Annotated in this window: 50 protein-coding genes, 1 tRNA gene and 1 pseudogene; 30 read left to right on the top strand and 22 right to left on the bottom strand. The window is 59.6% G+C overall.

Annotated elements, in window-relative coordinates:
* The first annotated feature begins 16 nt into the window (after positions 1 to 16).
* The 6 genes from ACQRD3_RS06880 to ACQRD3_RS06855 are packed head-to-tail and all read left to right on the top strand — an operon-like array spanning position 17 to position 3,927.
* Complete coding sequence (locus tag ACQRD3_RS06880) at positions 17 to 583, top strand: LysM peptidoglycan-binding domain-containing protein (RefSeq protein ID WP_427780593.1); 567 nt, start codon at positions 17 to 19, stop codon at positions 581 to 583.
* A complete protein-coding gene (locus tag ACQRD3_RS06875; protein WP_080906592.1) occupies positions 583 to 1,515 on the top strand; it encodes a hypothetical protein in 933 nt (310 codons plus the stop codon). The genes ACQRD3_RS06880 and ACQRD3_RS06875 overlap by 1 nt, the downstream gene beginning before the upstream one ends.
* A 57-nt stretch (positions 1,516 to 1,572) precedes the next feature.
* Positions 1,573 to 1,959 carry a hypothetical protein gene (locus tag ACQRD3_RS06870; RefSeq protein WP_143476578.1) on the top strand — a complete coding sequence of 129 codons (387 nt, stop codon included), beginning with the start codon at positions 1,573 to 1,575 and terminating at the stop codon, positions 1,957 to 1,959.
* Positions 1,959 to 2,312, top strand: a complete 354-nt coding sequence (locus ACQRD3_RS06865; protein ID WP_080906594.1) for a hypothetical protein — start codon at positions 1,959 to 1,961, stop codon at positions 2,310 to 2,312. The genes ACQRD3_RS06870 and ACQRD3_RS06865 overlap by 1 nt, the downstream gene beginning before the upstream one ends.
* Entirely contained in the window at positions 2,309 to 3,364 is a 1,056-nt protein-coding gene (locus ACQRD3_RS06860; RefSeq protein ID WP_427780590.1) for a baseplate J/gp47 family protein, read from the top strand. The genes ACQRD3_RS06865 and ACQRD3_RS06860 overlap by 4 nt, the downstream gene beginning before the upstream one ends.
* Positions 3,361 to 3,927: a putative phage tail protein gene (locus ACQRD3_RS06855; protein WP_080906597.1), complete on the top strand. Its 567-nt coding sequence runs from the start codon at positions 3,361 to 3,363 to the stop codon at positions 3,925 to 3,927. Before ACQRD3_RS06860 ends, ACQRD3_RS06855 begins: the two co-directional genes overlap by 4 nt.
* 14 nt (positions 3,928 to 3,941) lie before the next feature.
* Here ACQRD3_RS06855 and ACQRD3_RS06850 read toward each other — a convergent pair whose 3' ends face one another.
* The 3 genes from ACQRD3_RS06850 to ACQRD3_RS06840 form a co-directional block, all read right to left on the bottom strand.
* Entirely contained in the window at positions 3,942 to 4,442 is a 501-nt protein-coding gene (locus ACQRD3_RS06850; RefSeq protein WP_427780588.1) for an S-layer homology domain-containing protein, read from the bottom strand.
* Between the two features lie 64 nt (positions 4,443 to 4,506).
* Positions 4,507 to 5,463, bottom strand: a complete 957-nt coding sequence (locus ACQRD3_RS06845; RefSeq protein WP_427780586.1) for a D-2-hydroxyacid dehydrogenase — start codon at positions 5,461 to 5,463, stop codon at positions 4,507 to 4,509.
* Positions 5,464 to 5,538: 75 nt separating this feature from the next.
* Positions 5,539 to 8,967 carry a pyruvate carboxylase gene (locus ACQRD3_RS06840; RefSeq protein ID WP_427780584.1) on the bottom strand — a complete coding sequence of 1,143 codons (3,429 nt, stop codon included), beginning with the start codon at positions 8,965 to 8,967 and terminating at the stop codon, positions 5,539 to 5,541.
* Positions 8,968 to 9,154: 187 nt separating this feature from the next.
* On the opposite strand from ACQRD3_RS06840, the gene recG reads away from it, so the two are divergent.
* Both recG and ACQRD3_RS06830 read left to right on the top strand, forming a co-directional pair.
* Complete coding sequence (recG, locus tag ACQRD3_RS06835) at positions 9,155 to 11,203, top strand: ATP-dependent DNA helicase RecG (RefSeq protein WP_427780582.1); 2,049 nt, start codon at positions 9,155 to 9,157, stop codon at positions 11,201 to 11,203.
* 60 nt (positions 11,204 to 11,263) lie between these two features.
* Positions 11,264 to 11,650, top strand: coding sequence for a C-GCAxxG-C-C family protein (locus ACQRD3_RS06830; protein ID WP_080906601.1), 387 nt, complete (start codon positions 11,264 to 11,266; stop codon positions 11,648 to 11,650).
* A 47-nt stretch (positions 11,651 to 11,697) separates the two neighbouring features.
* On the opposite strand, the gene ACQRD3_RS06825 is transcribed toward ACQRD3_RS06830, so the two are convergent.
* From ACQRD3_RS06825 to ACQRD3_RS06785, 9 genes are all read right to left on the bottom strand, one after another.
* On the bottom strand, positions 11,698 to 12,507 hold the full coding sequence (locus ACQRD3_RS06825) for an SH3 domain-containing protein (RefSeq protein ID WP_427780580.1): 810 nt from the start codon (positions 12,505 to 12,507) through the stop codon (positions 11,698 to 11,700).
* Positions 12,508 to 12,510: 3 nt separating this feature from the next.
* On the bottom strand, positions 12,511 to 13,308 hold the full coding sequence (locus ACQRD3_RS06820) for a serine hydrolase (RefSeq protein WP_080906603.1): 798 nt from the start codon (positions 13,306 to 13,308) through the stop codon (positions 12,511 to 12,513).
* Complete coding sequence (locus tag ACQRD3_RS06815) at positions 13,305 to 14,219, bottom strand: S66 peptidase family protein (RefSeq protein WP_427780577.1); 915 nt, start codon at positions 14,217 to 14,219, stop codon at positions 13,305 to 13,307. The genes ACQRD3_RS06820 and ACQRD3_RS06815 overlap by 4 nt, the downstream gene beginning before the upstream one ends.
* A 128-nt stretch (positions 14,220 to 14,347) precedes the next feature.
* Complete coding sequence (locus ACQRD3_RS06810; protein WP_080906604.1) at positions 14,348 to 15,283, bottom strand: ATP-binding cassette domain-containing protein; 936 nt, start codon at positions 15,281 to 15,283, stop codon at positions 14,348 to 14,350.
* A complete protein-coding gene (locus tag ACQRD3_RS06805; protein ID WP_080906606.1) occupies positions 15,276 to 16,322 on the bottom strand; it encodes an ABC transporter ATP-binding protein in 1,047 nt (348 codons plus the stop codon). Before ACQRD3_RS06805 ends, ACQRD3_RS06810 begins: the two co-directional genes overlap by 8 nt.
* Positions 16,323 to 16,425: 103 nt before the next feature.
* Entirely contained in the window at positions 16,426 to 17,499 is a 1,074-nt protein-coding gene (locus ACQRD3_RS06800; RefSeq protein ID WP_080906609.1) for an ABC transporter permease, read from the bottom strand.
* Entirely contained in the window at positions 17,499 to 18,449 is a 951-nt protein-coding gene (locus tag ACQRD3_RS06795; RefSeq protein ID WP_427780574.1) for an ABC transporter permease, read from the bottom strand. Before ACQRD3_RS06795 ends, ACQRD3_RS06800 begins: the two co-directional genes overlap by 1 nt.
* A gap of 133 nt (positions 18,450 to 18,582) precedes the next feature.
* Positions 18,583 to 20,592, bottom strand: coding sequence for a peptide ABC transporter substrate-binding protein (locus tag ACQRD3_RS06790; protein ID WP_427780572.1), 2,010 nt, complete (start codon positions 20,590 to 20,592; stop codon positions 18,583 to 18,585).
* Positions 20,593 to 20,708: 116 nt separating this feature from the next.
* Positions 20,709 to 21,797, bottom strand: coding sequence for a dipeptide epimerase (locus ACQRD3_RS06785; RefSeq protein WP_080906613.1), 1,089 nt, complete (start codon positions 21,795 to 21,797; stop codon positions 20,709 to 20,711).
* Positions 21,798 to 22,030: 233 nt separating this feature from the next.
* On the opposite strand from ACQRD3_RS06785, the gene ACQRD3_RS06780 reads away from it, so the two are divergent.
* Positions 22,031 to 23,014 carry a WYL domain-containing protein gene (locus ACQRD3_RS06780; protein ID WP_080906615.1) on the top strand — a complete coding sequence of 328 codons (984 nt, stop codon included), beginning with the start codon at positions 22,031 to 22,033 and terminating at the stop codon, positions 23,012 to 23,014.
* Between the two features lie 9 nt (positions 23,015 to 23,023).
* On the opposite strand, the gene ACQRD3_RS06775 is transcribed toward ACQRD3_RS06780, so the two are convergent.
* Entirely contained in the window at positions 23,024 to 23,356 is a 333-nt protein-coding gene (locus ACQRD3_RS06775) for an ArsC/Spx/MgsR family protein (protein WP_080906616.1), read from the bottom strand.
* Between the two features lie 129 nt (positions 23,357 to 23,485).
* Between ACQRD3_RS06775 and ACQRD3_RS06770 the strand changes: the two genes are divergently transcribed.
* Together ACQRD3_RS06770 and ACQRD3_RS06765 are read left to right on the top strand one after the other, a co-directional pair.
* A complete protein-coding gene (locus tag ACQRD3_RS06770) occupies positions 23,486 to 25,795 on the top strand; it encodes a sugar phosphate nucleotidyltransferase (protein WP_427780568.1) in 2,310 nt (769 codons plus the stop codon).
* A gap of 299 nt (positions 25,796 to 26,094) precedes the next feature.
* Complete coding sequence (locus ACQRD3_RS06765; RefSeq protein WP_427780567.1) at positions 26,095 to 27,753, top strand: ribonuclease J; 1,659 nt, start codon at positions 26,095 to 26,097, stop codon at positions 27,751 to 27,753.
* Between the two features lie 61 nt (positions 27,754 to 27,814).
* Here ACQRD3_RS06765 and ACQRD3_RS06760 read toward each other — a convergent pair whose 3' ends face one another.
* The 9 genes from ACQRD3_RS06760 to ACQRD3_RS06720 all read right to left on the bottom strand — a co-directional run bounded on the left by ACQRD3_RS06760 (position 27,815) and on the right by ACQRD3_RS06720 (position 38,011).
* Positions 27,815 to 30,244, bottom strand: a complete 2,430-nt coding sequence (locus ACQRD3_RS06760) for a glycogen/starch/alpha-glucan phosphorylase (RefSeq protein WP_080906722.1) — start codon at positions 30,242 to 30,244, stop codon at positions 27,815 to 27,817.
* Between the two features lie 175 nt (positions 30,245 to 30,419).
* Positions 30,420 to 31,856, bottom strand: coding sequence for a glycogen synthase GlgA (glgA, locus tag ACQRD3_RS06755; protein WP_080906620.1), 1,437 nt, complete (start codon positions 31,854 to 31,856; stop codon positions 30,420 to 30,422).
* Between the two features lie 58 nt (positions 31,857 to 31,914).
* Positions 31,915 to 33,030: a glucose-1-phosphate adenylyltransferase subunit GlgD gene (gene glgD, locus ACQRD3_RS06750; protein ID WP_427780565.1), complete on the bottom strand. Its 1,116-nt coding sequence runs from the start codon at positions 33,028 to 33,030 to the stop codon at positions 31,915 to 31,917.
* A complete protein-coding gene (locus ACQRD3_RS06745; RefSeq protein WP_080906623.1) occupies positions 33,027 to 34,232 on the bottom strand; it encodes a glucose-1-phosphate adenylyltransferase in 1,206 nt (401 codons plus the stop codon). Before ACQRD3_RS06745 ends, glgD begins: the two co-directional genes overlap by 4 nt.
* Before the next feature lie 33 nt (positions 34,233 to 34,265).
* Positions 34,266 to 36,218, bottom strand: a complete 1,953-nt coding sequence (gene glgB, locus ACQRD3_RS06740; protein WP_427780562.1) for a 1,4-alpha-glucan branching protein GlgB — start codon at positions 36,216 to 36,218, stop codon at positions 34,266 to 34,268.
* A gap of 252 nt (positions 36,219 to 36,470) precedes the next feature.
* Complete coding sequence (locus tag ACQRD3_RS06735; RefSeq protein ID WP_427780561.1) at positions 36,471 to 36,812, bottom strand: hypothetical protein; 342 nt, start codon at positions 36,810 to 36,812, stop codon at positions 36,471 to 36,473.
* A 78-nt stretch (positions 36,813 to 36,890) separates the two neighbouring features.
* The gene (locus tag ACQRD3_RS06730) at positions 36,891 to 37,391 is read right to left on the bottom strand and encodes a transcription elongation factor GreA (RefSeq protein WP_080906626.1); all 501 of its coding nucleotides are present in this window, start codon (positions 37,389 to 37,391) and stop codon (positions 36,891 to 36,893) included.
* 80 nt (positions 37,392 to 37,471) lie between these two features.
* Positions 37,472 to 37,558 (bottom strand) — tRNA-Leu (locus ACQRD3_RS06725).
* Positions 37,559 to 37,636: 78 nt separating this feature from the next.
* The gene (locus tag ACQRD3_RS06720; protein WP_080906628.1) at positions 37,637 to 38,011 is read right to left on the bottom strand and encodes a metal-dependent transcriptional regulator; all 375 of its coding nucleotides are present in this window, start codon (positions 38,009 to 38,011) and stop codon (positions 37,637 to 37,639) included.
* A gap of 424 nt (positions 38,012 to 38,435) precedes the next feature.
* Here ACQRD3_RS06720 and ACQRD3_RS06715 point away from each other — a divergent pair, with 424 nt between their 5' ends.
* The 19 genes and pseudogenes from ACQRD3_RS06715 to ACQRD3_RS06625 form a co-directional block, all read left to right on the top strand.
* Positions 38,436 to 38,672: a DNA-binding protein gene (locus tag ACQRD3_RS06715; RefSeq protein ID WP_321067685.1), complete on the top strand. Its 237-nt coding sequence runs from the start codon at positions 38,436 to 38,438 to the stop codon at positions 38,670 to 38,672.
* A 2-nt stretch (positions 38,673 to 38,674) separates the two neighbouring features.
* Entirely contained in the window at positions 38,675 to 39,232 is a 558-nt protein-coding gene (locus ACQRD3_RS06710; protein ID WP_321067686.1) for a hypothetical protein, read from the top strand.
* Positions 39,205 to 40,035, top strand: a complete 831-nt coding sequence (locus ACQRD3_RS06705) for a ParA family protein (protein ID WP_321067687.1) — start codon at positions 39,205 to 39,207, stop codon at positions 40,033 to 40,035. The genes ACQRD3_RS06710 and ACQRD3_RS06705 overlap by 28 nt, the downstream gene beginning before the upstream one ends.
* A complete protein-coding gene (locus tag ACQRD3_RS06700) occupies positions 40,028 to 41,062 on the top strand; it encodes a ParB/RepB/Spo0J family partition protein (protein WP_427780558.1) in 1,035 nt (344 codons plus the stop codon). Before ACQRD3_RS06705 ends, ACQRD3_RS06700 begins: the two co-directional genes overlap by 8 nt.
* Positions 41,063 to 41,147: 85 nt before the next feature.
* Positions 41,148 to 42,038: a BRO family protein gene (locus tag ACQRD3_RS06695; RefSeq protein ID WP_321067689.1), complete on the top strand. Its 891-nt coding sequence runs from the start codon at positions 41,148 to 41,150 to the stop codon at positions 42,036 to 42,038.
* Positions 42,039 to 42,163: 125 nt separating this feature from the next.
* Positions 42,164 to 42,574: a hypothetical protein gene (locus ACQRD3_RS06690; RefSeq protein ID WP_321067690.1), complete on the top strand. Its 411-nt coding sequence runs from the start codon at positions 42,164 to 42,166 to the stop codon at positions 42,572 to 42,574.
* A 2-nt stretch (positions 42,575 to 42,576) separates the two neighbouring features.
* Positions 42,577 to 42,975, top strand: a complete 399-nt coding sequence (locus ACQRD3_RS06685; RefSeq protein WP_427780556.1) for a type II toxin-antitoxin system RelE/ParE family toxin — start codon at positions 42,577 to 42,579, stop codon at positions 42,973 to 42,975.
* Positions 42,976 to 43,054: 79 nt separating this feature from the next.
* Entirely contained in the window at positions 43,055 to 43,990 is a 936-nt protein-coding gene (locus tag ACQRD3_RS06680; protein ID WP_321067692.1) for a hypothetical protein, read from the top strand.
* Positions 43,991 to 44,013: 23 nt separating this feature from the next.
* Positions 44,014 to 44,781 (top strand): sortase, encoded by a 768-nt coding sequence (locus ACQRD3_RS06675; protein WP_321067693.1) that lies wholly within the window; start codon positions 44,014 to 44,016, stop codon positions 44,779 to 44,781.
* A 139-nt stretch (positions 44,782 to 44,920) separates the two neighbouring features.
* Entirely contained in the window at positions 44,921 to 45,118 is a 198-nt protein-coding gene (locus ACQRD3_RS06670; RefSeq protein ID WP_321067694.1) for a hypothetical protein, read from the top strand.
* Positions 45,119 to 45,122: 4 nt separating this feature from the next.
* Positions 45,123 to 46,304, top strand: a complete 1,182-nt coding sequence (locus ACQRD3_RS06665; protein ID WP_321067695.1) for an S-layer homology domain-containing protein — start codon at positions 45,123 to 45,125, stop codon at positions 46,302 to 46,304.
* Between the two features lie 125 nt (positions 46,305 to 46,429).
* Positions 46,430 to 51,607, top strand: coding sequence for a SpaA isopeptide-forming pilin-related protein (locus ACQRD3_RS06660; protein WP_427780552.1), 5,178 nt, complete (start codon positions 46,430 to 46,432; stop codon positions 51,605 to 51,607).
* A gap of 93 nt (positions 51,608 to 51,700) precedes the next feature.
* Complete coding sequence (locus tag ACQRD3_RS06655; RefSeq protein WP_321067697.1) at positions 51,701 to 52,330, top strand: HD-GYP domain-containing protein; 630 nt, start codon at positions 51,701 to 51,703, stop codon at positions 52,328 to 52,330.
* 89 nt (positions 52,331 to 52,419) lie between these two features.
* A complete protein-coding gene (locus ACQRD3_RS06650) occupies positions 52,420 to 52,761 on the top strand; it encodes a hypothetical protein (RefSeq protein WP_321067698.1) in 342 nt (113 codons plus the stop codon).
* A gap of 36 nt (positions 52,762 to 52,797) precedes the next feature.
* Positions 52,798 to 54,996: a conjugal transfer protein TrbL family protein gene (locus ACQRD3_RS06645; protein WP_427780550.1), complete on the top strand. Its 2,199-nt coding sequence runs from the start codon at positions 52,798 to 52,800 to the stop codon at positions 54,994 to 54,996.
* Entirely contained in the window at positions 54,993 to 56,345 is a 1,353-nt protein-coding gene (locus tag ACQRD3_RS06640) for a hypothetical protein (RefSeq protein ID WP_321067700.1), read from the top strand. Before ACQRD3_RS06645 ends, ACQRD3_RS06640 begins: the two co-directional genes overlap by 4 nt.
* On the top strand, positions 56,345 to 56,617 hold the full coding sequence (locus tag ACQRD3_RS06635; protein ID WP_321067701.1) for a helix-turn-helix transcriptional regulator: 273 nt from the start codon (positions 56,345 to 56,347) through the stop codon (positions 56,615 to 56,617). Before ACQRD3_RS06640 ends, ACQRD3_RS06635 begins: the two co-directional genes overlap by 1 nt.
* The gene (locus tag ACQRD3_RS06630) at positions 56,607 to 56,912 is read left to right on the top strand and encodes a PrgI family mobile element protein (RefSeq protein WP_321067702.1); all 306 of its coding nucleotides are present in this window, start codon (positions 56,607 to 56,609) and stop codon (positions 56,910 to 56,912) included. The genes ACQRD3_RS06635 and ACQRD3_RS06630 overlap by 11 nt, the downstream gene beginning before the upstream one ends.
* A pseudogene (locus ACQRD3_RS06625) lies at positions 56,909 to 57,248 on the top strand (hypothetical protein); the annotation flags it as partial. The gene ACQRD3_RS06630 and the pseudogene ACQRD3_RS06625, both read left to right, overlap by 4 nt.

Here is a 57,248-nt window from a genome sequence, read left to right as displayed (position 1 = left end):
CATGGCGCTTGCGCCCATGCAATACAAGAATTATGTGTGGCCCCACAACCCGAGGGTCTACTCCATTGAATACCAGCGGGCCATGGGGGTGCACAAGGTGCCCTTCGGCCGCTATCATTTGCAGGATCTGGGCCCCACCCGGCGGGTTATGAAAGGCGAGGGAGAGTTCGTGGGCGAGGGGGCCTACCGGGAGTTTCAGAAGCTGGCGTCGGTCTTTTACAGCGACGGGCCGGGGGTGTTGGTCCACCCCGTCTGGCAGGCTGCCAGGGCCTATTTCGTGGAGCTGTCTCTGGAGCAGGAGCCGAGGGAGAACTATGTGCGATATACCTTTACCTTTTGGGAGACCTATGAGGGCTATGGGGCCTGTGCCAGGACGGCTGGGACCGGAAGCGCCGGACAGAGCGCCGCCGCGGCCGCGGGCCCTGCCGGGGACGCAAAGACGTGGCACACGGTGGTCCGGGGAGAGAGCCTGTGGCGGATCGCCCGGGATTATGACCTGGCACTGGCGGAGCTGATCGCCCTCAACCCCCAGATCAAGAATCCCAATCTCATCCGCACAGGAGAGAAGGTGCGCGTCCGGTGATGGAGGGATATCTGCTTCGGTGCGACGGAGCGCGGATCGACCTTCCGCCCTTTACCGGATGGAGGCTGCTGCGGACCGGCGCGGTGCCCTGTGACAGCTTTGAGGGGACCTGCCCCTGGGATGCCGGATTGGAGCCGGAGCTGGAAAAGGCCAGCCGGCTCATCGTGGAGGAAAACGGGGCCAGACGGTTTACCGGCGTTTTGGATGAGTATGAGCTGACCTGGGATGAGAGGGGCGGGGGCCTCTCCCTCTCCGGGCGGGGACTGGCGGCTTTGCTGCTGGACAACGAGGCCCGGGGACAGGACTATCAGGTGGCCACACTGGCCGATATTTTGAAAGATCACGTGACGCCATACGGGGTGCCGGTGGGACGGGTGGGGAGCCTGCCGCCGGTGCCTGGATTTTCTGTGGAGACCGGGAGCAGCGAGTGGCAGGTGCTGTACAGCTTTGCAAGGTATCACGGAGGGGTCCAGCCCCGCTTCGACGCCTGGGGCAGCCTGACGGTGGACGCCGCCGCCGCAGGGAAAATCGTGGCGGTGGACGACCGGACGGGAGTGACGGCCGTAAGCCGGCGGGACAGGCGGTACGGGATCTGTTCCGAGCTGCTGATTCAGGACCGGACGAGCCGGTCGGTCCAGAGAATGGTCAACGAGGCGTTCCTGGAACAGGGAGGCTGCTGCCGGAGAGTGGTGACCCTGCCCGGAAAGAGCGCCTATCAGGCGGCCAGGTATTCCGGACGGTTCCAGCTGGACCGGTCTTTGGAGGAGCGGTTCCGGGTGGAGCTGACGGTGCCGGGGAGCTATTTTTGCGAGCCGGGAGACCGGGTGTCCGTCTCCCTGAGCCGGCCCGCTCTCACGGGAAACTGGACGGTGCTGGAGACGGAGAGCGTGCTGGACGGGAACGGGACCCGGGTCAAGCTGACGCTGGGGTAAGAGGGCCTGTTCCGCTTGTGCGGGAGAAAAAGGCCCGGACAAGGAGGGAAAAACAGAATGTTTCTATCGAGACAAGGACGGCCGGAAGCACCGGGGGGATTGGCCCTGAGCGGGCCGGTGACGGTGCCGGGAGATCCGGCGGGCGCCTGGCTGGAGGGGGAGCGCCGGGCGGCGGCGGTATACGCCCCCGGCGGGTACCACTGGCTGCCTGCGGAGGGGCAGGAGGTGCTGGTGCTCAAGGCGGGGGCCTGCGGGGAAAAACGCTGCGCCGTAGGCGTGCCCCAAGATGCGGAAGAACTGGAATTACAGCCGGGCGAAGTGGCGGTTGCGGCGGGCAAGGCCGTGCTCCGGTTAAAGCCTGACGGGACGGTGGAGATCACCGGGAGGCTTCGAGTCAACGGGGCGGCGGTGGGCCCGGAACTCGCTGCCGGGGAGGGCGTGTGATGGCGCTGATTTTACGGGAAGGGGACTACGTGCCCGACGGCAAGGGGGGCTTCCGAACGGCGGAGGGGGGGCAGGAGCTGCTGGAGCGGATCCTGTGGAAGCTCTCGGTCCGCCGGGGGAGCTTCCCCTTTCTGCCGGAACTGGGCAGCAGGCTTTATTTGCTGGGGCGGGCCGCGCCGGGACAGCGGGCGGCCCTGGCCCGTCAGTATGTGGCGGAGGCGCTGAGCGATGAGATGGTGGAGCTGCGTGAGGTGACGATGGAAGAGGCAGGCGGGGCGATCCAGCTCACCGCACGGATGGAGTGGCAGGGCGAGGAGCTGGCGGCCACAGTGCGTTTGGAGGAGAGCCTATGAAAACGGTTGAAGAGATCTATGACGAGATGCTGGCGGTATTTCGCCGGGAGACGGGGGCGGAGGCGTCGGCGGCCAGCGATCTGTCGGTCAAGCTCTATGCGGTGGCGGCAGAAGTGTATGCCCTTTACGTGCAGGCGGACTGGCTGGCCAGACAAGTCTTTCCCCAGACGGCGGAGGGGATTTATCTGGAGCGGCACGCCGCCCTGCGGGGCCTGGAGCGCCGGGAGGCGGTGCGGGCGGAGGGCGTGATCCGCTTTTGTGTGGACGCCGCCTCCGCTGCTGACCTGTCCGTTCCGGCGGGGACGGTTTGCGCCACCGCCGGTATGGTGCGGTTTGAGACGCTGGAAGATGTGGTGCTGCCGGCGGGAGAGACTTCGGTGGAGGCTGCGGCCCGGGCAGTGGAGGCCGGGGCGGCGGGCAATGTGCCGGAGGGGAGCATCCAGGCAATGGCGGTAGCTCCCGTGGGGATCAGCCGGTGCGTGAACCCAAGAGCCTTTACAGGGGGCGCGGATGCCGAGGAGGACGGGACGCTGCGGGAGCGGGTGCTGGAGACCTACCGGAGAATGCCCAACGGGGCCAACGCAGCCTTTTATGAGCAGGAGGCCCTGTCCTTTGACCAGGTGGCAGCGGTCACGGTGCTGCCCCGAAACCGGGGAAAGGGCACGGTGGATGTGGTGGTGGCCACTCAGGCGGGGCTGCCGGGGGCTGAGCTGCTCAGTCAGCTGACCGATTATTTCGAAGCACGGCGGGAGATCGCCGTGGATGTGGAGGTGAAGGCCCCCACAGTCAAGACGGTGGATGTGACGGTGGCGGTCACCCCAAAAGAGGGGGCGGACAGCGCGCAGGTGAAGACCGGCGTGGAGGCCGCGCTGAGGGATTTCTTCTCCGGGAAGCGGCTCAGCCGGAACATTTTGGTGGCGGAGCTCTATCAGCTCGTCTTTTCTCAGACCGGTGTGGCCAACTGCTCTGTCTCCGCACCCGCCGCTGACGTGGCGGTGGCCAGAGGGGAACTGCCCCGGCTGGGGACGCTGACGGTGGGGGTGAGCGCGTGAGCTGTGCAGAGCATTTATGGGCGCTGCTCCGGCCTCTGGGCCCATATCAGAAGAGTGGGATTTACACCGCGGGGGAGCTGGCCGGAGAGGGAGAGGCGTTGGACGGGGTGGAGGAGACTCTTGCCACGCTGGAACGGGAGGGTTTTCTCGACACGGCGGAGAGCTGGGGACTGGAGAGGCTGGAAAGCCTGCTGGTCCGGCGGCCTGTGGCGGACACCCCGGAGGAGCGAAGAAAGGCCCTGGCGGCGCTGCTGAGGATCGGCGGAGACAGCTTTACGCTGGCGGCTGTCAACGACAACCTGAAGGGCTGCGGGCTCAACGCCGTGGCCGGAGAGACGGCGGACACCGGCGTGGTGGAGGTGCGGTTTCCGGACGTGCCCGGAATCCCGGACGGGTTTGAGACGCTGAGGAAGATCATAGAAGACATTTTGCCCTGTCACCTTCAGGTGGACTATGTGTATTGGTACATCACCTGGGCCATGGTGGAGGAGAAGTTTTCCACCTGGGGAGAGATCGAGGCAGGGGGCTATACCTGGGAGCAGCTGGAAAAGCTGGTGCGATAGGCTTTTCCAGAGGGTCAAAAACGGGATGGGGCGCTGAAATAGCCCTCTGCCTCGGCCTGTGTGACGGGGGCGCAGGGAGCGAGGCGGTTTTCCAGCCAGGCCATGCGGCCGGTGGAGCAGGCCCAGTAAAGGCTGTCGTCCGCCCAGGGGGAAATATCCTGAAAGTCATTGCAGATTCCGGCGTCCGGGAAAAAAGTGTCCCGGCCCAGCCGGGCGTCGTTGCGGCGGAGCAGGGCGGCGCACTCCTCCCGGGTGAGGAGGCGGTCCGGGGCAAAAAGGCCTTCCCCCACGCCTCGGATGACGCCCTCATCCCAGGCCCAGCACACCGCCTGGGCATAGGGGGTATTTCGCCCCACGTCGGAAAAAGGACAGGTGCTGACATCGTAGGGAACGCCTCCCGCCGACTGCCAGAGGAGAACGGCAAAGTCACCCCGGGTGACGGGCTCGGGGGCCGCACCCAGGGCAGGGGTCGTCAGAAGGAGCAGGGAAAGAGCCAGACAGGTCAAAGAGCGCATAAAAATACCCTCCCGGTCATTGGTACCGGGAGGGTATCATATTTTTACCGCAAATCCAAGGGAATCAGAGGACCCGATTGCGCAGAGGCTCCCCTGCCATAAAGTGCCGGAGGTTTTCCAAAGCAATGGAGACGATGCTGCGAATGGTCCCGTCCATGTGGTCGCCTCCCGCGATATGTGGGGTGAGGAGCAGGTTGGGGCAGTCCCAGAGAGGGTGATCGGCGGGAAGCGGCTCAGGCTCGGTGACATCCAGCGCGGCTCCCCAGAGGCGCCCGGTCCGAAGGGCCTCCGCCAGAGCGAGGCAGTCCACGGCGGTGCCCCGTCCCGCATTTAACAAAATGGCGTCCGGCTTCAAAAGGGAAAGCCGGCGGGCGTTCATCAGGCGGATGGTCTGGGGGGTCTCCGGGAGTGTCATGGACACCACGTCGGCATGGGGAAGCCAGGCATCCAGCTCCGACAGGGGGTGGAGCTCATCGATACAGGCCACGGGGGTTTCCGGGTGGCGGTTCAGACCGATGGTGCGGGCGCCCATGGACTTGACCAGAGCGGCAAAGTGTCCGCCCAGATCGCCGGTGCCCAGCAGGAGGACGGTGGAACCCCGGAGAGAGCGGACGGTTCCGGCATCCGCCCAGCAGTGGGCCGACTGGAGATCCCGGTAGGCGGGCAGGCGTTTCATCACCGCCAACAAAGAGGCAAACATGTGCTCGGAGACCGCCGGGCCGTACGCCCCAACGGCAGAGGTGAGCATGGCGCCTTTGGGAAACGCGCCGGGGAGGGTATAGGCGTTGACCCCGGCCGACCAAGTTTGAAGCCACTTCAATCCGGTGCTGCCCACCAGCATGTGGGGAGGAACGTTGCCCAAAATGATCGTGGCCCGCGCAACCTTGTCCAGGGAGGCAGTTTCCCCGGTGAAGGCCAGATGTGGAGAGGGAAGAAAAATTTGATCCTCATTGGGGGCGCAGGCCACAAAAGCGGCCCGTTCATCGTCCGTCAGAGGAAGGAGGTTTAAGATCGTTTCCACAACAAAACTCCTTTCGGCAGATCCTGGGCAAAGGGGCGGGCCCTTTGTCCAGAGGTTTGTGGCTGGAAGCAGAGGTTATTTCATGGTGATGAGAAGCTCACCGGCCTTGACGGCAGAGCCCTCCTGAACCAAAATCTGGTCCACGGTGCCGTCCATGCGGGCCACCACGCTGGTTTCCATCTTCATGGCCTCGATGACGGCCAGGACCTGATTTTTTTTGACGCTTTGGCCGGGGATGACGGAGATCTTGGAGATCATGCCGGGAATGGAGGAGCCGATCTGGCTCTTGTCGGAAGGATTTGCCATGGGGGTGGCGGCCACCCGGGATTCGGCGGAGGGATCATTTACGGCAATTTCCCGCCGCATGCCGTTGAGTTCGAACTGGACGTTGCGGGTCCCGTCCTCATTGAGATCGCCCAGCCCCAGATATTTGATCACCAGGGTCTTGCCGTCCTCAATGCTGATCTGGGTGGTCTCCCCCAGGGCCATGCCGTCGAAGAACACGTGGCTGCCCATGCGGGTGATGTAGCCGTACTCCTGGCGGTGGCGGCAGAATTCCTCCACCACCTTGGGGTAGAGGCACCAGGAGACCACCGTGCGGTCGGAGGCGCCGGGGTAGAATTTCTCCACCTCTTCCCGGGCTTTGGCAAAATCCACGGGGGGGAGCAGCTCGCCGGGGCGGCAGGTGATGGGCTGCTCCCCTTTGAGGACGAGCTTTTGCAGCGCTTCCGGGAAACTCCAGGCGGGCTGGCCCATCATGCCCTTGAAATAGCTGACCACCGAGTCGGGGAAGGGAAGGGCCTCCCCCTTCTTCAGAATGTTGTCCGGAGTCAGATCGTTCTGCACCATGAAGATGGCCAGATCCCCCACCATCTTGGAAGAGGGGGTCACTTTTACAATGTCGCCCAGCATGGTGTTGACGGCCCGGTACATCTCTTTGACCGCTTCGAACTGATGACCCAGGCCCAGGCTCTCCACCTGGGCTTTCAGGTTGGAGTACTGGCCGCCGGGCATCTCATAGCGGTAAATGTCGGTGGAGGGGTTCTTGATGCCCGTCTCAAACCGGGCGTAGCGCAGGCGCACGTCCGACCAGTAATCGGAGAGCTTTTGGAGCTGATCGGGATCGAACCCGGTGTCCCGTTCCTGGCCGCGCAGAGCGGCTACCAGGGCGTTGAGAGAGGGCTGGCTGGTGGTGGAGGCCATGGATTCCACAGCGCAGTCCACCACATCCACACCCGCCTCGGCGGCCATGAGGTAGGAGGCGATCTGGTTTCCGGAGGTGTCGTGGGAGTGGAGGTGGATGGGAATGCCGATCTCCTGCTTCAAAGCGGTGATCAGCTTTTTGGCGGCGTAGGGCTTCAAAAGGCCGGACATGTCCTTGACGCAGAGCATGTGAGCGCCCCGGTGCTCCAGTTCTTTTGCAAGGTTGACATAATATTCGAGCGTATACTTGTCTCTGCGGGAGTCCAGGATGTCGCCGGTATAGCAGAGGGTGGCCTCGCAGAACTTGCCCTGCCGCAGCACTTCGTCCATGGCCACTTCCATGCCGGGCAGCCAGTTGAGGGAGTCGAAAACCCGGAAGACGTCGATGCCGTATTTGGCGGCGTTCCGGATAAAGGCCTGAACCACATTGTCGGGATAATTGGTGTAGCCCACTGCGTTGGCTCCACGGAGCAGCATTTGAAAGGGGACGTTGGGAATGGCCTGCCGCAGGATGTCCAACCGCTCCCAGGGGGATTCGTGGAGGAAGCGGTAAGCCACGTCGAAAGTGGCCCCGCCCCACATCTCCAGGGAGAAGCAGTCCTTCAGGATCTCGGCGGTGCCCGGTGCGCCCAGCATCATATCCCGGGTGCGCATGCGCGTGGAGAGCAGAGACTGATGGGCGTCCCGCATGGTGGTGTCGGTGATCAGGAGCTTCTTCTGCTCCAGCACCCACCGGCTGAGAGCCTTGGGGCCCTGCTCGTCCAGCAGGAGCTTCAGTCCGTCGGCACGGGTCTGGAGACGGCTGGGGGCCGGGAAGCGGGGGATTTCCAGCTGCTTGCGCTGGGTATCCGGGTTTTTCACCTGGATTTCGGCAATGTATTTGAGCACCTTGGTGGCTCGGTCACGGCCGTTTTCAAACTCGAAGAGTTCGGGGGACTCGTCGATGAATTTGGTGTGACAGGCGCCCTCCAGGAACTGGGGGTGGGAGAGAATATTGGTGATGAAGGGGATGTTGGTCTTGACCCCGCGGATGTGCTCTTCACTGATGGCTCTCCGGGCCTTGCTGCACGTGCCCTCAAAGGTGTTGTCCCAGGCGGTGACCTTCACCAGAAGAGAGTCGTAATAGGGAGAGATGACCGCGCCGGTATAGGCGTTGCCGCCGTCCAGACGGACGCCGAAGCCGCCGCCCGAACGGTAGGCGGTGATCTTGCCGGTGTCAGGGGCGAAATTGTTGGCCGGATCTTCGGTGGTCACCCGGCACTGGATGGCGTAGCCGTTTTGCCTGAGATCGCTCTGACGGGCCATACCGATGCGGGGGTCGGAGAGAGGGCATCCCTCCGCCACCAGGATCTGAGCCCGCACCAGATCGATCCCCGTCACCATCTCGGTGACGGTGTGTTCCACCTGAATGCGGGGGTTCATCTCAATAAAGTAGTGACGTCCGTCCCGATCCACCAGGAACTCCACGGTTCCGGCGTTGACGTAGCCCACATGTTTTGCAATTTTTACTGCGTCCTCATGCAGGGCGTGGCGGACCTCTTCGGGCACGCTCCAGGCGGGGGCAAACTCCACCACCTTTTGGTAGCGGCGCTGGAGAGAACAATCCCGCTCCCCCAGGTGGACCACGTTGCCGTATTGGTCGGCCAGGATCTGCACTTCGATGTGCTTGGGCTCCACCAGGTACTTTTCAATGAAAATGTCATCGTTGCCGAAGGCCTTTTTGGCCTCGCTCTTCACCAGCTGAAAATTGGTGCGCACCTCGTTCTCGCTGTCGCAGCGGCGCATGCCGCGGCCGCCGCCGCCGGCCGCGGCTTTGAGGATCACTGGGAAACCGTAGGAGAGGGCCTTTTCCACCGCCTCATCGGCGTCCCGCAGCGGTTCGGTGGAGCCGGGAATGATGGGCACACCGCAGGCGATGGCCGTGGCCTTTGCCGCCAGCTTGTCGCCCATCTGTGCCAATACACGGGAGGAGGGGCCCACAAAAGTGATGCCGGCCTCCTCACAGGCCCGGGCGAAGTCCGCATTTTCCGAGAGAAAACCGTAGCCTGGGTGAATGGCGTCCACACCCCGGTGGACCGCCAGTCCCACGATGGCGGGAATGTCCAAATAGGCGGCCAGGGGGCTTTTGTTGCGGCCGATGAGATAGGCTTCGTCGGCCCGGGTGCGGAAGAGGCTGTACGTATCCTCATTGGAGTAGACGGATACGGTCCGCAGCCCCAGGTCGTAGCAGGCACGAAAAATGCGGATGGCGATCTCGCCGCGGTTGGCGGCCATCACTTTACGGAAGGTTTTCTCACTCAAGACGGACCCATCCTTTCCAGGGGTGAATTTGAATGCCACTATTATATATGGTGCGGGGAAATTTTGCAAGTAAAAATCAGAAAAATTGCAAAAAGGGAAAAGCGAAAGCAGATGGTTTTCCAGAGACCGTCTTGCCTGACAACGGGTTTTGTGATAGGATAACAAAAACGCGGGGAGGAGGGGCAATATGACGCCTGAAACACTGCTGCAGGCCCTGCCCGGGATCGGGCCGGCCCGGGCCAAAGCCCTGGCAAAGCTGGGGCTGGTGACGGCGGAGGATCTGCTGAACGACTACCCCCGGGGCTATGAGGATCGCACCCGCCTCACCGACATCGCCGATGCCCCCGAGGGGGAGCCGGTCTGCATCTCCGCCCTGGTGGCCGAACCCCCCAGGACCTCCCGGATCCGCGCCGGACTGTCGGTGAGCAAGAGCCGGATCGTGGACGGCTCCGGCTCGGCCGAGGTCACGTTTTTCAATCAGGAGTATGTCCGCCGGGCGCTGGAGCCTGGGGAGAGCTACGTCTTTTATGGGAAGATGGAGACGGTGGGCCGAAAGCGGCAGCTCACCAATCCGGTGTTTGAGCGGGCCGACTGGACCCGGTTTACCGGGCGGATCATGCCGGTCTACTCTCTTACGGCCGGGGTGTCCAACCACCTGCTGGCCTCGCTGGCACTCCAGTGTGTGGAGGGATGCGCCGACCAGATGCCCGACGAGCTGCCGGGAGAGCTGCGGCAGCGGTATCAGCTGGCCGCGGTGGAGTATGCGCTCCGAAACGTCCATTTTCCCGCCGACGAGGAGGCCCTGGCCGTGGCCCGGCGGCGGCTCGTCTTTGAAGAGCTCTTCACGCTCTCCTGTGGAATGGCGTTTCTGCGCCGGCGGCGGGGAGAGAAGGAGGGACAGGCCTTTCCCAGGCGGGAGCTGTCGGAATTTTTGGCCCTGCTGCCCTTTGCTCCCACCGGTGCCCAGCGGCGGGCCATGGAGGAGATCGCCGGAGACCTCGCCTCGGGCCGGAGCATGAACCGGCTGGTGCAGGGAGACGTGGGCTCCGGCAAGACGGCGGTGGCGGCTTTTGCCGCCTGGCTGGCCTGCGCCGGTGGCTTCCAGACGGCGATGATGGCCCCCACCGAGATTTTGGCCCGGCAGCACTGGGAGACCCTGTCCGGGCTGCTGGCCCCGGCGGGGATTCGGGTGGGCCTGCTCACCGGCAGCCTGGGCGCCGCCGGAAAACGGGCGGCCCGGGCCGCGCTGGCTGCCGGTGAGGTCGACCTGATGGTGGGCACCCACGCGCTGCTGAGCGAGGGGGTGGAGTTTGAGAACCTCGGGCTGGTCATCACCGACGAGCAGCACCGCTTTGGGGTGGGACAGCGCTCGGCGCTGGCCTCGAAGGCGGAGAAGCCCCCCCATGTGCTGGTGATGTCGGCCACGCCCATCCCCCGGACGCTGGCGCTGCTCATCTACGGCGACCTGGATGTGACGATCATCGACGAGCTGCCGCCCGGGCGGTCTCCGGTGGAGACCTACCTGGTGGGGGAGGACAAGCGGGAGCGGATGTACCGCTTTGTCCGCAAGCAGGTGGAGGCGGGCCGCCAGGTCTATGTCATCTGCCCCGCTGTGGAAGAGGGGGAGGGGGCCGACCTGAAGGCGGTGACAGCCTATGCCGCGGAACTGTCAAAGACGGTGTTTCCCGACCTGCGGGTGGCTTTTGTCCACGGAAAACTCAAGGCCCGGGAGAAGGAAAAGGTCATGGCCGCCTTCGCCGGGGGAGAGGTGGATGTGCTGGTGTCCACCACTGTGGTGGAGGTGGGAGTGGACGTGCCCAACGCCTCCCTGATGGTCATCGAGAACGCCGAGCGCTTCGGCCTCAGCCAGCTTCATCAGCTCCGGGGGCGGGTGGGCCGGGGGAAATGGCAGTCCTACTGTGTGCTGGTCAGCGGCAATCACGCCCCGGATACCCGGGAGCGGATGAAGTTTTTCGCACAGACCACCGACGGGTTCAAGATCGCCGAGAAGGATCTGGAGCTCCGGGGCCCCGGCGATTTCTTCGGGCATCGCCAGCACGGCCTGCCTGCGCTGCGGGCGGCGGATCTGGCGGGGGACACCCGGGTGCTGAAGGAGGCACAGCGGGCGGCCGGGGAGCTGCTGGACGCGGATCCCGATCTGTCCCGTCCGGAGAACCGGCCTTTGATGGAGAGGGTGTGTCGGCTCTTTGCCGAGGAGGGCGAGATCTTTAATTAAAACGGGGAGCGGAAAATCCGTCCGCTGTCTCAATCATGGGAACAGAAAAGGGGAAAGACAATGAGTCAGATCATGGAAAAGACCCGGGCGCTTCGGGCGGATGCCAACGTCCACTACAACTGCTGCCAGGCCACGCTGATCCCGTTCAGCGGGAAGTGCGGCATTGATGAGGAGACGGCCTTCCGGGCGGGCACCTTTTTTAACACGGGGATGCGTCACGGTTCCACCTGCGGCGCGGTGACCGGGGCGCTGATGGCCCTGGGGCTGGCGGGAGCAGGAGACGAGGCGGCCAAGACCCTGATGCGGGAGTTTCGGGAGAAAAACGGCTGTCTGGAGTGTGCCGAGCTGCTGAAAAAGGCCAGGGAGAACGGGGAGGAGCGCAAGTGCCACTGCGACCGGATGGTGTTTGAAGCGGTGGAGCTGACGGAAAAGCTGCTGGAGAAGTAAAAAACCGGGGCCGCTGTAAGCGGCCCCGGTTTTTTGTTGCCTCTGAGTTAAAACAGGCTGCCCACTTCGGTGAGGGTCTCGGGCAGCTTGGGGCGATAGTCCGGATCGGCGGGATTGAGGCTGTTGATGACCACCCCGTCGCTGCCGTTGAGGGCGGTGGAGTGGATGTAGCGGTCCTTCCCCAGATAGAGGGCCACATGGCCGGGGAAGAACATGAGGTCGCCCGGCTTTTTGTCCGCCGGGTCGATGGCGTGGATGGGATAGCCCTCCCGGATGGAGGCGTCCCGCCAGATGGTGACGCCGTTGAGCCGGTAGGAGATGAAGGCCAGGCCGGAGCAGTCGATCCCCAGGAGGGTCTTGCCGCCCCAGAGGTAATGGGCGTCCAGATAGGTCTGAGCGGTGCGGACCACAGCGGCACGGAAGGAGGCTTCGTCGGTCCACTGGGGAATGTCCCCCAGGAAGCCGGCCTTGGTGTAGCCCTCCCGCCCGTCGGGGAGGGAGACCTTCTGCCAGCCGTCTTCGTCGGGCCGGCCGTGGACGGCCACGGTGGCGCCCCGGAGAAGCTGGGTGAGTTCCCAGGCCTGGACCCGGGGAGCCGAGCGCACGGAGCACACCCCCCGCAGCACGGTCTTGTGCTCCAGCGAAGCCCAGCGGGCCGCGTTGCCGTCCCCGGCGGTGAGGGCGGCGGCAGGGGCGTAACCGGTGTAGCCGTAGTCGGTTTTGACCTCGTACCAGCCGGGGCAGGGGCGGTCCAGAATGGAGACCGTCCAGCCCAGCAGGGCTTCGTCTGCCAGTTCGCACTGGGCGCTGGGGCGGAGATAGAGGGGGCAGCGAGAGACGCGGATGACTGCGTTCATGGCTCAGACCTCCTTATAAAAGTCGTAGACGGCCTTGGCCAGACGGCCGATATACCGCTTCTGGCCGGGGTCTCCGTCGGGGCTGGGGCCGTCCCAGGTGAAGATGCCCACGAAGAGGGGGCGGCGGGGGAGGAGGAAGAGGCCGCAGTCGTGGGCCACACCGTTCAGCCCGCCGGTCTTGTGAGCCACCTCCACCGCGTCGGGAATATAGCGGAGCATGCAGTCCATGGACCGCTGGCGGCAGAGAATGGACAGGGCGATCTTCCGCAGGCCGGGGTTCAGGATCTGGCCTCCGTGGAGAAGGGAGAAGAGCCTGCGCTGATCGGCGGCGGAGGTAAAATTGTCCAGCCCGGCCTGCGCGGCGGCAAAGTCCAGCATCTTCCGCTGGCAAAGGGTATTTTCCAGCCCCAGGATCATGGCGCAGTACTCGTTTACCGCGTCAAAGCCCAGGGCGTCCAGAATGACGTTGGTGGCGGTGTTGTCGCTCTCCACGATCATCCAGTAGAGGAGCTCTCCAAGGGAATAGACGCTCTCCCCCCGGTCAAAGACCTCGGTGTCGGGGAGCACGCAGTCGGGAGAGACCGTCATGGGGTCGGTGAGGGAGAGCATCCCCTGCCGCACCTGCTCCAGGGCGGTGAGAAGAATGGGGGTTTTGATGGTGGAGGCGGAGGGCACCCGGAGGGTCTCCTGCCAGGCGTGCAGCGGCTCCGGAGAGAGCGGGTCGGACACCAGAAGTGAGGTCTGCCCGGGGAAAGCTTCGATCTCCCGGTGGAGATAGGCATTCAGCTCTGAAAAAGTCATGCGGTCACCTCCAGTGTCTTGGCGTCGGCGTCCACTGTCACAGTGGCGCCCAGGGGAAGGGACATGGTGGGAAGGACATGCCCGGCGGGTAGGTCGGCCAGCACCGGCTTTCCGGCGGGGAGGATCAGCTCCCGGAAGATCTCGTCCAGGGAGAGCGTCTTTTCCTCGTCCTCCGGAACACAGTCGGTCCACCCACCCAGCAAAATGGCGGCGCAGTCATCCAGCTTGCCGGCGTTTCGGAGCTGGGTGAGCATCCCGTCCACCCGGTAGGTCTTTTCTCCGATGTCCTCCAGGAAGAGGACTTTGCCCCGGGTGTCCAGCTCCCAGGGAGTGCCCAGGCTGTCGCAGACGAGGGAGAGGTTGCCGCCGCACAGAACGCCGCTGGCCCGGCCGCCCGCCAGGGTGCGGACGCCGTCCCCCATGGGCAGGGGTCCGGTGAGGGCCCCAAAGAGGGCCCGGCGGAGATAGGTCATGGTGAATTCATCCACCGGCTGGTAGTATTCGGTGGAGGGCATGGGCGTCTGGTAGGTCAGCAGGCGGCAGCATTGGTTGAGGGCGATGTGAAGGGCCGTGACGTCGCTGTAGCCGCAGAAGAGCTTGGGGTGGCGGGCCATGTCCTTCCAGTTGAGAAGGGGGAGGAGCCGCCCGGCCCCATAGCCGCCCCGGATGCAGAGAATGCCACGGATGGCGGGGTCGGAGAAGGCGTCGGACAGGTCCTTGGCCCGCTGGCCGTCGTCGGCGGCAAAATAGCCGTGGCGGTTTTCAAACAGGCAGGAGGGGTAGACCACGGGCTCCAGACCCAGGGCCTTGACCGCCTCCACGGCGGGCGCCAGACGTTCGGAGGGCACCGCGGAGCTGGCGCACAGAAGGGCCACCCGGGCGCCGGGATAGAGAGAATTGGGGGTCAGCATAGTAATCAATCACCTCAAAAAGGGGAGGACCGCCGCAAAGGACGGTCCTCACGGGGTAGATGGCAGGCAGGGCCGCCGGGACGATGAGGGGCCGGGAACGGAAAGCCGTTCCAGCTGCGTTCCCTATTTTACAGCATTTTCCGGTAAATATCCAGCTCTTCTTCACTGCCCCGGACAAAGTGACCGGGCTCCAGCTCCTTCCAGAGGGGCGGGTTGCTCTCCGAGTAGTGGTGCTGGGCGGGGTCGTAGACCAAAAGCTGCTTGTTCCGCTCCCACACCGGGTCGGGCATGGGGATGGCGGAGAGAAGCGAGCGGGTGTAGGGGTGCAGGGGGTGGGCAAAGAGTTGCTCGCTCTCCGCCAGCTCCATGAGCTTGCCCTTGTGGATGACGGCGATGCGGTCGGAGATGAACCGGACCACGGAGAGGTCGTGGGCGATGAAGAGGTAGGTCAGTCCCCGCTCCTTCTGCAGTTTGGCCATCAGGTTCAATACCTGCGCCCGGATGGACACATCCAGGGCGGAGATGGGCTCGTCGGCGATGATGAACTTCGGCTGCATGATCAGGGCGCGGGCGATGCCGATGCGCTGGCGCTGGCCGCCGGAGAACTCGTGGGGGAAGCGGCTGGCAAACTCGGGAAGCAAGCCCACGTCGGAGAGGGCCTGTTCCACCCTGGCCTTTCGCTCTCCCTCGGAAAGGTGGCCGGCGGTGGCGGTGAGTCCCTCGGAGACGATATAATCCACCTTGGCCCGCTCATTGAGGGAGGCCATAGGGTCCTGGAAGATCATCTGGATCTCCTGGATGACCTTTCGATCCACCTCCCGGCTCACCTTGCCGGAGATGATCTCTCCCTGATAGCGCACCGTGCCCCCCGAGACGGGGTTGACCCGGATGATGGCCCGGCCGATGGTGGTCTTGCCCGAGCCGGACTCCCCCACCAGGCCGAAGGTCTCGCCCTTGTATATGTCGAAGGAGACCCCGTCCACCGCGGGGAAGGGGTGGCGGCGGGAGCCGAAGGTGACCTGCAGATCCCGGACCTCCAGGAGGGTTTCTCTGGTATCAGACATGGCGGCTGCCTCCCTGTTGGCGCAGATGGCGGATGAGCTCCGGCGGCTCCACTTTGGGGGCCCTGGGGTCCAGGAGCCAGGTGCGGGCCTTGTGGGTGGGGGATACCTCAAAGAAGGGGGGGCGCTCCACAAAGTCGATATTCAGCGCCCGGGGATTCCGGGGGGCGAAGGCGTCCCCCTTCACTTCCTGGAAAAGGTTGGGGGGCGTGCCCTTGATGGAGTAGAGCTCCTGCCCCTTCACGCCCAGCTGGGGCAGGGAGGAGAGCAGGGCCCAGGTGTAGGGGTGCTTCGGGTCGTAAAAGACCTCCTCGCACCGGCCCACCTCCACGATGTCTCCGGCGTACATGACCGCGATGCGGTCGGCCACGTTGGCCACCACCCCCAGGTCGTGGGTGATGTAGATGGTGGTGAGATCCAGCTTTTTTTGAAGCTGCTTGATCAGATCCAGAATCTGGGCCTGAATGGTCACGTCCAGGGCGGTGGTGGGCTCGTCGCAGATGAGGATCTTGGGCCGGCAGGCCACGGCGATGGCAATGACCACCCGCTGGCGCATCCCGCCTGAGAACTCGTGGGGATACTGGCGATAGCGCCGGGGGGCGTCGTCGATGCCAACGGCGGCGAGGGCCTCCAGCACGGCCTGCCTGGCGGCCTCGCCCCGCAGGCCCTGGTGGAGCAGCACCGCTTCCAGGATCTGATCCCCCACCGTTTTCAGAGGATTGAGGGAAGTCATGGGATCCTGCATCACCATGGCGATCTCCTTGCCCCGGATGGTGAGCCACTCCTTTTCCGTCCGGTAGGCGGCCAGATCCTTGCCGTCGTACCAGATGTGCCCCCCGGCAATGGAGCCGTTGGCGTCCAGCAGGCCCATGGCGGACTTGGTGAACACGCTCTTGCCGGAGCCGGACTCGCCCACGATGGCCAGCGCCTCTCCCCGGGCAACGTCCAGGGAGACCCCGCGGATGGCCCGAAGGATCTGCCCCCGGAGGGTAAAGTGGATCTCAAGATCCTCAAAGGAGAGGATGGCGTCTTTGTTTGGCATGGGGCAGGACCTCCTTGGCAGGATGGGGGGACGGGCAGTCTCTCTCACAGAAGCGGTACCTCTATGGAACTTTTCTTCGCTGACTTTCTTTTTCAAAAGAAAGTCAGTTGACGTGGTTTTTGGGGTCGGCGGCGTCGGCGAAGGCGTTGCCGATGATATAGAAGGAGATGGTGATGGTGGCCAGGATGATGACCGGGATGAAGAGCTGATACCGCAGGGCGGCCTCGCTCATCACCTTCCGGCCTGCCTCCACCAGATTGCCCAGGGTGGGGGTCTCCAGAGGGACGCCCAGGCCGATATAGGTGATGAACACCTCATTGTTGATGGCGGCCGGAATGGCCAGAGCCATGCGCATGGTGATGATGCTCACCAGATAGGGCAGCAGGTTCCGGGTGATGATGTGCCAGGTGGAAGTGCCCAGGCAGCGTGATGCCAAATTGTAATCACGGTCCCGGATGATAACAACCTGGTTTCGCACGAACCGCGCGGTCTGGAGCCAGGAGGTGAGGCACATGGCGAAGATCATGGTGCCCATGCCCGGGCGGAGGATATAGGAGATGATGATGACCAGCAGGGTCTGGGGGACGTTGTCAAAGACGTTGTAAAGCTCGGTGAAGAGGAAGTCCAGCTTGCGGACATAGCCCCACAGCACGCCCACCAGAATACCCAGCAGGGCATCCACACAGGCCACGGCGAAGCCGATGGCCAGGCTGTTCCGGGTGCCCGCCCAGATCTGGCTCCACAGGTCCTGACCGATGGTGTTGGTGCCGAACCAGAATTCTTTCCCCGGGGCCAGATCCTTGGCCAGGGAGACCTTGACCACCGGGTCCCCGTTTTCATCCAGTACCGGCTGGCGGGTGAAGAGGTTGATCTCGGCCCGCTCGGTGTAGTAGATGGTGTTGGGCTGCCGGTCGTAGGGGATCAGGGGCTCCAGAAAGGTGAAAAGGAGGGTGAGGGCGATGACGCAGAGAAAGAACATAGCCGTCCGGTCCTTCCGGAAGGCCCGGAGGGTAGAGCGCCAGTAGGAGTAGCCGGAGTAGCCGCCCCGCTCCCCGGCGTCGGGGTCGTAGGGGGCGAACTGGAAAAGCTCTTCCTGGGTGAACTGCCGCTGGGCCGTCTCATTCAGATGGTCGGCCAATGCCTGGGTCTTGCTGTCCTTGTATCGGAAGAGAGCCATCAGCGCCCACCTTCTTTCTGCCCCAGGGTGATGCGGGGATCCAAAATCGCCATGAGAATATCGCCTACCAGCAGACCCAGAATGGAGATGGCGGCGTAGATGAGCACCAGCGCCTGCACCAGGGTGTTGTCCTGGGTCTGAATGGCGGTGACCAGCAGCCCGCCCATGCCGGGGATGGAGTAGAGGCTCTCCACATAGAGGGAGCCCATCAGGGTCAAAATCACCGAGGTGGGAATGAACTGCACCAGGGGGACGAAGGCGTTGCGGAAGATATGCTTCCGGGAGATCTCGGCAGTGGGTACGCCCTTGGCCCGGGCCAGCTTCACATAGTCCTTGTTGCTCTCGTCCACCATATAGCGCCGCAGCCACATGGCGTAGTAGGCGATGTTGCCCAGGGCAAGGGAGAAGATGGGCAGCAGCCAGGTGGCGGGCCGTCCGGCGTCGAAGAACATGGAGGCCCCGGGCAGACGGCTGCCGTAAAACTGAATGAGCAGATAGTAGACCGCTGCGGGGACCGCCTGGATCACCACCACGAACACAGTGCCCAGCCTGTCCCCGATCTTCCACCGGGTGCGGGTGGAGCGGGCCATGAGGATGCCCAGAGGCAGGCCCAGCAGCAGGGCGATGCCCAGGGAGCAGAGGCCGATGGACAGGGACAGCGGCATCTTGCCGCCGATGATGTCCAGCACGCTGACGCCCACCCGGTATTTGTGGCTCACCCCCAGATCCCCCTGAAAAACGCCCTTCCAGAATTTGGCCATCTGCACGGGGAGAGGATCGGTGAGTCCAAGCTGCTGAAGTCCCACCCGGATCTGGGTGGAGCTCATCTTCTCAAAGTTCTGGAAGTAGCCCTCCACAGGCATGAGCCTGAGCAGGGAAAAGACGATGGTGATAATGATAAACAGGGTCAGCAGCGAACGGAGCAGCCGCTTTCCGATATATTTCGCCATAGGGGAACCTCCTTTTGGGTTGGAGCGGGGTCCGCATAGATCGCGGCCCTGTCCCCAAACGGGGCCGTGATCTATGCGGGAGAGGAAGGCGGCGTTTCCGCCGCCTTCCTCTCTCCGAACGCAGGAGAGAATTTTACTGTCCGGCCTTTTCCAGAGCTGCGGCCCGATCCGTCTGCCACTGGGCGTACAGCGTGTTGAACTGCTCCATGTTCATGGGCTTCTCCATGATGTGCTGGTACTTGAAACGCTGGAGCGCCAGACCGTAGGGGGCGTACTGGGCCTCAAAGACGTTGAGGCGGGTGGCCACATAGCCCTCGGTGGAGACCGAGAAGGGGATGACGATGGCGTGCTCGATGAGGAAGGCCTCGGCCTCGGCAAAGGCGGTGTATCGGGCGGCTTCATCGTCGGTGATGGCCTTGGCGGTGTCCACCAGGGTGTAGTACTGCTCCACCAGCGCCTGGGTCTCCGGACTCTTGTGGTCGCAGGAGAGGTCGGCGATGGAGCGCCCGGCATCCTGATTCATGAAGTTATAGGAGTTGTTGCGCAGGAATGGATCGGTCCAGGTCTGGGGATCGGCGTAGTCGGCGCCCCAGTTGCACTTCATGAGGGCGAAGTCGCCGGTGCGGCGGACCGTGGAGAGGAAATTGGTGGAAGGACCGGCCTCCACGATGATGTCGATATAGTCCTTGCCCAGAGTGCCTTCCAGCTGCTGCTCAACCATCTGGCACTCCTTATCCCAGTTGGAGGTGCCGGGGTTGTAGCGCATGTAGACCTTTACCGGGAAGGTGGCGCCGGCGGCGGTGAGTTCGGTCATGGCCCTGGCCTTATAGTCCTGGGCGGCAGACACGTCAAAGCTGTCCCTCCCGCTGATGGCCTTCAGAGCGGGATACTGGGTGTAGTCCAGCCCCTCGGCACTGGCAAAGGTGGCCGGGGTGACGGTATTGTTCACCAGGCTCTCCGGATTCTGGGGATCCTGCACGGAGAGGGCGTTCACCCGGTCCAGCGCATGGAGAACGGACTGGCGGAAGTTCTCATTGTTGACGGCCAGAGTCCAGTTGTCGGGTTCCAGAGAGGCATCGAACCGGGGCTCGAAGTTGAAGGCGTAGAAGTAGGAGTAGGCCACGCTGGGACGGCTGGGGGCCACCATCTCATACTTGGCGTCGTCCTGAAGCCAGGAGGTGAGCAGGGAGGCGTCCAACTGGGCGTAGTCCACCTCGCCCCGGACGAACTGCTCGGGCCCCAGGGTGTTGGCGGTGTTGTTGTAGCGCCACTCCATCTTATCGATAAAGACGTTGTCCTTGTCCCAGTAGGTGGGGTTCTTGACCAGGGTGCGGTGATCCTGGGGCTCGAACTCGGCCATGAGGAAGGCGCCGTTGTAGAGAATGGTGTCGGGGCCGGTGGCGGCGCCGAAGTCGGCGCCCTTTTCCTCCAGAAAGGGGGCGTAGACGGGCATATAGCTGTCGTAGCTGAGGACGGAGGGGAAGTAGGAGCAGGGAGACTCCATGGTGTAGACCAGGGTGTAGTCGTCGGCGGCCTTGACGCCCACGTCCTCAAATTTCACCTCGTCCACCGGCTTGATGACCTCGCCGTCGGCGTTGAGCTTGGCGGGGCTGCCGTTTGCGTCGGTGCCGTCGGAGGCGCTCTCCAGCTCCACCAGATAGGCGGTGTAGTCATAGTAAGCCTCAGCATTTTTCACGATGCCGTTGTACATGTACTGGTTGCTGGCCTCATTCTTGGCGTTGTTGACCCACTGGGCGGCGGTGACCCAGTCGTTGGCGGTGACCTCCGCCACCTCTTTGCCGGTGTAGTCCACCCACTTTACACCCTTGCGGATGTGGAAGGTCCACTCGGTGTTGTCTGCGTTGGGCTCCCAGCTCTCGGCCAGGGAGGGGATCATGACACCGTAGTTGTCGTACTCCACCAGGCAGTCCACGCAGTTGGCAGACATTTGAAAGTCGTTTTGATTGCCGGTGTACAGATAGTTGAAGGTGGTGACCTCCTGGCTGTACAGCTGCCGGAAGACCGCTTCCTCCGAGGCGGGGCCGGAGCCGGAGCCGGAGTCCCCGCCTCCGCCGCAGGCGGTCAGTCCCAGGGCGAGGGCCGCGGACAGGGACAGGGCGATGAGCCGATTTCCATGTTTCATAGACAGGTCCTTCTTTCCTTTTTCAGAATGGAGACTGACGCGCCCCCTTGCGCGACAGCTATCAAGACCGCCTGCAAGAGGGGCGGAGATGATCGGGGGAAAGGTTATGCCCGGACTCAGTGCCAGACGGAGCAGGGGATGTCCTCCACGCCGATGCCGGGGGCGTCGGTGAGGGTGACGGAGGCTGCGTCAAAGATCGGTCCGCCGGTGAAGGGGTCCTCCGAGCACAGGGACGGGCCGTCCAGATCGGCCCGGGTGATGACTCCTCTGGCCGCACACAGATGGGCGGCGGCCGAGACCGACAGCCTGCTCTCTAGCATACAGCCGATCATGCACTCCACCCCGAAGGTCTCGGCCAGAGCACAGATGCGGAGGGCGGGCCAGATGCCTCCGGTTTTCATGAGCTTGATGTTGAGCAGGTCTGCTGCCCGCTCCTGAATGACCCGGGCGGCATCGGCGGGGGAAAAGACCGACTCGTCGGCCAGAATGGGGGTGTTCACATGGGCGGTGACGTATTTCATCCCCTCAAAGTCGGCAGCGGACACCGGCTGCTCGATGAGTTCGGCTTCCAGACCGGCGTCCTCCAGCGCGGAGATGATGGACACGGACTCCCGGGGCGTCCAGCCCTGGTTGGCGTCCACCCGGATTTTGACGTTCGCTCCCACGGCCTTTCGAATGGCCATCAGGCGCGCCACATCCTGTTTGCCATCCTTGCCCACCTTGATCTTCAAAATGGAAAAGCCGCGCTCCACGGCTTCCAGGCTGTCCCGGACCATTTCTTCCACCGGATTGACGGAAATGGTGAGATCTGTTTCAAAGCTCCGCCTGGCTCCGCCCAGCAGCCGCCACAGGGGCGCGTTCAGCGTTTTTCCCCACAGATCCAGCAGAGCCATGTCCACGGCGGCCTTGGCGGAGGTGTTGTGGACCATGGAGCGCTGGAGACAGGCCATGACGGCGTCCAGATCCATCAGATCCATGCCGATGAGGGCGGGGGCGATGAAGTCCTTCACCGCCGAGGCCACCGAGGCCTTTGTCTCTCCAGTGATGACTGCGGTGGGAGGCGCCTCGCCGTAACCTGTCCGTCCGTCGTCCCCGATGACCCGGACCACCACGTCGTTGACGTGCTCCACAGTGCGCAGCGCGGTTTTGAAGGGGTGAGTCAGCGGCAGTGTGATCTCCCCCACCTGAATGTCACGGATGATCAATAAAAACGCCTCCAGACGGCAGATACTTTAGCAAGATGATGTAACGATTCTATCACGTTCCCTGGGGTTTGTAAAGTAAAATGCAGGAGAGAGCGTATAAAGATGCAAATATGATTGGGAATGAAAAATAGGACCAGGCGCCCTTGCGGAGGCAAAAAACCTGTGATATATTTTTAGTACCGTTTATGGTACTTATAATTTGGTAAACTCAAAGCGGAAAGGGAGGGAAAGACATGGCAAGACAGAGCGGTCAAAAGGTCAAGCTCCTGGCGGTCCGCCAACTGCTCCTGGAGCGGGGGGACGAGGAGCGGCCCATCTCCACGGAGGAATTCCTCACTTCTCTGGAGCGCCGGGGGATCTCTGCCGAGCGCAAGAGTATCTACCGGGATATGGAGACCCTGCGGGAGTGGGGGATGGACGTGCAGTTCCGGAAGGGGAAGAACGGGGGCTGGTTTCTGGGGCAGCGGGATTTTGAGCTGCCCGAGCTGAAGCTGCTGGTGGACGCGGTGCAGTCCTCCCGGTTCATCAGCCGCAAAAAGAGCGACGCCCTGATCCGCAAGCTGGAGGGGCTCACCAGCGTCGGGCAGGCCCGCCAGCTCCAGCGGCAGGTCTATGTGGACCGGCGGGTCAAGACGGAGAACGAGGGGGTCTACTACGCCATCGACAAGCTCCACACCGCCATCGCCGCGGGGCGGGCGGTGACCTTCCAGTATTTTGACTACAACGTAAAAAAGGAGAAGGTCTTTCGCCGGGAAGGGAAGCGGTACACCGTCTCCCCCTACGGCCTCATCTGGAGCGACGAAAACTACTACCTGGTGGGCTGGGACCACGCCGTGGGGGAGCTGCGCCACTACCGGGTGGACAAGACCGCCTCTCTGGCCGTCACCTGCCTGCCCCGGGCGGGGGACGAGAGCTGCCGAAGGTTCGACCTGGCCGAGTACGGGCAGCGGCACTTCCACATGTTCTCCGGCCGGGAGGGGAAGGTGCGGCTGCGGTGCGAAAACCGGCTGGTCAACGTGATGCTGGACCGGTTTGGGCAGGACGTGATGTTCATCCCTGACGGTCCCGAACACTTTGTCCTGACCGTGGAGGCGGCGGTCTCTCCTCAGTTTTACGGCTGGCTTTTCGGCCTTGGCTCCGGGGTGTCCCTCACCGGGCCGGACTGGGCGGTGGAGGAGTGGCGGGGCCTGCTGCGCGCCGCGCTGGGGGAAACGTGAGAGGGCCCATTACTCCCAGCTCTTCCAGATCTCCGGCTGGTAGCCCACGGTGGCCTGCCTGCCGTTGCGGACCACGGGGGTCCGGATGAGCCGGGGATCCTCCAGCAGCTTTTCCAGTTTGTCCGTATCGTAGGCCAGATATTTCAAAAGGGCGGAGTCTGCATTTTTCCAGTCCACCAGTGTCTCCAGCCCCACGGCTTTGGCCACGCTGGTGAGCTCGCCCCGGCTCATGCCGAAGCGGAGCAGATCCACAGCCTGGAATTTGATCCCCCGCTCCTTAAAATAGCGTTCAGCTTTTTTGGTGTCAAAGCACTTTGATTTTCCGAAAATCTGAATGTTCATCCGTTGCGCTCCTCTGTTCCGGCAAGTGTTTTTTTCAGTTTACCCGACTTTACCGAAAAAGTAAAGCCGGGTATTTTTGTGCAGGACAGCCATACTAAGGGACATCCTAAAAAAGGTGGTGTTCCCCGAATGAAAGCAGTGATTTTGGCGGGGGGCGAAGGCAGCCGTCTGCGCCCCCTCACTCTGGGCCGGCCCAAGCCCATGACGCCGCTTCTGGGCAAGCCGGTGCTGGGGCACATCCTGGATCTTCTCCGCCGCCACGGGGTCCGGGAGATCGCCGTGACCCTCCGCTACCTTCCCGCTGCCGTCACCGACTACTTTGGGGACGGCTCTGACTGCGGAGTCAAACTGACCTACTTTGTGGAGGACGAGCCCCTGGGCACGGCGGGGGGCGTCAAAAAGTGCATGGGCTTTTTGGGGGAGGAGGATTTCCTTGTGGTCAGCGGGGATGCGGTGTGCGACCTGGACCTCTCCGCGCTGGCGGCTCTCCACCAAAGCCGGCGCTCGGCGGCCTCTCTGGCCCTCTGCCGGCGGGCGGAGCCGCTGGAGTACGGCCTGGTCCGGGTGGACGACTCCGGCCGGGTGCTGGGCTTTGTGGAAAAGCCCGGCTGGAGCCAGGTGGATACGGAGCTGGTCAACACCGGGATCTATGTTCTCACTCGCCGGGCCATGGATCAGGTGCCCGAAGGAGTGCCGTACGACTTCGGCAAGGATCTCTTTCCCGCTCTCCTGGCCAGGGGGGAGGACCTCTACGGCTGGGAGGTGGAGGGCTACTGGCAGGACATGGGAGACTGCCGGGCCTATCTGGAGAGCGCCGCCGACGCCCTGACGGGGAAGGTGGCGCTGGATCTGGGGGACGGGCTGCGCCCCGCCCCGGCGGGGGTGGAGCTGCGCCCGCCCTGCTGGCTGGGCCGCCGGGTCTCCCTGGCTCCCGGCTGTATCATCGGCCCCTGCGCGGTGCTGGGAGACGGCTCCACCGTGGAGACCGGGGCGGTGGTGGAGCGCTCGGTGCTGCTGGGCGCGTCGGTGGGCGAGGGGGCCGAGGTCAGCGGAGCCATCCTCTGCAAGGGAGCCGCTGTCCATCGCCGGGCGATCGTGGGTGCGGGCGCGGTGCTGGGCGAGGGGGCCCGGGTGGGGGCTGAGGCCATTGTGGCCCCCGGCGTGAAGCTCTGGCCCGGCCGAAGCGTGCCCGAGGGAGGCAAGATCACCGCCTCCCTGGTCACCGCCGGAGAGAGCGTCCCCCTGAAATTCTCCGACGGCGGGACGTTCCGGGGCACTCTGGGGGAGGAGCTGACCCCCGAGACGATGATGGCCCTGGGTACCATCCTGGGTGAGCGAGGGGCCATGGGCCTGGCCTGGTCCGGCGGCGCGGGGGCCGAGATGCTGGCCCGGGCGGCGGCCTGCGGCGCGGCGGCGGCGGGGAGCACCGCTCTGACCAGCGATGCCTCCTGCGCGGCGGCCGCCGCCTGGCTGGGCCGCTATCAAGGCACACCCACCACTCTGTTTGTCCAGCAGGACGGCAGCGGGGCGGAGCTGCGCCTCTTCGGTCCCGACGGCCTGCCTCTGGGCCGGGGGGAGCGCCGGAAGATCGAGGGCGCTCTGCTCCGGGGGGAGGGCAGCCGTGTCCCCGCCGGACGGGTAGGGGCCTTTGAGACGGTCACCGGCACCCGCTCCGGCTATGCCGAGGAGGCCGCCCGGCTCTGCCGCCTGTCGGCTATGCCTCTGCGTCCCTTGACGGTGCAGGTGCTTCCGGGAAAGGGGCCCAACGATGCGCTGGCCTCGGCGCTCACCAGCCTTGGCTGCCGGGTGAGCCGGGGGGAAGGAAGGGGCCATGCCACTTTTTCCGCCGATCTGGGCGGCTTTCGGCTCAGCGCCTGGGACGAGGAGGGGCATGCGGTGGCCCCGGAGCGGCTCCTGGTGCTGCTGACGCTGGTGGAGTTTGCCGACGGCGGCGGCCGGGCCGCTCTGCCTGCCTGGGCCCCCGCCGCCGCCGAGCGGGTGGCGGAGAGTTACGGCGGCAGGCTGCTCCGCCTGGGCCGGGACGGCGAGGAGGCGGAGACAGTCTGGAAAACGCTGCCCTGGCTCTGGGATGCGGCCTTTGCCGCCTGCCGCATCTGTGCCCGAATGGGGCTGACGGGGGAGACCCTGGCCGAACTGGACCGGTCGGCCCCCCGGTTTGCCACGGTGCGGCGGGAGATCCCCCTCCGCTCCGGCCGGGGCCGGGTGATGGACCGGCTGCTCAGCGCCGACCCGGCGGCCCGCCCCCAGGGGGAGGGGGTCCGGGCCCGGGCTGGGAGCGGCTGGGTCTATCTGGCCCCCCTGTCCCGCCGCTCCGCCCTGCGTGTGATCGCCGAGGCCGCAGACGCAGAGACGGCGGAGGAGCTTTGCAGCTTCTATCAGGAGCGCATCCGCCGGATGGATGAAAAAGAAGAAAAATGATGGTATACTTTCCCTGAAAAAGGTGATATAATATACCATCTATCAGTATCTGCATGCGTGAGCGGCACCTGGGGAGCCTTCTTTCCGCCCGCTCCGCCGGATCGGCTTTATGCGCCCCAGGCGCTTTGAGATAAGGCAAATCGGACATGGGAGTCCCGGCGAGGGGACCGCTCCAACTGATCGGCGATACAGGGCCGCTCAGGACAGAGGGCGGCCCCCTGGCCTGATTTTGGCATGCTCCTTTGTCCTACATACCATTCAACCAAACCTGTATGAAAAAAGGAGTGTAGTATTAACACATGGCAGAAAAATTAAAAATTATTCCTCTGGGCGGACTCAACGAGATCGGCAAGAACATGACCGTCTATGAGTACGGCGGGGACCTGGTGGTGGTGGACTCGGGCATGGGATTTCCCGATGACGACATGTACGGCATCGACGTGGTCATTCCCGACTTCACCTACCTGCTGAAGAATAAAAACCGCATTCGCGGCATCTTCATCACCCACGGACACGAGGACCACATCGGCTCGCTGCCCTATCTCCTGCGGGAGCTCAACGTGCCGGTGTACGCCACCCGTATGTCCGCCGGACTCATCCGGCTGAAGCTGGAGGAGCACCGCCTGCTGGGCAAGACCAAGCTCATCACCTGCGAGGCGGGGGAGACGGTGAAGGCGGGCAAATTCACGGTGGAGTTCATCCACGTCAACCACTCTATCGCTGACGCGGTGGCCTTTGCCATCACCTGTCCGGTGGGTGTGTGCGTTCAGACCGGCGACTTTAAAATCGATCCCACCCCCGTTCAGGGCGGCATGATCGACCTTGCCCGGCTGGGACAGCTGGGCAAGGAGGGAGTTCTGGCCCTTCTGTGTGACTCCACCAACGTGGAGCGTCCCGGCTTCACCAAGTCGGAGCGGAGCGTGGGCGCCTCCTTTGAGGCGCTGTTCCGGGGCTGTGAGGACCGCATCATCGTGGCCACCTTTGCCTCCAATGTGGACCGTATCCAGCAGATCGTCTCGGTGGCGGCCCGGTACGGCCGGAAGGTGGCCATCACCGGCCGTAGCATGGAGAATGCCATCAAGGTCTCCACTGAGCTGGGGTATATGAATATTCCAGACGGGACGATGGTGGACATCAGCCAGGTCAAGGGCCTGCCCAAGAACAAGGTGTGCATCGTCACCACCGGCAGTCAGGGGGAGACGCTCTCCGCCATGACCCGGATGGCCTTCAATACGCACCGCCAGGTGGAGATCCAGGCGGGGGACCGCATCATCTTTTCCGCCTCTGCCATTCCGGGCAACGAAAACGCCATTGGAAACGTGGTCAACGAGCTCTACCGCAAGGGGGCCGAGGTGGTCGACGAGCGGGCCGGGCAGCTCCATGTCTCCGGCCACGCCTGCCAAGACGAGCTGAAGATCATCCACGCCCTGGTCAACCCCAAGTTTTTTATCCCCGTCCACGGAGAGCAGCGCCACCTGAAGGTCCACGCCAAGCTGGCCCAGGACATGGGGATGGATCCCGGGAATATCGTCATCGCCGACATCGGCAAGGTCATTGAGGTCAGCCCCGACTCCATCCGTCTGAACGGCACCGTGCCCGCCGGGCGGGTGTTCGTGGACGGCTACGGCGTGGGCGACGTGGGGGCCGTGGTGCTCCGGGACCGGAAGCACCTGGCCCAGGACGGCATGATCGTGGTGGTGGCCTCTGTCTCCGTGCAGGATGGCGGTCTGGTTTCCGGACCGGACATCATCACCCGGGGCTTTGTGTATGTCAAGGAGTCCGAGGGGCTCATGGAAGAGCTCAAGACGGTGGTTGTGGAGTCCATGGAGAAGAGCCGGCGCGCCAACGGCCGGGACTGGTCGGCCGTCAAGGGAGACATCAAGAACGATCTGTCCAACTATCTGTTCAAAAAGACCAAGCGCAACCCCATGATCCTGCCTGTCATCATGGAAGTGTGAGAAAAAGCAAAGCCGCCGCCTCTCAACGAGAGGCGGCGGCTTTTTGCGGGGGAAATTACATTCAGCGGTGAGGCACGTGCCAGATGTTGTCGGCGTAGTCCCGGATGGAGCGGTCGGCGGCGAAGATGCCCGAGCGGGCGATGTTCATAAGGGACATCCGGCTCCACTTCTCCTGATCCAGATAGGTCCGGCCCGCCAGCTGCTGGGCGGAGCGGTAGCTCTCGAAGTCGGCCAGCAGGAAATACTCATCGGGGGGACAGCCGTTTCCGAAGAGGAGCCGCTTGGCGAGGTCCGCATAGCTGACCCCGTCGTCAAAGCCCACGGTGAGCTGATCCACCACCGCCTTGAGGGCGGGGTTCTGCATATAGTATTCATACGACCTGTAGCCCCGGCGGCGCATCTCGCTGACCTCCTCGGCCTTGAGGCCGAAGAGGAAGAAGTTCTCGCTGCCCACCCGCTGGTGCATCTCCACATTGGCCCCGTCCAGGGTGCCGATGGTGAGGGCGCCGTTCATCATGAACTTCATGTTGCTGGTGCCGCTGGCCTCCTTGCCTGCGGTGGAGATCTGCTCGGAGAGCTCGCTGGCGGGGATGAGGGCCTCCGCCATGGACACCCGGTAGTTTTCCAGGAACACCACCTGGAGCTTATCCCTGCACAGGGGATCGGCGTTGACGGTGGCGGCCAGGGAGTTGATGAGGTGGATGATTTCCTTGGCCACGGCGTAGCCGGGGGCCGCCTTGGCCCCGAAGAGGTAGACCCGGGGGGTCAGCTCGAAGTTGGGATTGGCGTGGAGCTGCTGCCGCAGGTAGATGATATGCATGGCGTTCAGGAGCTGGCGCTTATACTCGTGCAGACGCTTGACCTGCACGTCGAACATGGCGTCGGTGTTGAGCTTCACGCCGCTCTCCCGCTGGACCCAGGAGGCGAAGCGCAGCTTGTTCTCCCGCTTGATCGCCCCAAGCCGCTCCAGCACGGCCTTGTCGTCGGCGTATTTCTCCAGCCCGGTGAGGGCGTCGGGGTGGAGGAGGTAGTCGTCCCCCCCGCAGCAGTCCCGGATGAGGGCGTCCAGGCTGGGGTTGACCTCGGAGAGCCAGCGGCGGTGATCCACGCCGTTGGTGACGTTTTGGAACTTCTCCGGCTGGCGCTGATAGGCGTCCCTGAACACGTCGGCCTTCAGAATGCCGGTGTGGAGGGCGGAGACGCCGTTGACGGCGGAACAGGCGCAGACGCAGAGGTTGGCCATGCGGACCTCGTGGCCCCAGATGATGGCCATCTGCTCCAGCTTGGACTGGTCGCCGTGGAAATACTGGGTGAGTTCGGCCTGATAGCGGTTGGAGATCTCCACGATGATCTGCCAGATCCGGGGCAGCAGCTCCTGCATCAGATCCTGGGGCCAGCGCTCCAGCGCCTCGGCCAGGACGGTGTGGTTGGTGTAGCAGATGCTGCGGCTGACGATGAACCAGGCGTCCTCCCAGCTGTACCCCTCCTGGTCCAGCAGGATGCGCATCAGCTCCGGGATGGCCAGAGTGGGGTGGGTGTCGTTGATCTGGAGAACGTGTTTTTCGTGGAAATTCCGCAGAGTGCCGTACTCGGCCTTGTGCTTGCGGCAGATGGACTGCACGGTGGCCGAGACGAAGAAGTACTGCTGCCGGAGGCGCAGGGACTTGCCCTCCCGGTGATTGTCCTCGGGGTAGAGGACCTTGGCGATGACCTCTGCGTTGGCCTGCTGCTCCACCGCCTTGAGGTACTGGCCGGTGGAGTAGAGGGACATGTCCACGGGATTGGGGCTCTTGGCGTCCCAAAGGCGGAGGACGTTGCCGGTGTCGGTGCGGAAGCCGGCGATCTGCATGTCCCGGGGCACGGCCAGCACGGTGGTGTAGCCGGAGTGCTCCACCCCGTGGGTGCCGTCCGGGTACCACACGTCCTTCACTGTGCCGCCGAAGCGGACCTCCTCGGTTTCATCCATCTTGGTGATGAGCCAGGCGCCCCCCTTGTCCAGCCAGTTGTCCGGCAGCTCGATCTGCTGGCCGTCCACGATCTTCTGCTTGAAGATGCCCAGCTCGTAGCAGATGGTATAGCCGGTGATGGGGATGTCCAGAGTGGTGGCGGCATCCAGATAGCAGGCGGCCAGCCGGCCCAGGCCGCCGTTGCCCAGTCCGGCGTCCGGTTCCTCCTCAAAGAGGTCGGCGGCGGAGAAGCCCAGAGCCTCAATGGCCTGGGTCAGGGCGTCGGTCATCCCCAGATTGTAGGCGTTTTTCCGCAGGGACCGGCCCATGAGGAACTCCATGGACAGGTAGTGGACCTGCCGCTCATGTTGATCCCGGACCTGATCGGCGGTCTTGAGCTGACGCTCCGAAATAATGTCCCGGATCACCAGGGCACAGGCCTGAAACATCTGCTGGGAAGTGGCCTCATCCACGTCCCGGCCGAAGTTGCGGCGCAGCTTGCCGATGATGCGTTCCATCAGTTGTTTCTTGGTATATTGTTCCATGGGGTTCACTCCATTCCGCATGTGTCGATTTCTTGGAAACGTTTCCAGTTCCAATTACGGCGTCACTATATCATATTGTCTTTGGGTTGTCAATCATGTATGCCTGGGGAGAATCAACCGGGGGAGACGGAGCGGTCACGCTCCGTCTCCCCCGGTGCCGTCGTTTTCCCGCTGTCTATTTTCCCGTGATCCAGCCGTAGATCTCCCGGTAATCTCCGGCGGAACGGTCCCAGGAGAAGTCGGCGGTCATGGCGTTTTTCTGGAGCGTCTGCCAGGCCTTTGGGTCGTCGTGATAGAGCGTGACGGCCTGGTGGAGCACGCACAGAAGGTCGTTTTTGTCGATGTTGGCGAAGGTGAAGCCGGTGCCCTCTCCCGTCCCGGCGTTCCACGGGATGACAGAGTCCTTCAGCCCGCCGGTCTCCCGCACCACCGGCAGCGTGCCGTAGCGCATGGCGATCATCTGGGAGAGCCCGCAGGGCTCGGCCACGGAGGGCATGAGGAACAGATCGGCACCGCCGTAGATGGCGGTGGAGAAGGCGTCGGAGTACATGATCTGGGCGGAGAACCGGCCGGGGTACTGTTTGGCCGCATTGCGGAAGGCCTCTTCGTAGTTCCAGCTCCCGGTGCCCAGCACCACCATCTGCACGTCCATGTCCATGATGCTGTGCAGGGCGTCCACCACCAGATCGAAGCCCTTGTGCTGCACCAGACGGGACACGCAGGCCACCACGGGCACATGGGGGGCCTCCCGCAGCCCGGCCATCCTCTGAAGGGCGGCCTTGCAGGCCTTTTTGCCCTGGAGCTGCCGGTCGTTGTAGAGCTTGGTCAGGCCCTTGTCGTGCCAGGGGTCGTAGCGGACGGTGTCAATGCCGTTGAGGATGCCCCGCAGCTTGTGGGCGTTGTCGGCGATGACCCCCTCCAGACCGTGGGCGTAGAAGGAATAGCGCAGCTCGGCAGCGTAGGTGGGGGAGACGGTGGTGACGTAGTCGGCGGCGTAGATGGCCCCCTTCATGAGATTCACATCCCCGTAGTAGGAGAGCATGTGCTCATGGAAGTACCCGTCGGCCAGACCGAACAGGTCGGTGAGCAACTCCCGGCCGTAGCGGCCCTGATACTCGATGTTGTGGATGGTGAACACGCTTTTGGCGTTGGCCAGCTCGGGCACGTTTCCCCGCTCTTCCAGCAGATAGATGGGCACCAGCGCGGTCTGCCAGTCGTTGCAGTGGATCACGTCCGGACAAAAGCCCAGGTGGCCGGGGGACTCGATCACGGCCCGGCAGAAGAAGGCGAAGCGCTCGGCGTCGTCGTAGTGGCCGTAGATGTCCCGGCGCTTAAAGTAGTATTCGTTGTCCACAAAATAATATGTGACGCCGTCTTTTTTCAGTTCAAATATCCCGCAGTAGGGGGTCCGCCAGGCCAGATGGATGTGAAAGCACTGGAGATAGGTCATCTGGCTGCGCCAGTCCTCGCCGATCCCCTCATAGAGGGGAAGAATGACCCGCACGTCGTGGCCCTGCCGGGCCAGGGCCTGGGGGAGAGAACCGGCCACATCGGCCAGTCCGCCGGTCTTGATGAAGGGCGCTACCTCGGAGGCGGCAAAGAAAATGTTCATAGAGCAACTCCTTTCTTGAGTGGGGGAGGGGCCTCCTTGCCCGTCCGAGCGGGATGGATCACACGATCTCGTTTTTGGCGATGACCAAAGGATAGGTGCCATGGCCCATCAGCATCCGGCCCGGGCAGACCCGCACGTTTTTATCCGTGATGGCGTAGCGGAGCACGGCGTCGGACTGGATGGAGGTGCGCTGCATGAGGATACAGTTTTCCACCCGGGCCCCCTTCTCCACCCGGACGCCCCGGGAGAGAATGGAGTTGACCACGGTGCCCTCGATGATGCAGCCGTCGGAGATGAGGGAATTGGCCGAGCGGGCCTCGGGTCCGTAGTAGGTGGAGGGATTGGACTGATCCTTGGTCTTGATGGGCCGGTCGGGGCGGAAGAGAGAGGCGCGGACCTGGGGGTCCAACAGCTCCATGCTCCGCTGAAAGTAGTCCGCCACCGACTGGATGCGGGCGGCGTAGCCGTCGAAGCGGTAGCCCCGGAGCTTCAGGCGGCCCCGGGCGGCCAGGAGCACCCCCTGGCTGAAGGAGGGAATGTCATGGGCGGCGCACCGATCCACTAAATTGAGGAGGAGGGCCTTGGAGAGAATGTAGGTCTCCAGAGAGGCGTCACCCTTGGGGACGGGGGGACTGACCAGAATGTCGGTCACCGCTCCGCCGCTGTCCAGAGTGAAGTAGTTGGTCATACGGGGGTCGGCCTGACTGACCGGCGTGCAGAGAGCGGTGATGTCCGCGCCGCTCTGAAGGTGCTGCTCAAAGGCCTCGGCGATGGGCAGATTGGCGGCCAGATCGCCGCTGGTGAGCACCACATGGTCCTGCCGGATGTTCTGGAGATAGGAGTATACCCCGGCCAAAGCATCCATCCGGCCCCGGTAGTGGCCGCTCTGGTGCATGCCGGAAAAGCCGAAGGGGGGCAGGATGCGCAGGCCGCCGTGCTTGCGGGAGAGATCCCAGTCCTTGCCTGAACCCACGTGATCCAGCAAAGACTGGTAGGAGGTATGTACGATGAGCCCCACATCGCTCACCCCGGCGTTCACCAGGTTGGACAGGGCGAAGTCCACGAGACGGTAGCGGCCGCCGTAGGGGATGGAGCAGGTGTTGCGCCGCTGGGCCAGCTCCCGGAGATCGGGATTCTGGCGGTAGGCGAAAATGATGCCGTGCAGATCGTTCATATCTTCACCCCCTTGACGTTCCGGGTGACCATGGCCTTGGCGGGGACCAATGACCCGCTGCCCACCCGGACTTCCTGTGCCACTACGGTGATGCCCCAGTCCTCGCCCCCGGTGGGGGCGGAGCCCACATGGGCCCCCGCGCCGATGGAGCCGCGCTCGGCCACGATGGTGTACTCCACCACGGCGCCTGCCTTGACCACGGTGCCCGGCATGAGAATGGAGTAGCGGACCTGGGCCCCCTCCTCCACGGTGACCGAGTGGAAGAGGACGGAGTTTTCCACCTTGCCGTAGATGCCGCAGCCGCTGGTGACGATGGAGTGGGTGATCTCGGCGTTCGCTCCGGTAAAGTGGGGCGGCTGGGCGGCGGCCCGGGCGTAGATGGGCCAGTCCGGGTCGTAGAGATTGAAGCCCCCGTCGGCCGAGAGCATATCCATGTTGGCGTCCCAGAGAGAGTCGATGGTGCCCACGTCCTTCCAGTAGCCGGAGAAGCGGTAGGCGCTCATGGTTTCTCCGGCGTCCAGCATGGCGGGGATGATGTTCTTGCCGAAGTCGTTGGCGCTTTTTTCGTCGGCTTCATCGGCAATGAGGTACTCGCGGAGCTTGGACCAGGTGAAGATATAGATGCCCATGGAGGCCAGGTTGCTCCTGGGCTTTTTGGGCTTCTCCTCGAACTCGTAGATGCGGTCGTTCTCGTCCACATTCATGATGCCGAAGCGGGATGCCTCAGCCATGGGAACTTCCATGACGGAGATGGTGCAGGCTGCCTTGGTCTGCCTGTGGTGAAGGAGCATCTCGGAGTAGTCCATCTTATAGATGTGGTCGCCCGAGAGGATCAGCACATATTCCGGATCGTACTGCTCCAGAAAGCTGAGGTTCTGGTAGATGGCGTTGGCGGTGCCCTTGTACCAGGTGCCCTTGTCCCCCTCCTGGACATAGGGAGGCAGGATGTGGACGCCCCCGTCGGAGCGGTCCAGATCCCAGGGCTGGCCGTTGCCGATGTACGCGTTCAGCTCCAGGGGCTGATACTGGGTGAGAACGCCCACTGTGTCGATGCCGGAGTTGACACAGTTGGACAGGGGAAAGTCGATGATGCGGTACTTCCCCCCGAAGGGGACGGCCGGTTTGGCGACCTTCCGGGTCAGCGCCATCAGCCGGCTGCCCTGGCCGCCTGCCAGGAGCATGGCTACACATTCCTTTTTCATGATATCACCTCATTGTTGATGGAAGCAATGGAATCAGGCCTGTCTGTGCTTGGCTGCCTTGGATTTTCGAACCGGATTTTTCCGGGCGCAGCGGTAGACCACCGCGCTCATGGCGGGCAGATCCACCGTAATGGACTGCTCCTGCCCGTGGCAGGGGATCTTCTCGGTGGAGATGAGGCCTTTGTCCCCGCCACCGCCGCCGCCGAAGGCGGGGTCGTCGGAGTTGAGGACCACGGCGTATTTCCCGGCCACCGGCACACCCAGCCGGTAGCCGGGATGGGACACGGGGGAAAAATTGCACAGCACCGCCAAAAATCCGCCCTTTTTGTCCCGGCGGAGGAAGGCCACAGTGTTGCCGTTGGCGTCGTCGGGGCACAGCCACTGGAAACCCTTCCAGTCGAAATCCTCCTCCCAGAGCTGAGGGGAGCGGAGGTAGAGGGCGTTGGCGGCCTGGAAGAAGGCCTTCAGCCGGCGGTGGCGTTCCCCGTCGGCGTCCTGCTGATCCAGCAGGTGCCAGTCCAGGGACTGCTCGTAATGCCACTCGTTCCACTGGCCGAACTCGCTGCCCATCATCATCAGCTTCTTGCCGGGATGGGTGAGCATATAGGTGTAGAAGCTCCGCACGCCGGCAAATTTCAGCGCGTCCTCCCCGGGCATTTTCCTCAGAAGGGAGCCCTTCATGTGGACCACCTCGTCGTGGGAGAGGGGGAGGAGGAAGTTCTCCGAGAAGGCGTACATGAGGGAGAACGTGATGTCCTTGTGGTTGTACTGCCGGAAGTAGGGGTCGAGCTTCATATAGTGCTGGGTGTCGTTCATCCAGCCCATGTTCCACTTGAGATTGAAGCCCAGCCCGCCGTCGGTGACCGGGGCGGTGACCAGGGGCCAGGCGGTGGACTCCTCGGCGATCATCAGCGCGTCGGGGCAGGCGGCAAAGACCGCTGTGTTGAGTTCCTGGAGGAAGCTCACCGCCTCCAGGTTTTCGCGGCCTCCTTGGATGTTGGGGACCCACTGCCCGTTTTTCCGGTTATAATCCAGATACAGCATGGAGGCCACCGCGTCCACCCGCAGACCGTCGGCGTGGTACTGCTCCAGCCAGAAGAGGGCGGAGGAGGTGAGGAAGGAGCGGACCTCGTTTTTCCCGAAGTCGAACACCATGGTGCCCCACTCGGCATGCTCCCCCTTCCGGGGGTCGGCGTACTCGTAGCAGGGCTGGCCGTCGAACTGGTAGAGGCCGAAGCCGTCCCGGGGGAAGTGGGCGGGCACCCAGTCCAGGATGACCCCGATCCCGGCCTGGTGGAGCTGATCGATGAGGTACATGAGGTCGTGGGGGGTGCCGAAGCGGCTGGTGGGAGCGAAGTAGCCGGTGCACTGATAGCCCCAGGAGGCGTCCAGCGGGTGCTCCATGACGGGGAGGAACTCCACGTGCGTGTAGCCCATCTCCTTCAGATAGGGCACCAGATACCGGGCGGTGTCCCGATAGCTGAGGAACGCTCCCTCTCCTGTGCGCCGCCAGGAGCCCAGATGGAGCTCGTAGATGTTCAGGGGAGAGGTGTACACCGGGTGCTTGGCCCTCCACTCCAGCCACTTTCGGTCGCCCCAGCCGTAACCCGCCGGGTCATAGACCTTGGAGGCGTTGCCCGGCCGGGTCTCGGCGTGGAAGGCGAAGGGGTCCGACTTGGCCAGGATGCGGCCGTCGGAGGTGTGGATGGCGTATTTATAGGTGGCATAGCGTTCCAGGCCGGGCACGAAGCCCTCCCACACCCCGCCGCCGATGGGGGCGAGGGGCAGGGTGTTTTCCTCCCAGCCGTTGAAGTCCCCCATCAGGCAGACCGCTTCGGCGTGGGGGGCCCAGACCCGGAAGACGCAGCCCTCCTTGCCGCCCTGGGTCACCGGATGACTGCCCAGAAAGTCCTGGAGATGGGTCTCTTTTCCCTGCAGAAAACGTTCCAGCGGCTCCGGCAGGCGGGACTGACTGCTCTCTCTCATAAGTAAGCCTCCAAAGGATTGGTAATTATTTACAAAACATAATTTTCCACAGATGGAAAATTATAAAATATACACAAAATTAAAAAAACAACTGCCTTAATTTGTATAAATTATACAACTTTTTCGGGAAAAGGTCAAGGGAAGAATCCTGCAAAATGGGGGAGCGGGTGTAAAAAGAACGGACCGGTAACACCTCCGCAGCGCGGGGGTGTTACCGGTCCGGAAAAGTGATGAAATTGGCGGCGGGGGCTGTCATGCTTTGCCTCCGTCGGCGTGAGCGGCCAGAAAGGCATCCCGCCGGGCAATATCCTCGGCGAGTGTGCGGCGGGGACGGGATTCCACGGCCACATGCCACTGCTCCAGCCATTCCGGCAGCATATCCAGGCCCTCCTGGGAGAGGGGAAAGGTCCTGACCTCTTCCACCTGGGAAAATTCATAGGCCCAGGGTCCCTCCCAGACCTCGGCGGTGAGGACGCTCTCCTCCGGCGCGGCGGCCACGGTGGGGAGAATGCGGTAGCGCAGGCGGCCCGCGCTGGCCGACCAGGGATTCTGGTTTTCAAAATGGGAGAGGACGGGAAGAAAAAGTTCAGCCATGTGTAGGGCCTCCTTTCGCAGGGTGCGGAAAACTGTGCCTAGTATAGCATGAAATGCGGCGGGAGAAAAGAGAGAAGATCAAAACCTGTTGAGGGGGATAGCGCTGTCGTCCTGGCCCTTTTCGATCTTCTGGATGACCATGTCGTAGCCGCAGTTTGCGTCCACCTGGATGTGGACGCGCTCCCCCTCCCGTCTGCCCAGAAGCGCCTTTCCCACCGGTGACTCCCGGCTGATGAGGCCATGCAGGGCATCCTGGCGCATGGTGGTGACGATCTGGTAAGTCTCGGCCTCATCGTCGTCGGGGAGGAGTACCGTGACCTTGTCATAGAGGGAGACGCCGTCTCCGGTCCCTTCCTTTACCACCACGGCGGTGCGGATCATGTTCTCCAGGTAGCGGATGCGGCTCTCGTTGCGGTTTTTCTCCTGCTTGGCGGCTTTGTACTCGAAGTTTTCGCTCAGATCACCGAATCCCCGGGCCTCCTTCACCGCCTCCAGCAGTTTGGGCCGCAGGCGGATGCGCCGCTCGTCCAACTCCTGCTTCATCAGCTCGATGTCCTTCTGGGTCAACTCGTTGTGCATGGCTGCCGCCGTCCTTTCCTGGATTCCGGAGACCGACCGGAGGGTAAAAAGAAAGACACGCCAAAGCGTGTCTTTCTGCTTGGTGCACGAGGTGGGACTCGAACCCACACGTCCTTGCGAACACTGGCACCTGAAGCCAGCGAGTCTACCAATTCCACCACTCGTGCGTCTTGGCCGCGCTGTTCAGCGCAAGAGATATGTTATCATACGCCCTCTGGTTTGTCAACCGGTTTCCCCGGATTTTTTCATTTTTTTTCGACGGAACCAATATGCTCCTTTAAACGGGCAAATGTTTCCGCGCTGATGTCATGTTCGATGCGGCAGGCGTCCTCTGCGGCCTGGGCGGCGCTGACGCCCAGCGTGGTGAGCCAGCGGGTGAGCAGCTGATGGCGCTCGTAGATGCGCTCGGCGATCTCCCGGCCTTTGCCGGTGAGCTCGATGGTCCCCTGGGGAGACACTGTCACATCTCCGTCCTCCCGCAGCAGCTTCATGGCCCGGCTGACGCTGGGTTTGGAAAACTCCAGGTGGTGGGCGATGTCGATGGCGTGGACCTGCCCCTTTTTCTCCTGGAGGACCAGAATGGCCTCCAGATAGTCCTCGCCGGATTCCTGAATTTTCATCTCTGCGCCCTCCTGTCCCACTTATATCTCCCCTGCCCCGAATGAAAACAACCCTGTCCGGCCTGCGGTCTCCCCGCATGGGCGGGAACAACGGGCCGGAGGGGGCTGTTTGGACTGGTAGGGGATAAGGGACTCGAACCCTTACGGATCACTCCACGAGAACCTAAATCGTTTGGCCTATTCTTCCGTCCGCAGCTTTCCACGGCGTTGCGCAGCCGCAAACCATTGAAAACTCAGGGTTTCGTACACTTTCGAGCCCGATTGCGCAGAGAAAACAAAATGCAAAATTTCCTTGTCGGAGAGAACCAAGGAGAGAACTCCCAAAGAACAGGAGAGAACTTCTTGGGTCCTATAACAGGAAGAACAAACTATGATAAGCCGCACGATCCCCTGCTAATGGCAATCTTACAGGAGGTCGTAAAACATGAAGTCGAAAGCATATTACGAGGAAATCTTTTCTCCATACCCTGACATGGTCGATACAGAAACATTCCGTGTTATGTTGGGTGGAATCGGTGATTGCTTTGCGAGACAGCTAATTCGTCAGAAAAAGGTTACGGCTGTTTTTGTGAAGCCCCATTACTGGATTTCCAAAAAGTCAATCATTGATTTTTTGCGCAGCGAGGAATATCAGCGATATCGACTAAAGGTGAGGGTCTGACTATGGATAGACTGAAGCCTCAAGGTGATTATATCAGCAAGGAACAGTTTTGCAAACAGGCACACGTCAGCAAGAGAAAAGCTGTTGAATTGATGCAAAATGGTACAGTTCCTGCCATAGATACACATAGAAAAACAAGACGATACTGGATAGCGCAAGAAGATGTGGATCGTTATATATTGAATAAAACCAAGCGACAGCTTGCTGCAGAAAGTAGCCACCTAAACAAAGTTCGATGCGAGGGGCCTCTTTCTGAGTACAATCGCAGGGATGCAGCAAACTTGCGAAAATCCATATCCTTTGCTTGGATGAAGCAGCCGGACCTACTTTCCATTCGACGTATTTCAGAACTATTGGGATATAATAGACAGACTATTTCAGTATGGATTGCGAAGTGGAAATTGCCTGCCATACAGACGCAAAAGGGACGAATGTATCCAAAGAAAGCTGTCATTCAAGCGATTACAAGTCGGGAGTTTCATGAAAAGAAGTATAAGTCATGGGAACATGTGAAATTGGTGGAGGAACATATATGCGTGGGCACTGGATTATCAGTATAACCAACTCAAAAGGTGGTGTTGGAAAGACAACCTCGGCCCTTAACTTGGGAGCGGCTTTGTCCGCAGCAAGCAAGAAGGTCCTTCTTATCGACAACGATCCCCAGGGCAGTCTGACCGCTTCTCTGGGATATACCCCAGCCGAGCAAAAACGGACATTGAACCATCTGCTGCTTGCGGCTGTCGATTATCCGGAAGATTTGGAAATGCAGATTGACCGAACGATCATCAAAACAGACTCCGGCATGGATCTTATCCCCTGCAATAAGCGCGTTGCAGATGCGGCGGCCCGGCTTCAGGTTATGCAGCTTTCTCAGTATAATGCAGTTGGCGAGTCGGATAGATCCTGTGAAAAGGTCATGGCTATAATTACAAATCTGCTTCGTCCCAGATATGATTACATTATCATAGATTGCGGCTTGAAGTTTGAACTGCTTACGGTCAACGCACTTGCCGCAGCGGATTACTGCATCATCCCGGTGCAGGCACATTTTCTGGCGAGCGAGGGTATCCCGGAGGTGTTGGAATTGGTTCGATCCGTACAAGCCAAATTTAACCCAACGCTGAAAATCGCTGGTATTCTCATAACCATGTATCAGTCCAAGCCACAGCTTTGTGAGAGCATACGGGAAAGTGTTGTTGATGTGTACGGTGCGAAAATCAACGTATTTCCCCATCCCATCGAGTATTCCATAAAATTGGCGGAGGCCCCAGCGGCAGGGCAAAGTATCCTTGTGTATCGTCCGAAAAATCCGGCCGCGGCATCGTACCGGCACTTGGCACAGGAGGTGTTGCAGCTTGAGTAAAGGCGGCATGAGTGTCATGCTCAAGAACAGGATGCTTGCTACGCAGCAGGCATCCGAACTTGAGGTTGGAAACGAGGCTTATGAAACACTTTTCCATACGCCAACTGAAACAGCAAAGACAACGATCTGCAAGCTGCCAATTAGCAAGTTACACCCCTTTTTCACTACGGATATAGGTTTCAAACCGTATCCCGCTTCCAAGTTGGAGGCCCTTGCCGAACATATGGCAGCAGAAGGGCAGCTTGAGCGGATCATTGTTCGGGCAATCCCCCTCCGGGATGAGTATGAGATTCTGGCTGGACATAACCGAACAAACGCCGGAAAGCTGAACGGGTGGTCTGAGATTGAGGCCGAAATCGTGGAGGCTGACGATGAACGGGCCACAACTATCGCTATTGCAACCAATCTGCTGCGCCGACAGGATCTAACGATTATTGAGCGAGGGCAAGCGTACAAGGCACTTTTAGATGTCCAGCGAAAACAGGGACTTCGGACTGACATCCTAACTTCTGGCGAAATTCGCCAGAAGTTAGAGATGGACGATGAAGCCGATACCTTTGGCGAAATTCGCCAAAGGTACAATGCTCGCAAAATCGTTGCAGAGTTTTTTGGTGTTACAGAGTATGAAATCCGCAAGGCCATCAAAATGACGCAGCTCATCCCAGCTCTTCAGGAGCTATTGGAGGAGCAACCGAGGCTGTTGCCGTTGTCCTGCGCTGAAAAGATTGCGGAGTACGATGCCAGTTCCCAGCAGGCATTTACAGATATGTGTACCATTGAGGGGTATCAGCTGAATATCGCCACTGTGAACTATATCGTGCAGAAATGTCCTCCGCCCTGTGCCGATCGACAAGCGGTGAATGCTGCATGGCGGGAAGCGCGGGCAAACGAAGACAGGCGCCGCATGGCCCCACCCAAAGAAATCAAGTTCGATAGAAAGCGATTTGCTCCATACTTAGAAAAACTCGGCAGTGATGCTGAATTGGAAGAGCTGTTTCTGGAGTTCTTGCAGAACAGGATTGGGTAAAGTATAATAAATACAACAAAACAAGAAAGTTTCGGCTTTTCCGACATCAGGAAAGTCGTGTCATCAAGTGAAATAGAGGGTTATTATGAGCGAACAGGACAAAATTCAGCTGTTTGAAAATCAGCCTATCCGCACGGCCTGGGATGAAGAAAAGGAAGAGTGGTATTTCTCAGTGGTAGATGTGGTGGGCGCACTGACAGATCAAACTACTTCGCGCGGTGCCAGCACATACTGGGCTGTTGTGAAAAAAAGACTCAAGGATGAAGGTGCAGATCAACTGCTTACAAATTGTAAGCAGTTGAAGATGACTGCGGCAGACGGAAAAAAGCGCAAAACAGATGTTGCTACCATAGAACAGCTTTTGCGCATCATCCAATCTATTCCTTCCCGCAAGGCGGAGCCTATGAAGGCGTGGCTGGCCCAGGTCGGCCGAGAGCGTATTGAAGAAACCATCGACCCGGAACAGGCCATTGACCGTGCCTTGGAAACTTATCTGAAGAAAGGCTACGACCCCGATTGGGTACATCAGCGCTTACTATCTATCCGTATCCGTAATGAGTTGACCGAGGAGTGGCAAAAGCGTGGAGTAGAAAAGGGAAAGGAATATGCTATCCTGACCGATGAAATCACGCGCACCTGGTCCGGCATGAGTACCCGGCAGTACAAAAATCTGAAGGGCTTAAAAAAGGAAAATCTACGGGACAACATGAGCGATACCGAGTTGGTGCTGACCATGCTGGCCGAAGCATCTACCCGGGACATTTCCAGAGAGGCAAAGCCGGAGGGCTTTTCTGCCAGCATGGATGTAGCTCGTCAGGGTGGCGAGGTTGCCGGAGTTGCACGAAAGGCGTTGGAAGAACGCACAGGCAAGCCGGTCATTACGGAGAAAAATGCTGCCCAGTTGAATGCAGTTGTTGCGGAGATGATCGAGACATCGGCTCAGGTGGTCGAGGATGAAGAAAAGCACGATAAATAACGTTTTCCTGACGTCAGGAAAATGTTGAACGGCTTCTTGCCTTTAAATGAAATTATATTGATAACGAGGCTTGGCACCGCATTTGCGGTGCCGGGCTTTTTTATGCCATTAGGAAGGTGACGTACATGAAAGAAATGAAGAAAAGAGGGAAAGAACGGCGCACACAAAATCCCTTTGATGATGGCGCCGATGAACGGCTGCGTCGAATGGGTTTGTTTGATGCAGAGGGACATACGAACAATACAACTCTACAGGCTTTGAGCAAGGTGTATGCCGGTCAGCTCTTCGATGAGCTGTGTGACTTTTATCAGGATTATTCCATGGTAAGAGATGATCTGGGACAACTTTTTTCTGCGGCCAAAACGGCAGACGCCAGGCAGAGGTTTTTGCTGATTTGTCTACAGTATGATGCTTTGGGACAAGCCTTGCCCAATCCCATCTGGTGGATCAGCGGTAACCCAGACCTTGCCGGGGCATTTTCAGACCATTATATCCAGCACTTGGAACGGTTATGCGATTCAGAGGAGGTGCCCTAACCATGAAAGGAATTTTGATTTACCAGCCTGCGGATAAAACAGCGCCGGTCCCTGATTTCATCGACGGCCTTGACCCGCGGCTGCGGGAGAAGATCATTATTCGGCTGTACCACCTGTCCCAATCGCACAAGCCGGAATTAAAGGAACCCCATTTTAAACGTTTCTCGCTGGAGCGGTATCGGGACCTGTGTGAACTACGTGTAAAGAGTAAGATTCTGATCCGCATTATTTTTTGTCTTTGCCCAAATGGGGATATTCTGCTTCTGCATGGCTTCATCAAACGCCAGAAGCGTGACACAATGCAGGCCCTGGAGCAGGCAATCAGAATACTCGACGCGCTGCGGGAGCACCCAGAGCGCGCAGTAGAATATAAAGTCAAGGAGGAGGAAAAGGCATCGTGAATCAAACACCCCGCACCATCCCGAGCGCTGCGGAAAACCAATCCGCAGGAAAAAATTGAGAAGGAGGCCCCAACAAACCATGAAAAAAGCTATACTTTGTGTGCTGCTAACTCTTGCCATGTCCGTAAATGCCTTTGCTTTGGAGGTGCCCACGGATACTGTGGTTCAGAATTTAAATGGCAGCCAGCAGGCCATCAAGACCTACACCATTCCGCCCGACCAAGACCCATCGACTCTCATCGAGGAACCTTTTGAACTGGAGGGTTTTCTCTACACCTTCGCTAACATCGTAAAAACTGAAAACCCGGTAGAGGAAACCAAGAAGCATACGGAGACCATCACCGTTGAAACGGCCAAGAAAGACCTGTCCGTGATTCTTGAAAATCTGGAGCCCACCATCGAATACGACGATGGCGTTTTCAAAGGCACTCTTGCTCTGGACCATACCAGCATCGTAACTGAGGCCGCCGGGTATACCACCAAGAGCTATACCGTGACGGAAACTAAGGTCATCGGCCAACTTGACCGCAACGATATGTCCTATGTCCCTGCCACTACTGTAAAAGATGGAAGGACATTGAATCTTGCAAATGTAGAGTGGCAGGTCACCGGTACGGATGTTGTGGGTGAAACCCTGATGCCATCGTCCTATCAGGCTATTGCCACCTATTCTTCCAAGGCATCCTACAATGCTGCGACTGGGTACATCACTACGGCAGAGTATATTGGCGATATTACCCATGAGGGAATCGAAAGCATTACCTACGTTCTGACCTACCTTGGTGATGAAGCTGTTCCGAAGCCTGCTGGGGCTGATGGCGCTGCCGATATGATTAGCAATATCGGTGGCTTTTTCACCTCCAACTGGCCTTTCCTTCTCGCTGGCGGCGGCTTGATCGCAGCTGCAGCCTGCGGCATTCTGCTTATGCGCAACCGTAAAGAGGCTAAGCGCCTTGAAGAGGAAAATGAGCTGGAAGAAGAATCTGAAGATGAACAGGAGGCTTTGCATCAATGAAACACATGAGGCGACTGATTTGTATGGCGCTGATGATCGTGACGGTGTTATCGCTGTCGGTCAGTGCCTTTGCCGCGGAGTACACCTTTGAGTCCAAATCGGATACCGAGTATTATCCCTCCACTTCCTATGGAGACGTCTACGGCTCATCGTACAACTACGGCGGCACCAATCTTGTGGATTACCAGATTCCTGAACTGCCCTACGGAAGCTTCAGCACTACGCAGACCGGTGCGATGGAAAAAGTCCATCTGCCCGGTCTGCAGCAGTTTGTAAATGTATCTACCGGGACTGGCGGCTATGGCATTGATGCTGGGAGCTACAGTACCCCAGTTATTTCCGGTGGGACTACAATTACTCCAGTCTATCGTGAGCCTGCCTACACCAGCGCCGAGGATATGGAGCGCAAGGATGGCAGCATTGGCACATTGAAAATTCCTTCGCTGGACATCAACATGAAGGTCTGGGAGGGTGAAAGCAATGCCAGTATGGCAAAGGGTCTCGGTCACTACAGTACTACTTCCGCATGGGATGGAAATGTCGGCGTCTGCGGCCATAACCGGGGAGCCAAGTATGTGATCGGTGATATCAAGGATCTGGAGATTGGCGATACCATCACCTATACCACCATCTACGGCACTCGTACCTACAAGGTCGTTTTGGTGAAAACTATCTCCAGTTCCGACTGGAGTTATCTGCAGGCAACGGCCGATAACCGCATCACCATCACCACTTGTCTCGCCAACCAGCCCAGCAAAAGAGTTTGCGTGCAGGCTGTTGAGACAGACTGATGAAACCCTTGCGCCGCAGCGGTTTCGCAATGTGAAGAAAGTGTGGCGCACGCATTTCAAATAATCCTTTGACAACGGCCGATTTCTGTATTATTCTCAAATCACTCCGGAGAATATAAATCCTAAAGGAAGTATCAGATTGGTACAGAAATTCAAGTCAAAAAGGAAGGACGATGAAGTAAGAATCAAAATGGACATCACCGTTGACCTTCCTGCGGAACTGGCAGAACAGGCTGAGCAGATGGGTATTTATGAGTTTGACCGTTGTGTCTATGATGAGGATACCCGACGCATGACAGCCAGCGTAACCACTGTTTTTTATAGGAAGGGAGCGTGATATCATGAAACGAATTCGAGCCTTTTTAATCTTGACCGTACTCCTGCTGTCGCTGACCGGCAATGCTTTTGCTGCAAGTTTCAGTTCAGAACAGGAGACTGCCGCAAACTATCTGCGCGAGGCGGGTATCATGGTCGGGGGCACCAACGGTGATATGATGCCGGATCAAGGATTGACCCGTGCACAAATGGCAACCTTGCTTACCCGCATCGTTGCAAATCCTGAGCACATTGAAGCAGACAGCACCTATTACCGCAACCAGTGCAAGTTTACTGATGTTCCGGATTGGGCAAAGGTTTATGTAGGCTATTGCGCCGCCAATCATCTGATTGCCGGCTATGGAAATGGCCTGTATGGCTCCAATGACCCGGTCACTCCTGCTGCGGCCTGCACCGTTATGCTGCGGTGCCTGGGCGATGTTGACATGGAATGGAGCTACACAACCGCCTGCCAGACAGCTGTTGCATTGGGACTGGCTCCTGCAGATGCTCTCGCAGGAACAAAGATCTCCCGCGGCAATATGGCTGTACTGATCTACCGCACTATGGCGAAGATGGGTTATGATATTGAAGTGGTGCCTGAAATCGCGGAGTCTAAGGAACCGGAGAATACCGAATCCGGTTCGTTGACTCGGAATGCAGATGGCTCTATCAATGTCCCCTCTGATGGCTCCCGGTATGTGCCCCAGGTCGGCGATGTGATTCGCTGCGATGACGGCACCAATTATACCATTACCGATGTCAGCCGTTATGACAAGAATATGTTCGCCAGCGGCCCTCTGCCGGAACTGCCTGAGCCCACCTGTGACTGGAGCCTGCTGCCCCAGCCGGAGCTGCCAGATGCAGAAGTCAGGCACTTCAAACTGGAAAGCGGCGAATATATGTTTATCCGCAATCTTTATGAGACCCGGCGGATGCTCTATACCCTGTATAACGCTATTGGCAGCAACTCCGAAACATGGCAGAACGGCAAGCCCGCCCTGCACCCCAGTGGCAATCCCAAAGTCCGTATTAACCTTACGATCAGCGATGATGTGCAGACCGAAAGCTTTTGGCCCTGGCGTGACAGCGAGATCGTCAATCCATTCAACTCCAACCCGTGTGGAACCCATTCCCTCGAAGCGTGGGATGTCTATAAAGACGGCATCTTCCAGCGCACCGAGTATATGGTCCACCATGTAAGCTGAAAAGGGAGACAGCACATCTGATTGTGCTGTCTTCCTTTTTTCATCCCCCACAAGTTCATATTAACCCGAGGGAGGATGCCTTTCTGATTAGAGGGCGTTCTCCCTGATTTTATGGAGGTAAGCCTATGAAAAAGCGTTTATTGTCAGCGTTTTTAGCCGTCATCATGCTTTTCGGTATGCTCTCTACCACCGCTTTTGCTGCAAGCAGCGAAGAAGAAGCGCTGGGTGAGATCGACATCTATAACGGCGGCGTAAAGATGTCCTATCTGTCCATCAACGGACGCATCCGTGAGCAGATCTATACCTACTATAACCGTGTCACCCCGTCGGGAGCCGTCAAAGAAATCCCCGCCTACTGCGTGAACCCCAATGATAAAGGTGTTCCCCAAACAGTGGGCATCGGAGAAAGCATTCAATATCTGGCCGACGAAAAAGCGGCTGATCCCAAGGTCACCGGCATCATCGCCAACGGCTATCCCAACCGTGGACTGAGTGAGCTGGGCCTTGAAAATAAGTACCATGCCTATTACGCCACTAAGATGGCTCTTTGGTGCTATCTCTTGTCCAATTGGGATATCAACAACCTGAAGGTCAATCCCAATCTGACCGGCGTAGAGCTGCAGCGCGCCCAGAAGATCCTCGCCGCGGCTAAGGACATCTATCGTCGCGGAACTGCATGGACGGAGAACCTGTCTCCCAATGTAAGCTGCACACCCGACCGTGATGTCGCCTATGAAGTGACCGTCAATGGCCGTCAGTACAAGCAGCAGATCTTCACCGTCACGTCCAAAACCTGGGTGTGTGATTATAAGGTGAACGTGGCGTTCACAGACCCTGCCAGCGTCCCATCCGGTACCCGCATCGTGGACATGAACAACAACGATGTGACCACACTGACTACCAGTGCCACGGGCGAGGGCTATTCCACCCAGTTCAAGGTGCTCTATCCTGCTGACAGCGTTGCGGGCCAGACCGGCAGCGTTCAGCTGTCCTTTGACCTGGATGTTTACCAGTATGCTATCTTCTACGCCTCCGTGGTAGAGGTAGACAAGTATGGAAAGATTCAAAATTACATGGTTGACACTGACCCTACCCGTGCCATGGAGTTGTCCGCCTACAGCTACTATGGTGACGAGCCCGAGGAAGAGATGGACACCGGTCTTCAAATCGTCAAATATGAGGCTGGTACGACCATCCCCTTGAGTGGCGCCATGTTTGAGGTGGTTGGTCCTGACGGTGCTACCGTCGGCACCTTTACCACCAACTCCTCCGGTAAGATCCGTATCCCCCTGACCCTCACCGGAAATTACACCGTGTATGAACGGGTTGCACCGGATTATTATATGCTCAGCGAGGAACCCGCGCAGAATGTTCAGGTCGTCTATGGCAAGGTTGCCGAGGTCGTTTTTGAAAATGAACCTTACGGCAATCTACGCATCGAAAAGACCTCCAACACCGGTATGAACCTGCCGGGTGCCATGGTAAGCATCCAGCATATCGAAACCGGAAAGACCTACGCGGCAGAAACCAACAGCGCGGGTGTGGCCATGTTCAATGAAATCCGGCTTGGCGCCTACCGAATTCAGGAGACCACAGCACCTTCTGGCTGGCTGCTGAATGATACTATCTATACCACCAGTGTGGTGGCCGGCGAAACGACCACCTTCCACCTGGTCAACGAGGAACTGCCTGGTTTGCGTATCATTAAGTATGACCGCAAGAATATGGTCGCCATGCCGGACGTCACCTTTGAGGTGTGGCGGGATGGCGTGTCTCTCGGCACTTTCCGCACCGATGAATTTGGTGAGATCCTGCTGACCAATGTGGAGCCCGGCACCTACCGCGCGGTCGAGGTGGATACCGGAAATGACGGTTACATCCTTGACACTACGCCCCAGGAGGTAGAACTGGAAGCAGGCGACGGCATCAAGGAGCTGATGTTCTTCAACGATGTCAAGCCAGGCCTGCATCTGGTGAAGGTAGACAGTGCCGATCCCTCCAAGGTCATTCCCAATGTCCTGTTTGAAATCAAATCCGTCGCCGGCGACTACGGCCCCGAGGAATTCCGCACCGACGAAAACGGCGAGATCGACCTGAGCAAGCTGCCTGCCGGAGCTTATGTGGTGACGGAGAAATCCTGCCCCGGATATGTCATTGACGAAGCTCAGCGCATCATCCAGCTTGACCCCAATGAGGACGCCCAGTTCGTTTTCACCAACAGCATTAAGCCCTCCCTGCAGCTGATCAAGCTCAGCTCCGATGGTTCCCCCCTGGAGGGTGTCACCTTCCGCATCGCCAAGATCGAGGACGGGACACATTACCTCGACCGCACTACCAACAAAAACGGTGAGATTCTGGTCAGCGATCTGGAGCCCGGCGTGTATTCCGTGCAGGAGACTGCAACGGTATCTGACCATATCATCGACCTGCGGGAGTACCATGTTGAGCTGTTCCCCGGCAAAACCAGCACTTTGGTCATCGAAAATCAGATTCGCCCCAACCTCTATGTTTACAAGCACGATGCCGATACCGGAGAGCCTATCCCTGATACTGTTTTCATTGTCCGCGCCGCTGACGGTCACAGTGTAGATGAGATCCGTACCGGGACTGACGGCCGAGCTGAGCTGAAGAATCTGCTGCCCGGTGTGTATGAGATCGCCGAGAAGTCGGTGCCTTCTCCTTATCTGTTGGACGCTCCCAGCCAGCTGGTGACCCTTTATCCCAACCGTGACCATACGGTGTTCTTTGAAAACCATCAGAAACCCAGCCTGACTGTCAACAAGATTTGCTCTGTCACCGGAGATCCGCTGAAGGGTGCGAAGTTCCAGGTGACCTATGCCAGCAATGAAACCGAAAGCGGAGAAATCAATGATCTGGGCTATTTCTATTCCGATGAAAACGGTCAGTTCAAGATTTCCAACCTGAAAGACGGCTGGTATAAAATCACCGAACTTGAGTCGATCCCGGGGTATTCCATCAAGGAACCTGCGACACAAGAGATTTTTATCAAGGCCGGTGAAAGCAAGTCCGTAACCTTTGAGAACACTCCTCTGAGTGCTTTAGTGGTCTACAAATTTGATTCTGTCACCGGCGAGGCCGTCAAAAATGCGGTATTCCAGGTAAAATACCTGACCGGCACCTCCGGCACCGGCGGCACGGTCATTGGCACCTATAAGACTTCCGCCAACGGCAGTTTCACCGTGACCGGCCTCAAGGAAGGTACTTATATCGTCGAGGAACTGGCCAGCGATAGCGGTCACGTTATCGACACTGCGCCCCAGACCGCCTACATCAGCGGCAAGAAGCAGGATGTGGTCGAGCTTTACTTCGGCAACTCTCCCAAGGGCGCCCTGCTGGTCAAGAAGATCGACAGCGTGACCAAGGAACCTCTATCCGACGTAGAGTTCTTCGTCACTACCTCTGCCGGCACCGTAGTTGGCAACGCCAACGGCAAATTCACCACCGACAGCGCAGGAACCTTCCTGATTGAGGGCATCAACCCCGGCACGACTCTGGTGGTGAAGGAAACCCGCACGAAGGACAATACCTACATTCTGGACGATACGCCTCAGACAGCACTCATCAAGGCGGGTCAGACCGTGACACTGGAGTTCCGGAACCAACCCAAGGGAAATCTCATCATCAACAAGCTGGATTCTGTGACCAAGGAGCCTCTGGAGGGCGTTCAGTTCAAGATCACCTATGCTGATGGCCGTGTGGTTGACGCCGATGGCGGCCAGCTATCCTCTAACGGTTTGTACTGGACCGATGCCAACGGCCAGATCAAGATTGCCGATATCACCGGCTCCATTGTGGTAACTGAGGTGCAGACTATCCCAGGTTATACCATCCACGAGGAGACCCGCAGCCAGACAGTGGTTGTAAATACCAATGACACGCAAAGCTTGTATTTCTATAACGATCCTGTTGGTGGAGTGGAGATCATCAAAGTCAACGCTGACAAGAGGACCGAGCGCATCCCCAATGTGACCTTTAAGATTCGACGTGCGGATGATGGTCTTGTGGATACTGTGACCACCGACAAGAATGGCCGTGCCTTCCTGTCTCTGGAAGACGGTCACTATTATGCCGTAGAAACCAAGAGTGCGGAGGGCTTCAAGCTGGATGATACACCCCATTACTTTGAGGTGAAGGACGGAAAGACCACCACGATTACTGTCGAAAACAAGAGCCTGTCCGGAATCCTGATCCATAAGATCGACAGCACCACCGGCGAGGGCATCTATGGCGTTACCTTCTTGCTCTATGACAGCAACAAGAACCCCATCGGCCAGTATGAATCCGACCAGGACGGCTGGGTGTATATCACCGACCTGACGGAATCGGGCCGCTACTACATTCGTGAACTGGAAAACGAAGGCTACAATGTGGATAAGCAGCTCAAGACTGTCTATGTAAAGGCTGGCGCGACCACCGAAATCGAGTGGGAGAACGAGCCCATCACCGGTCAGATCCAGATTTACAAATATGCTGCTGAGTACAATGCGATCACCGGCACCGCACCCGGCACCCCCTTGCAGGGCGCTGTCTATGAGATCATCAATGCCCGCAGCGGCAAAGTTGTAGACTACATTACCACCGATGCCCGCGGCGTAGCTGCCAGTAAGCCCTTGTCTCTGACCCGCTATCAGATTCGTGAGGTTTCCGCGCCCGCCTATTGGCAGGTATCCTCCGAGGTGTTTGATGTAACTCTGGAGTATGCCGGTCAGATCATTAAGCTCTCCGCCTATGATAAGACGGCTGAACTGGGCGTTTCCATCACAAAGCGCGGCAACACTGCGGTGCTGGCCGGAAATCAGATGCGATACGACATCACCGTTGCCAACACCTCCAATGTGGATCTGGAGAGTTTCTTCTGGCATGACCGTATCCCCACCGATGTTGCTCGGGCGACTACCCTCACCACCGGCACCTACAGCGCACGGCTGAATTACCGCATCCTGTATAAGACCAACTACACGGCCAACTATCAGGTGCTGGCATCCAACCTGCTCACCAGCAATAACTATTCCTTTGCGCTGAACGCCATCCCCATGCAGGCGGGCGAAGTCATTACCGATGTCTACTTTGACTTCGGTAAGGTTCCTGTCGGCTTCCAGAGCGTGGCCAATCCTACCCTGAGCGTCATGGTCAACGGTAATGCTGTCAACGGCTATCAGATGGTCAACCGAGCCGATGTGGGCGGCAAATATCAGGGGACCTGGCAGACGGCGAATGCAAGCTGGGTCACCATTGTTCAGCGTTATGGCAATACTCCCACACTTCCCAAGACCGGCTATTGATATAACCACCCAAACCAATAACAACTGACTACAGCCTGCGCAGAATACCTACGAGTATTCTGCGCGGGCATTTCTTATGAAGGAGGAACCATCATGGAGAAATCTCATATGCACAATATCCTTGTCAAGCGCTGCCCTAAAGGACGTAAATTGACCCATGGCATCCATTTTCGAGACTTCGTTCAAATCATGCTCTGCCACGCATGGTCAATCGGTATTCTGGAGCCGGATCTGTGGAGCGACATTCCTGATATCGCCGATGCAGCGGTACTGCATGACATTGGCAAAACGGTGATGCCTCCGCGACTGGTTAACAAGGAGGATAAGCTGACCGATTCGGAGATTGAGGAAATGCAGGAACACACCGTCCTTGGGGCTCTGTGCGTTGAATTGATTATTCCTGAACTCAGGGGCGAGAACATCACGGGGTATGCGCAAACAATATGCTTCTGCCATCACGAACGCATCAACGGACGCGGGTATCCCATGGGGCTTTGCGGCGGAGAGATCCCGACCTATGTGCAGATCGTAAGTCTCGCTGATGTGTACGATGCCCTGCGTAGTGATCGCAGTTACCGTAAGGCCATTGACCCGGCGGAAGCAGTGAAGATGATCGAAAAGGAAGAGTGCGGCGCATTCGACCCGGATCTGTTCGATGCCTTTGCGCCGCTTCTGGAGGAGTTCTGGATGCTCTCTATGAAGCTGGTGGATGCCCCGCAATGACCGAAGTAAGACCATCTATGAAATATCCACACATTCTTGAAGAGGCTGAGTTATGCTCAGCCTCTTCCTGCAGCCTGGAGGAGGTTCCCATGAAAAAGTTATACCGGCTTTATGTTTCTTGTCTTACGCTTATGCTGCTTGTTGCGGTACTGGCTGTTCCCGCCCTTGCAGTAGATGATATGTGGACGGTTGCCAACAACATCATCGTGGATGTTTACAGCAAGATTGCAGGTATCAGCACGGTGTTGGCCGGTTTGATGTCTGCCGTGGCTGTAGTTGGCGCAAAGCTCTCCAATAACCAGCACAAGGTCGATCAGGCTTGGGACTGGCTCAAGCGCATCTGGATCGCCTGGGCCATCATCAACGGTATCGGCGCATTCATTGCCTATGTTGCACCCTTGTTCAGCGGCCTTGCAACGCTGACCCCGTAATGCGGACAGCACTCCGGCTCAAAGGAGGTGTCCACATTGCTTGAGCTGATTTTTCAAGGCTTTATGGAGTGGGCCTACGGCCTGACTCTGGAATGCTGGCAATATTTTTCGTCCGCCCTGCTGGACATCATGAGCATGGATTTTGCCTACCTAAAGACCCACGTACCTGTCATCGACGATATCATGCAGGTGCTTATGGCTGTGGGCTGGGCGCTGCTGATCGGCAACCTGGTTTTTCAAGCACTGAAAAGCATGGCGTCCGGCCTCGGCTTCGAGGGCGAAGATCCCAAGCTGCTTTTTACCCGCACCTTCGTTTTTTCGTTTTTGCTGCTGGCAAGCCCGCAGATTTGCGACATTGGCCTGAGCATGACCTCAAGGATTATTGACTTGCTGCAGATACCCAATGCAGTCAACGTGCAGCTGGTGGACGAAAGTGTATTCGGTTCCCTGACGGCGGCGTGGCTGCTGGTCATCATATTTGGCGTTATCATCATGTTCAAGGTTTTCAAGCTGCTGCTGGAGATCGCGGAGAGGTATGTGATCCTCGCCATGCTGACCATTACGGCGCCGTTGGCCTTTTCCATGGGCGGGAGCAAAAGCACGTCAGAAATATTTACAGGCTGGTGCCGGATGTTTGGCAGTATGTGCCTGCTGATGGTGACCAACGTGATCTTTTTCAAAATGCTTTTGTCTGTTCTCTCTACTGTGCCGAGCGGTCTGGACGTTCTGCCCTGGATGGTGCTGATCCTGACGATCGTAAAGGTCGCACGGAAGGCAGACGCCATCGTGACCCGCATTGGCTTGAATCCTGCCATCACCGGCGACTCTCTCGGCAGAGTGTTCCCCGGTGCGCTGACTTACATGGTCATGCGCACCGCAGCCTCTCAGATCACAAAGGCTGTGGGTAAAAACGCAGGCTCGTCTGGCAAAGGCACAGGTGGTGTTGGCAGGGGCAAATCTCCCGGCACGCCTCCTGGTGGTTCGGGCGGCCCCCGTATGGGCGGTCCTGTGGGTGGACGCAGCGGCGGTGCTGGATCGGTCAGCTACGCACAGCAAAGTACATCCCAGCAGACCACAACGCAGCAGAACACTTCTCAGCAAAGCGGTTCTCAGCAGACTGCCACGCACCAGGGTACTGCCTACCAGAGCAGCACCACACAAGCAGGCAGCCAGCAGTCAACCACGCAGGAACATACCACATCCTCTATGTATCAGGGCGGCTCCCAAGTGGGACAGACAGCTCGCCCGGGAGCACAGAGCAGAAAGAGTTCCGTCCCTCCCGGTACCCGGCGCTCTCCCACTCATGTGAAATCCGCGTCGTCAACGCCGCCCGTCGGTGCTCAGTCTGTTGCAGGCAGACCCGGCGCGGCAGGAAGAGCGGTAGCGGCGGCTGGAGTGGCTGGAATGGCAGGTGCAGCCGCAGCCTCTCAAATCAGAAACGGCGCTGCATCTCCGGTTCAACCGGCATCCGCGGCAGTGCAGCACGGTGCGGCAGGAACACCGGCAGCACCTTCACCCTCCCGCATGACTCAGGTGAATACGCAGAAGGTACAGGGTGGGCCGGTCACCGGCACGACACAAGCTGCAGAACGAACCGGAATCACCGTGGGACAAACAGCTCAGAATACAACCTCTGTCTCCACGCAAACCCCATCGGCCGGCGTCAAGGGCGCACCTTCCGCTCCAGTTGCAGCAGGAGGACAGCAGACCCAGGCCCGACCTGCGGATACCCGGTTCTCTCAGCGACCGGCTCAGAGTGTACCCAAGGCTGCTCCGGTATCACAGGCGGGTGCTTCCGTTACACGTCAGACTACGGTTCACACGGAAGGCACCCAGCACGGCCCGGCAGGAAAGCCGCCCACGGCGTCTGCCCAGCAAGCCGTAAAAGAACCACGGCCCGGCAGGAATTTTGCTTCCGCAAGTACCGCAGCACCGACAGAGGCAAGGCAGCATAGCCCGACTCGGCAGGAACCGCGTCCAGCCTCTGCCAGCTCCATGCCTACGGTGAAGAGCAGCGCTCCCGGGCTGCACCCCGGCCCAGCAGGAACTGCGACGGGAGGCCACCAAACAACGCAGGCGCGTCAAACGGCGCGAAGCACTGCCTCTGTTCCTTCCGCAACCGGCTCACAGGGCGGGAAAAAGGCTGTGTCCAACACCAAGGCAGCGGTAAAGGGACATGCGGATACATCCTCTGCCTCGCAGCCCACAAGGAAACAGCGGGGTAAGAAAACATGAGCGAGAACAACAATTCCCGTTCTGGTACGCAGACTGCGGCAAATCTCGTACGTGCTGCGAAGGCGGCTTACCGTATTATTCAGGCAGCAGCGGTGTCCGGTGCATACGGCGCCGCTGTTGCCGCAGCCAAGGAAGCCCTGCCTTTTCTTATCAAAATTCTGATTGGCGTCTTGATCACTGTCATCGTGATCCCAATGGTGATCTTCACGGCTCTGCCTAACATCTTTTTCGGGTACAATTCCTCGGATACCGATACGGTAATCCGAATGACGGAGCAAGCCATGACCATCGGCGGGGTCTACATGAGCCTTGAGGATTTTGAAAAGACTCAGATCGACTCCGTAGTAACCAGTATTGTGGCAGAGTACGAGGAAGATGGAACAGCCATTGACCGTATCGTTGTAGACAATTCTATGAACGAGGAAGATCTACTCTGGATCATTGCCATCAACTCTGCTGCCTACCGACAGGATCTTGACGCCATGACCGCCACCGATATTCGGGAGTTCTGCAAGTCCAACATCTCATATTTTCCGTCTCTCGGCATTGGTGGAGACGGAACAGTGACAACTCTGGAAATTACAGTCAAACGCCTGGACCCGGATGATCTGATGGATCAATTGGGCTTCGATGAAGATGCCAAGCTCTGGGCCGGTGCTCTCTTTGAAACCCTTGAGGAGAGCGATGCCATCAATAAATACGCATCCTATTACAATGCCTACCAGCCTGATTACAGTGGTGATGGCTCTTATTCCGGCAATGTCCAGTACGGCACGGAATATGACAATGAGATCGACATTTCCGACTTTATTGACCCCGAAAGCAAAAACAACCATGATCTCGCCGCCTATGCCATCCAAGCGTGGGAAAATAACTGGGGGTATGTATGGGGGACCTATGGGAATGTCCTTACAGAGTCCCTGTTTGAGTATAAGAAAGAGCAGTACCCCGATGGCGTTGGCGACTATGCTGATTTCATTGAGGAGAACTGGCTGGGCCGGCGCACGGCAGACTGCGTGGGTCTTGTGAAAGGCTATGGCTGGCTGGACACATCCAACATGACGATTGATTATGCGAAAAACGGAATGCCTGATTATGGTGCAAACCAGATGTATCAGGCGGCCAAGGATGCCGGCGTCTTAAATGCGGACTACGGCTCGCTGGATACCATGCCGGAGGTTGTAGGACTGATGCTCTGGAAAAAAGGACACGTTGGTGTCTACATTGGAAACGGCTACGTCATTGAAGCCATGGGCACCAGAAAGGGTGTCGTAAAAACCGAATTGGCCGGTCGTGGCTGGCAAGGGTGGTGCAAGCTGCCTTACATCAACTATCTGGAGGTGGAATAATGGTCACGACAACACAACTTCGCATACTGCGCCGGAGGCACCATATTTCGCTGAAGGAACTTCATCACTACAGCGGTTTCAGCGGTCAATACATCAGCCAGCTTGAACTCGGTAGATATCGCAGCACACCGCGAAACGAGCAAGCGTTTGATTGTGCTTTCCGGGCTCTTATAGTAGCCCGGAAAGCTGCGCTGGAACAGCTGGAACTGGAGTATGAAGCTCACAAAGGAAATCTTTTGCAACCACTGGAGGTAGAAGCAGATGAATTATGAAGTCTACCATATTCCCACCAATTTCACCGATGCCGGCCGTATCATGGGTCTGTTCGAGCTTCGGAATTTGGTGGAAACTGTTGTCCTGACAATCCCGGCTTTATATCTTTGCATCGCTTTTTTGCCGTTTACACTGACGATAAAAATTATTGTGACGCTGACCATCATAGTTCCTATCGGCGGCTTCGGATTGATCGGCATCAATGACGATAGCATGACCCGCTGGCTTGGCAGCTGGTGGAAGTGGCGTCGGGGACGCAGGATCATTTTATATCGAGGGGAGGTCAGGAAATGAACCTGAAAGAACTGCTATTTGGCGGTGGAGTTCAGTCTGGGGACAGCGGTGGTGCTTACCGTGACAGCATACAGGCATGGCTCCCCATCAAAAATATCATCGGTGGAGTGGTCATCACCAAGGATAACCGCTTTGTAAAGATCCTGGAGGTGCTGCCTGTCAACATCTATCTGAAATCGGCCAGCGACCGCCAGAACATCATATCTTCCTTTGCGGCATACCTGAAAATCGCACCAAACGATCTTCAAATGGTAGCCCGAACGCTTCCTGCGGATACGCAGGCGTATGTAGAGCAGATGCACTGTTATGCTGAAAATGAGGACAACGAAGCGTGCC

Source organism: Candidatus Pseudoscillospira sp. SGI.172, assembly GCF_050313575.1.
Classification (GTDB): domain Bacteria; phylum Bacillota; class Clostridia; order Oscillospirales; family Oscillospiraceae; genus Vermiculatibacterium.
The sequence above is the reverse complement of the archived record's forward strand: the minus strand, read 5'-3'. Positions and strand labels throughout refer to the sequence as shown.

What these genes read in the sequence shown, in the direction of transcription:
- ACQRD3_RS06760 (WP_080906722.1), bottom strand. Translation starts at nt 30,244, where the DNA reads ATGGAACAATATACCAAGAAACAACTGATGGAACGCATCATCGGCAAG.
- ACQRD3_RS06795 (WP_427780574.1), bottom strand. Translation starts at nt 18,449, where the DNA reads ATGGCGAAATATATCGGAAAGCGGCTGCTCCGTTCGCTGCTGACCCTG.
- ACQRD3_RS06745 (WP_080906623.1), bottom strand. Translation starts at nt 34,232, where the DNA reads ATGAAAAAGGAATGTGTAGCCATGCTCCTGGCAGGCGGCCAGGGCAGC.
- recG (WP_427780582.1), top strand. Translation starts at nt 9,155, where the DNA reads ATGACGCCTGAAACACTGCTGCAGGCCCTGCCCGGGATCGGGCCGGCC.
- ACQRD3_RS06630 (WP_321067702.1), top strand. Translation starts at nt 56,607, where the DNA reads ATGAATTATGAAGTCTACCATATTCCCACCAATTTCACCGATGCCGGC.
- ACQRD3_RS06705 (WP_321067687.1), top strand. Translation starts at nt 39,205, where the DNA reads ATGCGTGGGCACTGGATTATCAGTATAACCAACTCAAAAGGTGGTGTT.
- ACQRD3_RS06660 (WP_427780552.1), top strand. Translation starts at nt 46,430, where the DNA reads ATGAAAAAGCGTTTATTGTCAGCGTTTTTAGCCGTCATCATGCTTTTC.
- ACQRD3_RS06800 (WP_080906609.1), bottom strand. Translation starts at nt 17,499, where the DNA reads ATGGCTCTCTTCCGATACAAGGACAGCAAGACCCAGGCATTGGCCGAC.
- ACQRD3_RS06850 (WP_427780588.1), bottom strand. Translation starts at nt 4,442, where the DNA reads ATGCGCTCTTTGACCTGTCTGGCTCTTTCCCTGCTCCTTCTGACGACC.
- ACQRD3_RS06650 (WP_321067698.1), top strand. Translation starts at nt 52,420, where the DNA reads ATGAAAAAGTTATACCGGCTTTATGTTTCTTGTCTTACGCTTATGCTG.
- ACQRD3_RS06865 (WP_080906594.1), top strand. Translation starts at nt 1,959, where the DNA reads ATGGCGCTGATTTTACGGGAAGGGGACTACGTGCCCGACGGCAAGGGG.
- ACQRD3_RS06680 (WP_321067692.1), top strand. Translation starts at nt 43,055, where the DNA reads ATGAAAAAAGCTATACTTTGTGTGCTGCTAACTCTTGCCATGTCCGTA.
- ACQRD3_RS06665 (WP_321067695.1), top strand. Translation starts at nt 45,123, where the DNA reads ATGAAACGAATTCGAGCCTTTTTAATCTTGACCGTACTCCTGCTGTCG.
- ACQRD3_RS06695 (WP_321067689.1), top strand. Translation starts at nt 41,148, where the DNA reads ATGAGCGAACAGGACAAAATTCAGCTGTTTGAAAATCAGCCTATCCGC.
- ACQRD3_RS06775 (WP_080906616.1), bottom strand. Translation starts at nt 23,356, where the DNA reads ATGAACATTCAGATTTTCGGAAAATCAAAGTGCTTTGACACCAAAAAA.
- ACQRD3_RS06730 (WP_080906626.1), bottom strand. Translation starts at nt 37,391, where the DNA reads ATGCACAACGAGTTGACCCAGAAGGACATCGAGCTGATGAAGCAGGAG.
- ACQRD3_RS06765 (WP_427780567.1), top strand. Translation starts at nt 26,095, where the DNA reads ATGGCAGAAAAATTAAAAATTATTCCTCTGGGCGGACTCAACGAGATC.
- ACQRD3_RS06825 (WP_427780580.1), bottom strand. Translation starts at nt 12,507, where the DNA reads ATGAACGCAGTCATCCGCGTCTCTCGCTGCCCCCTCTATCTCCGCCCC.
- ACQRD3_RS06780 (WP_080906615.1), top strand. Translation starts at nt 22,031, where the DNA reads ATGGCAAGACAGAGCGGTCAAAAGGTCAAGCTCCTGGCGGTCCGCCAA.
- ACQRD3_RS06860 (WP_427780590.1), top strand. Translation starts at nt 2,309, where the DNA reads ATGAAAACGGTTGAAGAGATCTATGACGAGATGCTGGCGGTATTTCGC.
- ACQRD3_RS06655 (WP_321067697.1), top strand. Translation starts at nt 51,701, where the DNA reads ATGGAGAAATCTCATATGCACAATATCCTTGTCAAGCGCTGCCCTAAA.
- ACQRD3_RS06640 (WP_321067700.1), top strand. Translation starts at nt 54,993, where the DNA reads ATGAGCGAGAACAACAATTCCCGTTCTGGTACGCAGACTGCGGCAAAT.
- ACQRD3_RS06790 (WP_427780572.1), bottom strand. Translation starts at nt 20,592, where the DNA reads ATGAAACATGGAAATCGGCTCATCGCCCTGTCCCTGTCCGCGGCCCTC.
- glgA (WP_080906620.1), bottom strand. Translation starts at nt 31,856, where the DNA reads ATGAACATTTTCTTTGCCGCCTCCGAGGTAGCGCCCTTCATCAAGACC.
- ACQRD3_RS06870 (WP_143476578.1), top strand. Translation starts at nt 1,573, where the DNA reads ATGTTTCTATCGAGACAAGGACGGCCGGAAGCACCGGGGGGATTGGCC.
- ACQRD3_RS06685 (WP_427780556.1), top strand. Translation starts at nt 42,577, where the DNA reads ATGAAAGGAATTTTGATTTACCAGCCTGCGGATAAAACAGCGCCGGTC.
- ACQRD3_RS06805 (WP_080906606.1), bottom strand. Translation starts at nt 16,322, where the DNA reads ATGCCAAACAAAGACGCCATCCTCTCCTTTGAGGATCTTGAGATCCAC.
- glgD (WP_427780565.1), bottom strand. Translation starts at nt 33,030, where the DNA reads ATGAACGATCTGCACGGCATCATTTTCGCCTACCGCCAGAATCCCGAT.
- ACQRD3_RS06820 (WP_080906603.1), bottom strand. Translation starts at nt 13,308, where the DNA reads ATGACTTTTTCAGAGCTGAATGCCTATCTCCACCGGGAGATCGAAGCT.
- ACQRD3_RS06690 (WP_321067690.1), top strand. Translation starts at nt 42,164, where the DNA reads ATGAAAGAAATGAAGAAAAGAGGGAAAGAACGGCGCACACAAAATCCC.
- ACQRD3_RS06675 (WP_321067693.1), top strand. Translation starts at nt 44,014, where the DNA reads ATGGCGCTGATGATCGTGACGGTGTTATCGCTGTCGGTCAGTGCCTTT.
- ACQRD3_RS06875 (WP_080906592.1), top strand. Translation starts at nt 583, where the DNA reads ATGGAGGGATATCTGCTTCGGTGCGACGGAGCGCGGATCGACCTTCCG.
- ACQRD3_RS06715 (WP_321067685.1), top strand. Translation starts at nt 38,436, where the DNA reads ATGAAGTCGAAAGCATATTACGAGGAAATCTTTTCTCCATACCCTGAC.
- ACQRD3_RS06735 (WP_427780561.1), bottom strand. Translation starts at nt 36,812, where the DNA reads ATGGCTGAACTTTTTCTTCCCGTCCTCTCCCATTTTGAAAACCAGAAT.
- ACQRD3_RS06635 (WP_321067701.1), top strand. Translation starts at nt 56,345, where the DNA reads ATGGTCACGACAACACAACTTCGCATACTGCGCCGGAGGCACCATATT.
- ACQRD3_RS06720 (WP_080906628.1), bottom strand. Translation starts at nt 38,011, where the DNA reads ATGAAAATTCAGGAATCCGGCGAGGACTATCTGGAGGCCATTCTGGTC.
- ACQRD3_RS06810 (WP_080906604.1), bottom strand. Translation starts at nt 15,283, where the DNA reads ATGTCTGATACCAGAGAAACCCTCCTGGAGGTCCGGGATCTGCAGGTC.
- glgB (WP_427780562.1), bottom strand. Translation starts at nt 36,218, where the DNA reads ATGAGAGAGAGCAGTCAGTCCCGCCTGCCGGAGCCGCTGGAACGTTTT.
- ACQRD3_RS06815 (WP_427780577.1), bottom strand. Translation starts at nt 14,219, where the DNA reads ATGCTGACCCCCAATTCTCTCTATCCCGGCGCCCGGGTGGCCCTTCTG.
- ACQRD3_RS06830 (WP_080906601.1), top strand. Translation starts at nt 11,264, where the DNA reads ATGAGTCAGATCATGGAAAAGACCCGGGCGCTTCGGGCGGATGCCAAC.
- ACQRD3_RS06710 (WP_321067686.1), top strand. Translation starts at nt 38,675, where the DNA reads ATGGATAGACTGAAGCCTCAAGGTGATTATATCAGCAAGGAACAGTTT.
- ACQRD3_RS06880 (WP_427780593.1), top strand. Translation starts at nt 17, where the DNA reads ATGCAATACAAGAATTATGTGTGGCCCCACAACCCGAGGGTCTACTCC.
- ACQRD3_RS06770 (WP_427780568.1), top strand. Translation starts at nt 23,486, where the DNA reads ATGAAAGCAGTGATTTTGGCGGGGGGCGAAGGCAGCCGTCTGCGCCCC.